We start from the raw sequence: 57,671 nt of genomic DNA on the forward strand, positions 1-57,671 counted from the left end.
CGCGCCGCGTGCTGTACTCTGGACGCAGTAGATGAACGACCGTCGAATCGAAAACCTGCCAGGCAAATTGTCCGGGCTGCTCCAGAATGACCCGGCCGTATTTCGCATAGGTGTAATTGCGGATGTCCGCACCCTCATCGAGAAAGCGCTTGCCGGTGGCGTTGACCATGATCGACCAAGGGTAGCTGTCGCGCTCATAATCCCCGGTTACGGCCTGATCGCCAAAATCTTCGGCATAACGCTCCCAGCCCACCGCATGGCAGCCCGACCAGTTACCCTTGGGCTGGACACCGATTTTAAGCGCCATTTCCAACCCGTCTCCGGTATTGAATTTACTGCCACGCACTTTAGCCAGATCCCAGCCTGGACCGAGATACTTGCTGCGCCATTCACTGTTTGCCTCGAAGCCTCCGCAGGCGAGCACGACGGATTTTGCCGCAACCTCCTCTGTGACCCCATCAAACTTGACCACCACGCCTTCAACCCCGGCATCAGAACTGATCAGATCTCGCACCCAAGCATTGTAGCGTATTTCGATGCCCTTTTTTTCCGCGGCGAGATAAAGCGAATCGACGAGGCCCTGTCCGCCCCCCCAGGCTGCGAGTGTCGCACCGCCCCAGAATTTGAAGCGACCATCAACCTTGAAGGATTGCCTGCCAAATTGCGGATAAAATTTGACGCCCTGCTTTACCATCCAGTGCATGGTCTCATTGCTCTGACGCACCAGAATCTCACACAGATCGGGGTCAGTGCGATTATGCGTTACCCGAGCCATATCGTCGAAGAAAAGGTCCTCCGTATAGCTACCGAAATCGCTATCCATTTCCGCAGGCGTCAGATCGGGAGACAGGGCGCGGATATCATCCGAGCCTTCATAGGCGAAACGCATCAGCCCTTCAGTATAAGAACTATTGCCGCCCCGTTCAGCCTTGGGCGCCCGCTCCAGAAGAAGCACGCTCACACCCTGCTCGCGCGCGGACAATGCCGCGCATAGAGCAGCGTTTCCACCGCCGACGACGACAACGTCAAAATGGCTTTTCTTCATCAACTGTTTCATGTCCTCACCTGACTGACTTTTATATGAGGGCCTTCCTATCAAAATCGACGGTTCAGATATCAGACTATCTCGTGCTTCTGCTATTCCCGTATTGAATACTGATCACTGATTGGACAGTGATTCGACCGCCACACCTGGCCGTAATGCCGCCACTGATCCGACGCTTGGCTGCCGGGATGCGCGCCTATATGCAGGCCAAAAGTATGTACTGGCGCATTGACTACAGGCAGTACACCCGTTCAGCGGGCAGCTTTTCTTTTTTTGCGGTCGCTGGTCTCACCGGTATCGTTTGCCTGGGCAAGCACTTCCTCATTCACCTCTATAAGGTCCGACATGCGATAGAGAAAGAAAGCATGCTGATGCTGCTTCAACCCCCGCCATAAGGGATGGTCAAGGCTACGGGCAGCACGGACTGCTGCATCGATATCAGCGGCGCGGCTTCCATTGTAACGAGCTCGCCTCGTCGTGCACGGCGTGACCTGACCTGCCGTTGCGGATGACCCCCATGCTAAATTATCGGTGTAGATATCAGATTATCTTCTACTGCTGCTATTCCGCCAAGGAATACCAGCAGGCTTGAATTGGCTGGAAATCTGCAGCTGGGGCGATTCAGCGCCCGGATCCATGCGGAAAATGTCACTATTTGGGGTATGACACCTGAGGCGGCAGGCGCCAAAGCCTCTTAAGTTGCCCTTAGAAGGCAACAGGAGCGCCTCTTGCCTGTGCGATTTGGGTTCATTGCAACATGGCTGCCCTTCCACTACTGCGGAAGTCCCTCGCTGCGACGACGCACTCTGGAAGAGCAGCCTACGAGCAGATTATATGATCAAGGACTGACGACTGGCATGCCTGAAACAAGTCTTGGAGGAACAAAAACGCTATCGGCCTTTGCCCTGTTGACCTTCGGTGGATTTCTCGGTGCAGCCTGTCACATACCTTTGGCGTGGATGCTCGGCCCCCTTCTGGTAGCCTCTTGCCTGTCGATGAGTGGCATTGAATTGAATTGTAACCCCAACTTGTTGCGGTTGGGACAATTGACGATCGGCACTTCTGTTGGCCTGATGTCGCTTTGTCTTTAATTCCGAGATTTGTCGCGTTTGGCGTCGCCGAACGTCATTCTTTGCCCTTAATGCGAGATGATGACCAGGTTCGTTCGATGGTATTTGATGTCGAGGCGTGGCGTCGGTTCTCAATCTGACGACCGATCCGGTCGACGGTTACGAGCAAGCGGTCTTCCTTTTGATAAGTCCGGAGCAACGCGACTCTGGCGGAGTCATCGATACGAGTAGCAAACAACGCCGCTTTGAGCAGTGGACGCTTCTGGACCACTGCAACCGCGGCGAGACAGAAGAGACGGATGTCCGGATTGAAGCTCTGCAGTGCCCAAGCTGGATCTCCGCTGACATTCTTTAGCGCCATCGCAAAGGTAACGCCCCGTATTGTCCGTCGAATTTGGCGGATGCTGTTCTGCATTACCGCTTGCTCAAGCAGAACCGACCCAGTCCGTGCGTGCTGAAGCAATTTTTGAGGCAAGACGCCCTCGCCCAACTTGGGCAATGTCGATGTGAGCATCGCCCCACAGATTTGACAGTCGAATGCCCAAGCTCGTCGCCAATGCTTGAGTGCGAGGCTGCGCAGCGTGCAGTTCGGACAGGTTTGGAATGGAAAAAGTGCGGTCAACGCGGCTTCGGTATCGTTCAATACGGGAAAGGTCAGCGACTGGATAAGTTCGGGAGTAACGCGCGCGGCAATGGCGATCTTTTCGGCTGCGCCTGCTTCGAGCCCGAAATCGAGGGAAACCGCATACCGCTCATCCACACCGACGTGCGCCAGAAGGTCGGCGAAATCGCAGTAATTGGCACACGCGAGCCGTGTGAGCCAGCCAGAAAGCAACTCATCTTCAATAGGCACGACAGTCTTTGGCAGCGGGCGCAGTTCAGGGGCCCGCCTGCTCCAGACGCCGTTGCACAGGCGCATGACGCGACCAGACGGGAGACCATCTGGTGATCGCGCCATCGGTGATGCATTCCTCGCCCGAGCGGATGGCATCGATGGAAAGATCCTTGACCAAGGCGAAGATGCGCGATGTGATCCCACCGGTCAGCGCCAGCATCTGCTTTAGCGATTTTACCTTCAGATTGGACTTCTTTTCCAACGGCATGGCCGCGATGAGGGTCTGGATCATATCCGAGAATTCGGCGTCGTCGCGCCAGTTCGGCAGGTGATGCTCGTCGAGTCGTCGGGCAAGCTGGACATCGCCGCGGATGGCATCAACGGCTTCGCTGACCCCGAAACAGACCAGAGACGCCTCGAGTTCGTTGCTAAGATACCGCAAGACATTGAGGAAGCGTCGCTGCTCGCGATGCGTCCCGGCCAACAGGTTGTGGACTTCATCGATCATGATCATCCGCAAGCCGAGATCGCGCAGGAGGGCAATGACACGGACCTCGAGGGAGGCGACACTTTGTGCGCGTATACCTAGCGACGTCGCCGGCGCCCCGACGGCCCCGAGGACGTGCAGATAGAACCGTCGTTCATCAGGGGCAGGAGGCGCTTGCAACAATAGGAGCGGTGTGTGAGTTATGCCTGCCACTGGGTCATATTCCGGCGCGTACCTGCGCGACAGGTTGCGGGCGATCATCGTCTTGCCAATGCCGGAGGCACCATGAACTAGAAGACCAGGCATACGGGTTTGCCGTGGCGCTTCGATCAGGCTCTGCAATCTGTCTAGAACCTGCTCTGCGCGGGGAAAGCCCATCCAGATGTCCGACTGAATGAGGGCGATGCGACCGTCTTCCCCAGTTCCCTCTACCCTCACGTTACCATCTCTCCACCTTGAACAGCGGCCGCGATGTATCACCAGTGTCTACAGGGCGCAGCCCCTCGGATGGTGGATCGGCCTGAACTAAGCCCTTCAACGTGTTTCGTCTTTCGCGGGTTCGACGTTCGGCCTTGGTCAGTACCCGGCTTTCATCTGCGATCTGGCGTTGCTGATTGATCAACTCGGCAAGCACCACCTCACTGGACCCTTTCTTGCCCAAGGCACGACCCTTCTGCATGGCCTCGCGATACTCCCACAACGACACATGTGGGATTTCGAGGTTGCGGTATCGCGCTTCAACACAACGTCCGCCTTCCAACTCGACCCAGATCGCAGAGAGGTCACGGGGATCGTACCGGACGGCCACCTTCCGATCCTTGCGACCGACGTGCCCTGCCAGGGCATCCGACCAATAGCGAATGTCGAACAGATGGATGCCGTCACGGCGAACCTGGCGCTGCTCGCTTGGTAGGAAGCTCACCCGAAACGCATCCATGTCGAAGGGTATGTCACCGGACATCTCCCCGGACAGCGTCTCCCACTTGGCAACGGGCGTGCAGCCAAGGCTCGAGTGAATGCTGTTGTTATAGCGGCAGATTTCCAAGGCGAACCAGCTATCGAACTCACTTAAGGTCATCGTGGCCATGGCTTCAGCGTTATAGCTCCCTTTGGCCGCGACGGAGGATTGCGTTGTTCCCGGCAACAGGTGCACCGCCCCCATCATAGTGCCGATCAACCGCTCGATATGCCCCCCGAAATGCGGGCTCCCCGGCGGCCTGTACACAAGATCGATCCCCCATTCACCGCAAGCCGCCTGGAACACCCGGGATCGAAAATCGCGACCGTTGTCGACATGGATACTGCGCGGTTTGCCCTGTGCGGGCCAAGGGACATTGCTGTCCAGCTGGGCCGGCAGTTCTGCCTTCGGTGCGACCGCCCGCGTCAAACAGAGCGCCACCGACAGGCGAGAGGGCGCCTCGAAGCTCACGTAGTAACCGGTCACCATGCGTGTGGCGATGTCGATAGCTAGTGTCACCCAGGGTCGGCCGATGGGCTTACGCTCGAAACTGTCGACAAGGATGATGTCCGCAGGTGTATGGTCGATCTGCACAACATCAAGGGGACGGTCGGCCTGGTTCCTGCCCGGCACAGCCCCGAACCTCTGGCGCGCCGCCTTTGCGCCCTCTCTCGCCTTCATGATCTCGCGTTCATCCATCGCATCAAGCCGTCTCTGAACGGTCCGCCGCGTCGGCGTTTGCAACCCGCGTTCACCACAGGCAATGCGGATCTCCGTCACCACCCGCGACAAGCTCGGACGTTCCCGCCGCAAGTAGTAGCGGTGAAGGTGCTCATCGATGACGGCCTCAACCTCGCTGGATATGACCGTTATGCCTGCACGGCGACCACGCTTCTGCGGTACCAACGCACTGGTCCGCCCACCGTCCTCGGCAAGGCGCCGTATCCAACGCCAGACCGTCGCCCTGCTAACGCCGAGTTCCCAAACCAGGTCGCGAATGCCACTTTCCAGACTGCCTGAGCCAGTGAGGTATGCTTGAACGAGTGGACGAAGAACTGCGGCCCTACGCGTGGCCTCAGCGCCAGTTGCACCCGCCTGGTCCCCTTCCCTCACCATCCTAACCCATCGAATGCTTGTGCACGCTGTCTCACTTTTACAGACAAGAATCTCGATTTTAAAGGCAAAATATCATGTTTAATGGCAAAGCATCGCCATTGATTTTGTTGAGAAGCTCATCTCACCTTTAATGGCAAAGCGACACATGGCTATTTCTCTTTCTAAAGACGTAGGTTGTCTTTTCGTGTTCTACAAATTTTAGGTATTCACTACCACAAGGTAAATGTACCGACTGCCACTTATGTTCGATTACTTCGATCAGAACCACAAGCTGCAAATCACTAACGCATTTTCGCGAACGCGATTAAGTTGTGGGCAAAATGAATCGGGCAACACTATTGCACAAACTGTCAAATGCAACTTCAAACGCGCCGTCTCGAGCGCTACATCAATGATCTTTGCGTGCTGGACGCAACAAAGGGCTTTCCCTACCCTATCCGATTATGAGTTAGCTCCAGCGGCATTTGGGACAAAACACTTCAATAAGCTTGCACTGGTGGTCGATGCGTTAACTTTTAGCCGCACGCAAATCCTTAACTTTAACGTTTACGAGGTTGTCACCGGCTAGGCATGGTTCGATACCGGTTTGAAACTGATAGTGAGCCCGCTCTACTTTCCCCACCATTTTTTCAGTTAGTCCGAGGACTTTGGCATCAAGTTCTCGATCGAGAATGACATATTCTACGGATAGGTCGAGCGGAACCAATTTTGCATTCGTCACGCGTTCGTGTAGCTGCAGATGAGCCGCATCAATTACGACATCGGAACCTGTTTCAAGAATTTTTGTAGCCTGCGCTCTTGCTGAGCGAAACACTGAACTTTGATCATGCACTACCGCCCTCTTAGTCATCTCAGCGGAAATGCAATCGGCAGAAATGACTTGCGCGACTTGAGATGCTGCCCAACTACTTTTTCCCCCGGCAGCTGGCCCGATAGTCATTAACAGTCGTTGTCCAGCCCGAGGCCAATTCCAGCCTGGCACCATCGGCGGTAATATTTCAGTAAAGCGTTGCCACCAAGCAGCAATTTTTTGAAGCGAGGCGATTTCGATCGGCTTGCCATGTGCGAGACTGTTTCGCGAATTGCGAAATGCTATCAGCCCTTTACTCTCTTGTGCCGTGAGTTTCCCCTCCAGAAGCTTACAAATATCATAGAGTTCGAGATCCCAAGGACTCCTATACTCGACTATTTTATCGTTAAAACGCTTTTGATAGGGTGTTTTTGGACTCACCATTTGGTCAAGCACGTCAATGTATTTTCTAATGGCACCTCTCCGAGCGGCGTCTAAAAACGGAAAAATTGCCCTAGCTTGAGAGGTCCAAATCCGACGATCTATGTCATCCTGAAATCCATGTGCTATTGCAGCGCCTGCGTGAGGGACAGCGATACCTTCCCAAAGATCGACCAGCCCATTTTCCCAGCACGGAAAGGGCCAAGCGTGGGAGCGAGCCAGAACTTGCAATTTCGACAGAGGGGATAACTGGTCTACCTCCGCCCAGGTCAGTACAAGTTGCAGAAGATCACGGGACCAAGCCGCAACCTCAAGTGTCGTCGCGAAAGCAACCCGTTCGAGAAATCCCGTGCCGGCACTTATTCCAGAGGCGGCCGCCCAGGCGTTTGTGTCGATTGAACTGACGCAACCGAGCATTTTTCTTGTGGGTGCTACCGCTCTGAGGCGAGCGGCGTAATCGTCTGAAAGTCCGATGGGCTGCAATATTACGATGTAGGGTCCGCCACGTAAGGAATGTTGTCTTCGCTCATATGTTACCGCCCGGAAGAACGCGGCCCAGGCGCCAATCGCCTCGCGGGGGATTCTATCCACGAAAAAGGTGGTTTCGTCGATCTTCGGAGAGGACAGAAAATCTGCAACGGTCCCTATCGTGACACCGGCCACACCGCTGGACAGGGCAAGCGCGTGCACTATCGAACGCCCTAATGTCAAATTTGATGCGTCGAACCGAACTGTATCAACCGATAAATCATCAGCCAATCGACGTTCGAATGCTTCCAGGAAACCATCCGGAAGGGGTCGGGGGCATTCAGCAATCACTATTCCTGAAGACGCGAGATCGGATACCAATCGAGATATTAAGCCAGCTGGCCCGGGAAGGGTCCACCAATCAGCAGCATCCCTCATTTGTTACCCAACGTCGAAAGCATTTTACGGGCAACAGAGTTTACACTTACCAGCAGCCCGTGTGAGTTCTGGGGATCACTAACGGTGGAAAGAACTCCGACAAGAGTTCCGAATCGGATCGCTACGTTGGGGTCGATATCCCCCTCCATCACTTCAATAGCGTCGGCAATCGGAGTTCCATCTTCACAATATTCGGCAATTGTGCGGAAAGTTGCGGCAAACTCAGCCGGCACGCCGAAACGGGTGAAAACGCTTTCGCTGTCAAGACTCGTAGCGACCTCTAAGAGGACCTTCTCAATTTGCGCGCCCGTAGTTGCAGGTGAAAAAATGGTTTGACACGGATCGTTCCAGCCACCTGTTGCATCTAGGATCTTGTCAATCGTTGCCGACTTAAGGGAATTCAGCATATCGAGTCTTGTGGCAAGATAAGATCGAGCCCACGGTCGCAGCATTTCGACATGCACGCGAGCCGGATATTTTGAGCCCATCGGATATTCTATGGCCCATGCTTGTGCCTGTTTGGGGCCTCCAATAAAGATTGGGCGAATTCGCCCTCGCGCGACATTCGGATGTCTCGCGGCTTCCGCGACCCACTCAGGCTTCCAATCGGTAATGTTCGAAATGACGAGGACTTTCGTTGTGTCATCCTGTTTTGCCCTTCGAATTTCTTGCATAAGATCAGCTCGGTCTTTCCAACCCCGAACCTCGACGTGAACCTCTGTCGTGCTCACCCCTTTGGCCGCGCGCGATCGTTCAATCGCCACATATGTATGTTCAATGTTGGCGATCGAGGAACCGAAGACGACCGTTGCGTGGCCATACTCGCGTTGCGGCGAAAGCAGCTCCGCCTCCTGCCCGTCGGTCAGTGGCGATACCTTTATGTCCAGCTCAGGTTTCCCGGTTCCCGTGATCTTTGACCTACCATTTTTCGGGTCGAAATAAATTTCCGGCTTCCTTCCCTTGAAGCTAAAAATTCTTGCCAGAAGATCTTCTTCATCTGACACCATGAGCTCCAAGAGCATTCTAGACCTTAAACCCCATCGGCCAGGCGGTATCCATCTCAAGATTCCAAAGCCTTCCATTTCATCAAGAAGGTACTCGATCTCGGATGGATCGCTTCCGTGGGGAAAAGCTTCCGGCCAATATTGACCGGCACGCTCCGTTACCTCGCTCGCTGTCATACCGTCACCGTCGACACCCTCTGTCGTATCGATTAGCGCTCGTTCGGCAACAATGTAGGTGAGCAGCTCATACCGCTGCTCAATATGTTTTATTGTCTTTTCAAAACTTTGGTAAAGCTCATCGCGAATTTTCTGGTTCTTCATGGCGCCGTCGACCATTTGGGTGCTGATGCCCTTTGCCAGTTTTCCCGTTCGCAGTTGTTGTTCTTCAATGATTTCGAGCAGTCCTTGGCAAAACACTTGAATGAGAATGGGATAATAGTTTGTGAAACTGAGGATGCGCCAGACGTCTTCTCTTCTTGCAAACTCGTACCCAAGTGCCGCAAGCGGGACGCGAACGAGTTCCTCCGCGTCACCGGCGTCGCTATTTACGAGCGGGCCGATCCGAACAGGGTCATTCGAGATTTGCGCTAGAGGGGAGTTCTCAGTTTTCGTAATACGCGAAACGTTGTGCAGGCCGGAAAGGACAAATTTGAATCGATGGTTGGTGTTGGCCATCAGTGACAGCAGGCGAAGCACGTGGTGATGTCGAATATTTTCAGACGCTTGTTCACGTACGAAATTGTCGGCCTCATCGAGCATCATAAGAACACGCCTCCGACCATCTGCCTCGAGATACTCATTGATCCCCTTTTCAAACTGTTCCACGGTCCCAACCGGTCTGCCGTTGAAAACACCTGGAAGAACGGCGGCGGCTTTTTCCCATAATGCGGTTGATGGTAGATCAACAAGATCAAGGAACCCGAACGAAGCATGGTCCGGGGTACGGCGTACAATGTGACGTAGCAACGCTGTCTTGCCAAGCCGACGTCCCCCGTAGACAATATAAGACCCAATGGGTTCTACGATACTGGACATCTCCTTTGCCCGACCTTTGAACATCTCTGGTGGCACTTGCGAGGAACGCCCATAGTCCTGGTAGGGCTTCGCCGTCGTAAACGCCTGAGCGATTTCAAAGAGTTCGAGGGGTCGCCGTTGTGAAGCGGATAATACTGTCATTAACAACAGTTCATCTACCACGAGCACCTTTCGGCGGCGTTTGATGCAATCAAGTTTGAGCTGATCGCGCCGATCAATTCCAAGCGACCCGAAGAGGAGTATAAGCGTACCCCTGGGCTCCGCACCTTCGGCCAAACTTAGGATTTCGTTGTTGGATACACTACTGGGAGCTGCAACAACGCGCCACCCGCCATTTGTCGAACTTCCAAAGTCCGGAAGCATCAGCGAGGAGGCGTCGAGCGGAAGGCGCATTTTCGCATCCACAACAAAGATCTGTCGCCTTTCCTCCGTTTTTGCCTTGTTCAGTTCAACTAATTCAGTTTCGAATGCCAACTGAGAAAGGAGGCCAGTTAACCTTGGCCCAAGCTGAGTAATCCCAATGTTACCCTTCGTCCCTCTCTTGAAATCAAGCCATGCGCGAATTGAATGACCAATATCCTCGCGGCGCTCTTCATCAATCTGCGAGAATAAGAAAGGGCCCTCATCAACACCTTCCGCTGCCGCACGTTGCATGCGCACGAGGTCGACACCCTTACTTGTAGCGCAGATATCACGGAATCGTTTCAATGCGTGGTTTACGATCGGACCTGCCAGGACAGGACGGCGCTGATCGTCCGATGCAAACATCGAAACCCAGTCGGACAGCGTAGCAAGGTCATCCGCTGCCAAGAGACTAAGAAAACTCTGTTGCTCCTCGGTAGTAATCCTACCGGCCTCTGTAAGCTTGTCGATGCTATTTGCGAAAGATTTTTTTCCGTCATCGAGAAGCCTTCTTGCTTCATTCTCCAGTTCTTCGAGCCTTTGAAACGCTGCATTAACGTCAACGATGTGTGTTCCCTCGACTTCCTCAGGAATAAAATCGGACGCGAGTTCATAGGGCTTATCGTCTATTGCTACCCCACGGAGCCTTTCTTCCAACTCTGCCGATCCCTTCAGACTGCCAAGTGCCATCCGACGAACCTTGTGTATTAGGCCTGCTACTTCCTCAAATTTAGAGCGAAGTTGACCTTTTCGTGTGCTTTCCGCTGTTTCGATCCGGCCCTGGACGTCTTCAATGTGTGATTCATTGAAACCGAAACGTGATCCGAAACTCAAAAGCATTTTGGCAGGTACGAATGCGTCTTCGCGGCATCTCGCATCTATCGCAACTTCAAGCGCCTGTTCGCGGCCACCAATAATAAGTGGCACCGGAAGTTGCATGATGGCGTCAATGAGTCTCGAAGCATCATTTGGCGAGGGAGTCCATGCGTGACTCCATGTCATTCCCGGCAACCAAAGAAGTGGCGCATGCAGAGCGAGACTAGCGGCCCTTCGATCGAGATCCTCAATTGGCCCTCCTTTAAGTATTTCCTCCAGTTTCGACATAAGTTCGTTCGCAAAAATATTTGCCGAATCTATTAGCCTGCTACCCGATGACGGTGAATTTTGGGTGCGAAAATGCTCAATTCCTGCCAACAGGCCATCAATGAGCCGACGTACCAATCCCATTCTTCCACTGGCGGCGCGCAGTTCCTCGACTTGCCGCATGGCTTCCGCAAATTCAGAACAGGAGGAAGAAATATCCGATATAAATGCGACCAACCGCTCTCGGGCCGCGCCATCAATGACCTGACCGTGCCCGACGCCGAGGGCAATTTTTGTCAACATCTCCATAATGGCATCACGTGATGCAAACTGTTCAACAAACTTCAAAGCAGCTTCTGACGCTTTGGCTGTGGACAAAGCTGCTGAGAGCGACCCTACCGGTCCTTCGGGTGCCAAGAGGGCATGCTTCACTTTTTGACCTAGGGCAAAGCGAAACGTTGCGGATTGCAATGCCCTTATCTGTTCAATTGCCGCTTGTCGGCGACCCTCCGCATATGATCGACCCGCATTTGCGTCACCCGCTGCCCTAATATTAGGCACGGTAAGCGCAAATCCTGACTTGCGATTTTCTTCCAGAACCTCGTTAATTCTGAAGAAGCCTGGGCAGCTTCCAATAGCGCGCACAGCATCGATGACCGCAAAAGCGTTACCGCTCTCGGACACATTGAAAAGAGCTGTAGGAACTACCGCAGCCAGTAGAGCGGTCCGTCGCGCTTCGTCTCGCAAAGTTCCACCCTCTGCAAGCACGTGCGCCCGGGCAGCACAGGCATCTAATGAGTCCTTGAAACCCTCAGGTTCGTACTTTGACAATCCAGCCATCTTGGCGCCAAGTGCCACTAGACGGAGTTCGTCGGAGTTGTAAGGCAAAGCTTTGTCACCAAAAACCTTTTCGCACGCTCTGGCGAAGTGATAGCCTAGGCCAAATTCGTGCTTTTCGAATAGGTCATCTGCCTTACGCTCAATATCAGCAAATAGGGGATCGCTTTCGTTGGCGGCAAGCTCCTCAAGCACGTCTACAGCCGGAATTGCGAACGGATCGTCTTCGAATTGTCCGATGATCGAAGGCACCATGTCTTCAGGGTGGTCAACCGACGGAATTAGGTCGCCTCCCACCTCGAGCATTTCAGAGTTGTCATCCATCGTCGCAAATCGGTCCGTGCTTCTGATTTTCGATGAGGCGAATGCGATATCCGAAGGATTGTCGGCGCGCTTGTCAGAAGTCTCCCGGCTCTCTGAGGACCCCGCCGACTCCAGCGCATTAACTGCAGTCATTAACTCATTGAGGCTTTCGAGTCCGACATCCTCAGCCTCTTGGATGAGCAATTGTGCAACGCTAAGGTACTGCTTCAATGGAAGAGATTTTGCCTGAACGTGCCGGGTTAAAACACCATGAGCGGTGTTGCTGGCGTCTTCTGCGTTCGCGACGGCAACCTCTGCGTCTTGCAAACTATTTGGGGTGGCTAGCGCAGGCAGTCTATCTAATGAATGGGTTGCTTCCTTTAGCTTCTTATCGAGCTCGTCATTGAGGATATCAAGCTCTGCGAATATGGCCAGCAACCCATGAACGATGAATCGCGCACGCTCTACGAACGAGCTCGTGGCAACCGGTCTCGGTAGGGAAAGGTGATAAGCTTCTGTGTGCTTGGCAAGAGAGGCGACAAGTACCGTTAGATGGGCCACGGCCGTTTCATTCGGTACTTGTGAGCGTGCCGCTTCAGCAACTTCCCTTAGTTTCTCGATATCCAATAACCAAGCTTCCTCTGGTAAGGGCGGCGCAGGTGACTGGTCTGCTGCTATTTGAGGTACTGTAGATCCTTCATTTAGTAATTGACTCTGTTTCGCTTCCGCGTGTTCTTCTTCATCCCCCGGATTTAACGAATTAATGCTCTCCCCGTCGCCCACGTCGGTCAGGTTCAATCCTAGTTCAACACTGTTCGGCTCCGCCTCAGACCTAGTGTTTTTTATTGCGTAATCGTTAAATTGGGAGAAGGAGCAAGCCATGACCGTTTCGATATAATCGAACAGATCCGGAACATTCTTCGCTACATCGATCATAGATCGCACTTTGTCGGGCGATCGTTTACACGCCCAGTCGAGAATAACAATCGCCGTAACTATTTCGGAATTACCCACTGCGGCGAGCTGCGCGAGCTGCAATCGAGCGTCGTTATCGGCGCTGCGCTCCTTGGGGATCGAGAGCCCAGCCGTTCGCAGTGCCAACACGTACTCCGTGTATAGTTTTTTGAACTGGGGATGTTTCTTGCCGGCGATCTCATCCAATGCTCGGACGAATACCATAAGGAAAAACGGGTATTTCGCAGCGATCGGCAAGAAGGTCAGCGCTGCATCAAGATCTGGCTTTTTGGCGGGCCATGGAAAACCGGTGGCAGACTCAACGAAAGGTCCCCACTTCTCGTGAAACAGGCGAAGACTCCGATTCGATATCACCAACCAATTTCGAAACCATTCTGCATCTATTCGATCAGGTAACTTGAGAATAGGACTCCGCAGTTCAGTATGATCAGTTATCGTGTCTACGCGAAATTCTCGTCCCACGTCTGCAAAAGACCCGCTCATAGCGCCTCGTTGTGAAAAAGTACCCATTTTTGCATTGGATCCGACCATATCGTTGCCCCCACCATCTACAAAGCGGCGGCTTGCCGCGCTTGGCAGAATTCTTCCCAATTTTTGATTATAATGGGCTTTTCAGTTGGTTTATCATGCTCACCTACGACGTCTAGCCTCAATCGCTTCTCGAAATAGTATAGAAGCGCATACCGTACAGGTATGATGACTTCGCCATCTCTCATGTCATAATCCGATGAGACGGTGTCGCGTTGGCTTGGTGTAAGTGCAGGATTAGGTCCAAGGACCACATCAAAGAAAGATGTCCAGTTTCGATCGGCGTTGGCGTCGGCTTCTGTGATGTCTTCGTTACGAAGATCGCGACATCTCGAGAGAATAAAGTCCTTGAACTTATTGTCTAAATGGCAGTAAGCGCGAACGTGCCATCGAAGACCATCGTGACCAAATGCATGCGGAGTGATGCGTCGCCAAAGCGCTTCTGGGCGTTTCCCACTCATTGATTGATAGTATACCTCCACGGATTTTTTGGAGCGTATCACCGCGATAAATCGTTTCAACATTACCGGGTCTATTCGCCTTGTGGGGACCGGCATCGCGTCGACTTGCGGCGCAATTGTAATCCACGTTTCGTCAAGCCCTATCACATGGTCAGCTATCGCTTTGAGTTGAATTAAATAGCGATCCGCATTGGGTTTCATGAATCTTGGGGTAAACTCTACGGTGGGTACATATCGTTTCTCACTCGCATCATATCGAAGATTGTTCGGTTCCAGTTTCTGGTAGAGAGCCAAATCGTTGGATGCTTGTGGCACAGAGACGCCGAAACGGTCGGTGATATCCCCCCGGCGGATCCCTCCTTCCCAAAAAGCGCGAAATTCAATGAATTCAAGGCGTTGTTCCGTACCCCACCGCAGGGGACCGTCGGCGTTGTCCACAGTTTAAACTCCAATCAGTAAAGTTTCTTGACGGGTCGTGTTTTTATTCCTATATAGAAACTATACGGGTCATGTTGATGGAAATCAAGCGTTGTCCCGCATCTAACCTAGAAGCACCGTCAAACATCAAATGGAGTAAATACATGAATATGAGCAGAATCATTGGGGTTGACCCTTTCGTAAATCCTATCGATCGCATCCTCGCCGAGATCGCATTGAGCGTGCAGCTGCCACCGTCGCTGCATGCAAAGGCGATAAAAAGATACGAGGCCGTTCGAAACCACTTGGAAAGCACCACGTCTATATTTGTGGACCAAATCGAACACTTCTACCCGCAGGGTTCTATGGCGATCGATGCCACGATTTCGAACCGCGGAACGGACGATGAGTACGACATCGATATCATCGCGCAACTCGGGAGCCGTTTCGTGTCGATGACGCCTCTAGAAATCCTGAACGAACTCGAGCAGGGACTGGTCGGCTATCGAGGCTTGAAGGTCGTTCGACAGACGCGTTGCGTTACTCTCTACTATGAAGACTCCATGCACTTGGACGTCACGCCTTCACTGCGCGACCCGAGGACGCCGGATCGTCAAAGCCGGATTATGCACGCAAAAGGACCGCATCGTTCCTCAGACGATCGTGAGGTTCCAATGAACGCGTATGGCTTCGCGCAATGGTACAACGATAGAACACCTGATGAAGCGATGGTCACAGATGCGTTCCGGAAACGCTGGACAGACATCGACAACATGCATGCTGACGCAGAGGTAGATGATGTACCAGACCAGAGCCAGTTTGGGGTCAAGAGCGCTACCACCCTGGCGTTGCAACTCATAAAGCGTTTCCGCAATATTCGCTGGCTCAACAGATCAGGACGGATGCCTCCATCCATTGTCCTGTCATATTTTGCGGGAAAAGTCGCAATGCCCGGCAGTGCCCTTTCCGAGACGCTCATCGCACTCTCCACCTTGATCGTTTCAGAGATCGAAACCGCCACACGAGCTGGCCGGACACTTCATGTCGAGAACCCTACCTATTCTTCCGACGTTTTCACGGATCGTTGGCCCGAGAGCATTCAGCAACAGGATCTGTTCGCCAAGGACCTTAAGGAACTCATTGCAGGACTTGAAATGGCCCGGAGGGCACAAATCGCTCCCGAAGCGATTCCCGATTGGCTGCGTGGGGTTTTCGGGGACCGTGTGGTCACGAAGGTGGTGGATCGCATGGCCGGACAGATCGGCCAGACGATCCTCGCAGGCCAACAGAGCTATACAAGGCGAGGCGGAATCTTGGCTCCCGCAGCCACGGCCGCCGTGGCAGTTGCTGCACCGGCAATATTGTCCCCTGTTCAGGCGTCGAGGCACACCTTTTACGGAGATCTTCCGGGATGACAATACTGCCCTATTCACTCGGCGAGCAGGTAACTGCCATGAGACGAGACTGGCCCGATTTTCGGGCCAGTCTCAGGGGATTTCGTCAGGAGCGCGCACTCTGGATAGGGCATGTGACACCGCAATTTCAGTGCTATCGGTTAGAGATCGAATATAACCTTGGTATGGTTATTCAAGGTCCAAACGTACGCGTCACTTCGCCTCAACTTAGTCGATTGCCCGGAAATCAGGAGGGATCATTGCCTCACGTTTATAACGTCGGCGAAGACCCAACCCTATGCCTTTTCGATCCTGACGCCGAAGAATGGAGCGGATGGATGCTGATTTCACAAACCATCGTCCCTTGGGCCATAGATTGGCTTGCCTGCTATGAATGGTGGCTCATGACAGGCGTATGGCACGGAGGGGGCCGGCATCGAGGCACACCCAGCATTCGCACTATTTTGGAGACCTCAAGATGAATTATGTTCCACCCAGACGTTCTGACGGGACGATACAGCACACCCGCATCAAACAACCTTGGCCGAAGGACCGTCTCTTCCGGATCTTATGCATCGACGGAGGGGGCATACGTGGTATTTTCCCTGCAGCTTATCTTTCTGAAATAGAACGTCGCTTTCTTGGTGGTAAGTCTGTTGCCAACTATTTCGATCTAGTGGCAGGGACATCGACAGGAGGCATTATTGCCCTCGGTCTTGCCCACGGAATGACGGCTAGACAAGTCCTCGACGTCTACGTGGAAAGGGGCCAGATTATATTTCCGGCATCCAATACTGTTTCTGCGCCGTTGCGATTTCTACGATCCCTTTTCAGACCCAAACACGACAAATCGGTGCTGAAAGGCGAGCTTCTTCGGATTTTCGGAGACAAGGTAATTGACGATGCCCGTGTTCGCCTCGTAATTCCGAGTTTTGAAGGCGCTTACGGCGAACCGTTCATATACAAAACCCCGCACCACCCCGACTATCAGAATGATCGCCATCAACGTTTTGCGCACGTTGCATTGCATACCGCGGCTGCACCCGCTTATTTTGCGCCAATCGACAATGATGGTCACATAATGATCGACGGAGGCGTCTGGGCAAACAATCCTGTAATGAATGCTTTGGTCGATGTTTTGGCGTGTTACGATGTTCCCCGCGAGAACATTCGAATTTTGACTATTGGCACTGGCGACGAGACGGTGAAACTCGCGAAGCGGCACCTCAATGGTGGCAAACTCGCATGGGGCGTTTCCAAGCAGGTTCCGATTCTATTCAGGCTGGCCGCACGGGCGCAGTCAAAAAATGCACTCGGACAGGCGTTTCTGCTAGCTGGCAAGAATAACATCGTACGTGTTGATATCGAAGAAAGAGACCAACAACTGGATCTCGATGACGTTAAGCGGGCAAAGGCGGAATTGCTAAATATCGCGCGTGCTCACGCGGAGAGTAACGGCCATCGTATTCAGGAAATGTTCCTTGAAGACGAGGTAGATCAATTCGTTCGTTGCGCCAAACCTCCATCGTAGAACTGCCGCATTTTGTGAACGTACATGAAATTCACCCGCGCGCCATCGAGCCAGCAAAGTGTCACTTTCGAACTCCACCAACGAGTCCCCCTCCATCGTCAAAGCGAGGCCCGCCAACGCCCACAGTCTCTCCTCGAAAAACACAGCGGTCCGTCGATCAATACCGCGCTTATCCGGGAATTACCGCGATGCCCCTGTTCCAGACGGATCAATGTTGTTGATGCGTGTTTCCTCAATCTCCCGTAGATAGGCGATGTCGAAGCAAAGCTGCTGCCGTTGCGGGTAACGATGTCTCGGTGGCGGGATTGGTGCCGTTGATCACGAATCTGTCGCCGACGCCGTCGTCATGCTGGCGGGTGTTGGCCCGGACCGATGCCTAGAGTCTTTCACATGGACGTGGTTTATCGATCTAGAGGGCACTCAGCGTTTGGCTAGGCATCCGCTGGGCCACCCTTCGACTGCCATATTGTGGCTTCTGGTCCGCTTCCATTTTGAAGTGAGTAATGGGGCAGATTTGGTGGCGCAGTGTAATTCCTAGACTGCGAACCAAGCTGATACATAGAGTGGCATTCGCAACCGAACCAAAAGGGACGCTTCATGAATATTCGAATATGCCCCGACGTCAGGTTGACCCTTCCTTGATCGAGAAGCTCTCCACCCACCCGGAAAAGATGTTTGGATCGCAGAGCGAATGGCTGGAACATCTATCCGTCATCATGGATTGATGAGCAGCACGGTTGTCGTCTCCGATGGGGCCGGGCAGTTCAGGATCGCCAATCACGCGCTTTGTTGGATCCATGCGGAAAGGCTCATTCACAGGCTGATGCCGGCAACAAACAAGAGCGCGCCGTTGAGACGGTGCGCGATCTCGTCTGGTGCTTTTACCGGGCACTGAAAGTGTGGAAGGCAAGCCATCACCGGGATCAGCACAGGCGTTCAGGGCTCGCTTCGACCGGATATTCACCTTGCGCACCGGGTTTGAACCGCTCGACCAGTTGCTCGTCCGCCTGCATCGGCGCAAGACGGAATTGCTCAAGGTTCTGGAGCGGCCTGACATCCCACTGCACACAAACGCCTCCGAGAATGATTTGCGCGCCTGCGTCATCAAGCGGAAAATCTCTGGCGGTACCATGAGCACGAAAGGCCGCCAGGCGCGCGATGTCTTGCTTGGCCTGATGAAGACCTGCCGCAAGCTCGGCATCTCCTTCTTCACCTATCTCGGCGATCGCCTCGGCCTGAATACCGGCAACCAAACAACCCCACCGCTCGCAGAGCTTGTCGTCGTCGCACGGGCCTGAAGCTCTGTTTTACTTCTTAGGAAAGTCGATCAGATTGGGAGCCTTGGCTCGCCCCGGCATTTCCGCCTTGCGCAAGAGGCCCGGCGAAACATTCCAGTGGCGACCATCATCGCCGTGCACCGTCACCGATTTGCGATTATACCGGATAAGCGTGCCAAAAACCGCTTCTCCATCACGGTCATCAAATGCAACGCGATCGCCAACTCTGAACTGCAGCATGGCGTCATATGTCTTCATCTGGTGAAGGAAATGGAGCCGTTCCACAATCCGGCGATTGAGGTCGCGCAATTATCGCCGCCACCGAATTTGGTCCGCTTACCCATTTTGAAACTTTGCCGACGCGAACTTTGATAACTTTAACGCACTGTTTACGTTAACAATTTTCGGCATACGGCACTTAAATGCCACTTAACTTCGTCTTATCGGACTAAAAATGAAATAAGCAGGGTACTGCCATGCAAGCTATTGCCGGCCAAACCGCAACCGATGCGCAGTGCACTTCCTTGGTCATCCAGATGCCCATTCTCGTGTATTTCCGGCGTTTCGTCGCCCGTAGAGATGCCCGCTCGCCTGTTATCGGCATTTTCAACTGACCGTTTTCTGATAACTTCCGATATTGTACAAACCGGCTTTTCTGCTTAGAATCCATGTATGAAACTCCAATCCAAGCTCCGTCTCATCGGATATGCTCGTGTTTCCACGGAAGATCAGTTGAGCGATGCCCAGCTGATTGAGTTGCGGGCAGCTGGTTGTCACACGGTTTTCGAAGAGCGGGGCTCTGGCGCTTCCCGCGTGCGGCCAGTTCTGGCAAAGCTGTTACGTGAGATCGATGCAGGAGAGGTCCTGGTTGTAGTTCGTCTCGATCGCTTGGCGCGTTCTGTCAGCCATTTGCTGCAGGTGATCGAGCTATTGGAAGACAAGGGGGCGCATTTCCGCTCGTTGAACGATCCGATCGATACCTCGACACCGCAGGGTATGTTCTCGCTGCAGGTACTCGGCGCCGTTGCGCAGTTAGAAAGAGCCTTGATTTCGGAGCGCACCAAAGCAGGTATCAAAGCCGCCAAAGGCCGTGGCAAGCTTCCCGGTAATCCGGGCCTGCGTGCGCGGACACCCGCGGCCATCGCCAAAACTTCACGGGCAAGAAAACGTGACCATCTCGCTAATCTGACCGCAACAATGGCCTCCTGGCTGCCGATTGTGCAGCGCATGCGTCCAGACCACCCTTGGGAAGACGTGGCGAGAAGCCTCAATCGTGAAAGCGGGCAGAGATGGTCTGTCGATCGACTGCGGCGTTCTGTAAATCGCCTTGTGCACGAAGGGTTGGCTGACCCAGGATTGGTCAGTGCTGCCCGTCGCCGCTTGCCGGAGGACCGGCTGATGTCTTTGATCACCGGCATTGCCAACGCGAATCCGAACCTCACCTTGCGTGACATTGCCGCCCAACTTGAAGCGATGTACGAGCGCACACCGCGGGGGTCAGCAACATGGACAGCCTCGTCAGTCAAACACCTGCTTGATCGGGCAAAGAAGCTAAGCTTGGTCGCGGACTGACTCCGTCCGTTTCCGTCAATTTAGTCTGTCGTAAGCGCACGCATTACTGCTTCCGGTTCTTTTGCCATGACATGCAAAAGGGTTCGGGCTGCTCCCGAAGGCTGACGCGACCCTTGCTCCCATTTCTTGTAACCGGAAGGACTGGTACCCAAGGCCGCTGCCATTTCATCCTGTGTGAGATTAAGCCGCTTTCGAACGGCCTTGGCGTCAACGTTGGTAACATCCACTTTGTGGACGACAACACCTTTTACCTCCCGACCTTGCGCATGTGAAAGCGCATCGGCCAAGGACTGCATCAGATCGTTCGCAAATGTAGACTTTCTGTTCATTTCAACTCCTTGCCGCCGCTTTAATCGCTTTGGCGAATGCGGCAACCGCGGATCGTTCGTCTGCCGTCAAATCTGTCTTTGCATTCTTTGGGTATGCTAAAAGCGCATAAATTGGGGCCTCATCGCTATACCAGTAATAGATGACCCTGGCCCCACCGCTTTTTCCCTTCCCTTTCGCCCCGAAACGGAGTTTTCGTACACCTCCGCAACCGGGCATTTCATCACCCGCGAGAGGATTACCTGCCAGATATGCAATCAAATCCGCTCGCTCTTCGGGCGCGAAGATCTCAGCAGCCTGTTTGACAAATAGGGGAGTTTCACAAACTGTCTGCATTATTCCTCAGTAACCCATTGGGGTATATATATCGCGCAGCGACTCTTGTTTGTCAAGTTCGCATTCAAATTTTGCAGACGGCTGCATTGTCCTGAAAGTCGCGCAGGCCCTTGTAGGAGGCGTACCTGAGGTTGCCATCATGGGTCCACGCCCGGAATTCAATTTCTGCAATCAGCGTCGGCAGGACGAATTGCACCCCTTTTTTCTGGATTAGAACCGGTGGCTTGGTGGTTTTTAGCTTCTCCAGGTCCTTGCGAAGGGCCATTGCCTTACGTCGATTGAACCCTGTTTCGACGCTGCCAACGAAAACGAGATCATTACCTTTATAGGCAGCGAGCAAAAGGCGGCCGATGCCGCCAAAGGCTACACTCGACGGTTCCCAGCCAACGATAAAGAAACTTTCGCTTTGCGTACATTTGATCTTCAGCCACTCGCCGGCGCGGCCACTGGTGTAAGAACTGGCTCTCCGCTTGGCGATGATGCCTTCAAGGCCATGCTCACAGGCATCAGCGAGAAGATCATCACCATCGCCTTCAATCGTTTCGGAAAACTTGATTGTACCGTCGGCCTTTCCGATCAGGCCTTCAAGAAGATGTCGGCGTGACACCAGTTCGATGTCCCTGAGGTCATGCCCGTCGAAGTAGAGAAGATCGAAGGCATAAAACGAGGCTTCCTGCGATGCACGCTTGCCGCTCCGGCCACCGAGCGATTGCTGCAACAGGCCAAAGTCAGGCAAACCCCGCTCATTAAAGACAACGGCTTCGCCGTCGATAATGGCCGTCGCAACGTCAAGGCTCCTTGCTGCTTCGGCAATTGCCGGAAAACGGTGGGTCCAGTCGTGCCCTCCCCGTGTCAGAATACGAATGCCTTCGGGTTCGATATGAATGGCGAGCCGGTAGCCGTCCCATTTGACCTCAAACAGCCAGTCCGGTCCTGTCGGCGGCCGTGTTTTGAGTGAAGCCAGACAAGGCTCGACACGCTCCGGCATGGGATCAAGTAGCAGTTGCGGCTGCGCCGGATCACGAAGCTTGCGCGGCCTGCTCTGCAAAGGACGCTCGGTTTCACGAAGCAACGGTTGAGAGGACTGACGAGGAGTTTTTGCCATAACGATATTTCACGCAGAGATTGGCTAAAGAGTCGAGCCTTCGCGCCTTCCGCCCTGAATCAGATCATTTTGAGACCATCTGCAGATGCGCTCCGGTCGAACGAAGTGCGGCCATCAGCATAGGACCGACAGAGAACTCCCCTGCCCTTGCCTTTTCGGTCAATGCCCGCAGATATCCGCCGGCCGAATTGATGGTTTCGGCGCGCTGTAGCATGCAGGCGATGACAATGGCCGTGTTTTCCTCCCCCAGAACATCAAGCGCCTCCTCATAGGCCGAGGGCGAAATGCCGAGATAGCCCCGCACCTGCGCCGCGGTCATCAGCAGCTCGCGCCAGTTGCCAATACCGCTGACCGCGTAATCGGTGATTTCCGGGCAGGCCTTCATGACCAAACCCAAAGGGTAGGTCTTTGCGACATTCGCACCTCCCTGCCCTTTCTGGATGGGTCCAGATTTTGACCCTTGGTTTTTTCGAAAGCCGGGTTCAAAATCAATAGTAGGATCGGGTTTTGAATTCTGTTGCTGCGTATCATAACGAGACTCATTGCCGCTCGAATTTTCAGTATTTATATGTTCTTCCAGCAAGTTAGCCACTTTTTCGTGCAGTGCAGCCAAATCGCCAAGGATCGGCTCCAACACGCCGAGGCTCGCTTTTCGTGGGAGGGCGTCGACGAGGGCCCGGAACCGCCTCCAGGTGGCACCCCAGTCGCCCGGGACATCTTCGGCGACCGCAACCTGAATCAGTTTGGCAATATCGCGCCTGTGGAGCGTAATCCGTTCTCTCACTAGCCTCAGAGCCATGGATGCAGCTCGAACGCTCTCAGCGGCTCGCTGAAACTCTTCTGCGCGTGCCAGCAGTGGCGCAAGGGAGAAGCCGAACGCGTCGGTAATCTCCCCTTGCCTGTCCTTACGGGAATAGCGTTTGCCGTTGGGGCTATCCTTGCGTGTGATCAAGCCGCATTCGAGCAACGCAGCCAAGTGCCGACGCAATGTCGCCGGGGCCATCCCGTGCGCGCGAAGCGACAATTGAGCGTTGGATGGGAAGACAATCAGGCCAATTTCTTCCGACAGCATATTGTCCGGCACAAACGACAACAGCGCATTGAGCACAGCCAGCGACCGGTCGCCCACACCAATTACATCCTTGCCTTCACACAGCCAGCGGTAGACCTGCCATTTATCAGCGACTTTCCCCTCAGCAATTTCCTGCGCTTCGGTCTGTGCTTTCAGATACGCAAGCGACATCGATCGCCGCCCAAAGGGCGTCGTTATGAGATTTCCTATCATCTCCATTCACCTTTTCAAAAAGGCAAAAGAATTCCGTGCGCCAAAACGACGATCAAGAGTCTTGACAGTGATTCATGGAAATGCGATTCTCAGATTGTCGAGATATGAGAGAGGCTTCCACGGTTTGATCGTTTGGGGGCCTTTTTCTTTTGCTGTTTCAGTCTCCTGTCTTTTTTACTTTTTCCGATTCCCTGAACTCTTGATAGAAACGTTCAAGGTTTTCCGAGAGCCATCCACCGAATACGCCAGCGTCCTTATCTTTCAGGTTGAGGGTATACACTTTTCCCGCTGCTTTCGAGGTGACGCTAACTGACTTGTCGGCCGGAGCCCAATCTCTTGTCTTTGGCTCGGACCGTATTGCTCTTTTGGTTTTTCTCGCGGTTTTTAGGAACTTGAAGAGAAGATCGAACCGAGAGTCTGCCGTAGCAGACATAAATTCATCCGTTGCAATGAACTCACCTGCCCCTACCAAATTGGAAGGGTTGTCAATCAGCACAGTCATTTCAAGCCAGCGATCGCGACCGACTCCTTTCGCTGCTCCAATCGATTGAATAATTGATGCGGGTATTCGCTTTGTGACCGAGAGCATTCGCGTCAGCATCGGCGCGTCAATTGACAATGACGACTGCACAGTTTCCCTGCTGTGACCGAGTTCTGTAAGTTTCTGTGCGAAGACTGCCCGCTCTATGAACGACAGGTTTTCCCGGGCAGAATTTTCCTGTCCTTGAGCAACAACGTGGTCCTTGTCATCAAGCTCTTTGACTACGGCACGCACAGGCCTGCCAAGTTCTTTGGCTGCACGAAACCTACGGTGGCCAAAAACGATCTGATAGCGGCCGTTTGCCGTAGGGTGAGGCCGAACCAAAATAGGGCTATCCTGTCCGCGTTCGTCAATCGCTGTAACCAGTTCTGAAAATGCTTCGGCGTTGTCTTCCATACGGTCTGACACGAAAGACCCATCGATCAAATCGGGATCGAGATCGACTACGGTCTCACCTTCGAGAAGTCTCTCCGCTTTTGCTGCCTGAGCCGCAAGTTCGCCAATTGAATTCAGCATAGACCGAGAAGCGCCCCGTGCAGCATACCCGGACGTTGCGGTACGTTCCGGCATTGCCGTCTCCGCCTGCGTGATGCCGAGAAGAACATTCTTCCGTGCCATTGTCAGTGTCTCCCGAATTGACGCAGGTCATTGTGATCATTGACGAAATACCGCAAATGTACGGCTGACAATTGAAGGTTCATGATTTGCGTCCCCATGCCTGGTGAATGAGATCCGCGATCTCACCATTTACAGCATTCAACGACTCCATAGCGCGATCATAGGTTGAACGCGTGAACTGCATCCTTTCGACTTCATAAAGCGTTTGCTTGGTTAACCCTGCGTCCGAAATAGCTGTCGATTTGAGCATTTGATTTTTGAGCATCTGCCTCGCAAACATCGATTGCATAAAGCCTACCATTTGGGCCTGCGGAATATCCGTAGGTTCAAAACGTGTGACGAGATAGCGAAACCAGTTCAATGATACTTTCACACCTGCTATTTCAATCGATTTCAGAATTTCGCCGAGCATCAGCAGGAACTGGCTCATACTCATGATGTCGAGCATCTGTGGATGTACGGTGATCAACACTGAAGTCGCTGCGGTCAATGCCGTGAGAGTCAAGTAGCCAAGCTGGGGAGGGCAGTCTAAAACCACAATATCGTAGCGGTCGTCGACTTCTGCCAAAGCATCACCAATGCGCGTGTAAAACGTCTTGCCAGCATTGGACTCTTTGCTCTGCATCGCCAGGGGCGTATCATATTCGTACTCCTGAAGCTCAAGATTTGCTGGCACAATGTCGAGATTGGGGAAATTAGTCGGGCGAATGACGTCGGTAATGGGCTTTCTTTCCATATCGTATCGCAGCGACTCATAAAGGGATGGTTTTTGGTCCAACTCAGGCTGAATGCCGTGTAGAGCAGTAAGAGACGCCTGTGGATCGAGATCGATCGCCAGGACACGATGCCCAGTAAGTGCCAGGTGTTGCGCCAAATGTGCTGCCGTAGTCGTCTTCCCCGAACCGCCCTTGAAATTTACGACCGCGAGAACCTGAAGTTTATCTCCGGGACGACGACGCGGTTCTCGGTCCAAGTATTTCCTGAGCTGGTCCATCTGTTCGGCAGAATATGAACGCCGACCCGTTGACGAGGTTGTTGGCTGCACACCTTTCCCTTCGAGATGGAGCTTTTTCAAATAGCTCTGGGAGACACCGACAAAATCCGCTACTTCTGACAGCGAGAATTGGCGAAGGGTTTTCAGAGCATTTGGCGGAAACTTCTCAACACGCAGCATGTCTAGCTTGCGAGAAATCTCACCGCCTTGATCAAGGATAGTATCAGCGAAGCCAATTTCTTCAACGATGGCTGCCAGGTTCATGCCGTAGACCTTTCAGGAACGATAATTTTGATATTTCTACCAAATTATCGTTACCATTGCCCGATTCTCGTAATCCAGCAAGAAGTTTAAAGTTAATGAAAGATTAACACGACCCGTGGGCTTCTTCCGTTGCGGAGCTCGCAGTCATCGCGTCAAGGGAGCCGCTCTTGGGCCGCCCAGTGATTGCGCCGGAGCGGAATACGAATCAACTCGATACCTCCATTAGGACTCAACGGAACAGTCCCTATCGCGAGCGGCGATAATTGCCACTGATACTTTTATCAGTGACGCGCGAGCTTCTGACGATCCGAGCCGTTTGTGAAACCCAGGCCCAAAGTCAGGACCCATCGCGGGAGAACCGCACTCATACTTTCATTAGTCGCGGATCATCGCGCAGTCTGGTCCACTGGCACTCCGAACGATTCAAGATCGGAGCTAAGCCAATGAAAACAATCGCCATTCCTGCTGATGTACGCGAACAATTCCCTGACCTCATTGACGGTATGTATCGTCTTCGCGCACGTGTTTTCAAGGAACGTATGGGATGGGACGTCAAGGTCGTCCAGGGGCGTGAGATCGACGACTTCGACCAACTACCCGCCACCTACATCCTCTTGCTAACAGGCTCATCGGAGGTTTCCGGTTGTGCGCGTCTGCTTCCGGCAAGCGGGACGACCATGCTGGCGCGGGCTTTTCCCCAGCTTCTGTCCACTGGGAAGCTCGAGGCGCACGCAGCCATGATCGAGAGTTCCCGGTTCTGTGTTGACACGACGATTGAGGAGGGCAGGGGAGGGGGAGCGTTGCACCAAGCCACCGTGACACTGCTGGCAGGAATTATCGAGTGGTCAATGCGCAACGGCTACAGCGAGATCGTTACCGCAACCGACGTGCGCTTCGAACGAATTTTGAAGCGAGCGGGCTGGCCCATGAGGCGGCTAGGCGAGCCTAGTAGGATCGGCAATACCATTGCAGTCGCGGGCTCTCTGTCGGCCGATCCGACGAGCCTTGCACGTGTGCGGCCAGCTGGCACTCCCTCTATCTTCAATCCAATGTGCCGAGCGGCATGAGCCAGTCAAAAGAAACGAGACCATGACCCAACTTCGCTCTCATCCGCGCCTCATACGCAAGTTACAGGAGGCGCTTGGCGATCATCTTTGCGTCGCCCTCGATGACCCGACGGTAGTCGAAATCATGCTCAATCCTGACGGCAAGCTATTCATTGAACGGCTCGGCCATGGTGTCGGTCCTGCCGGTATCATGAACGCAGCGACCGCCGAAATCGTCATCGGCAGCGTCGCACATGCACTGCGTTCGGAAGCCGATGATGAACAGCCGATCATTTCCGGCGAGCTGCCGATCGGCGGCCACAGGTTCGAGGGGCTGTTGCCGCCCGTCGTGTCCGGACCAGCCTTCACAATCCGACGCCGCGCCTCTCAGCTTATTCCTCTTGACGATTATGTTGCTACGAAGGTGATGACCGAGTTGCAGGCATCGGTAATCCGCAGTGCAATATCTTCCCGATTCAACGTCGTCATCTCGGGCGGCACGGGCACAGGCAAGACTACGCTCGCCAATGCGGTGATCGCCGAAATTTCCGAGATAGCGCCTGACGACCGCCTCCTGATCCTCGAAGACACCGCGGAGATACAGTGCGCGGCGGCAAACGCCGTGTCCCTCCATACGAGCGACACAGTCGATATGGCAAGGCTTCTCAAGAGCACTATGCGGCTCCGTCCGGATCGGATCATAGTTGGGGAAGTTCGCGATGGCGCCGCGTTGACCCTCCTGAAAGCATGGAACACGGGTCACCCAGGAGGTGTGACAACGGTCCATTCCAACTCCGCCATGTCGGCGCTGCGCCGCCTCGAACAACTGACCGCGGAGGTCAGCCAGCAGCCGATGCGCGAGGTGATCGGTGATGCTGTCGATCTGATCGTTTCCATCGAACGCTCGCCAACGGGACGCCGCGTGCGTGATGTGGTCCATATCGAGCGATTCACCGGCAACAGTTACGAAACCAAAACCAATCCCCAGATCGAGGAGGATGAGGGTTATGTCGCATAACCGCCACACAATTCCCACCGCCCTCGCACTGGCCGTATGTTTCTGCCTGATACCGCTGGAACCGGCGCTGGCATCGAGTGGCGGGGGCGGCCTGCCCTGGGAAGGTCCCTTGCAGCAGATCCAGCAATCCATCACCGGGCCGGTAGCCGGCTTCATCGCCTTGGCAGCAGTCGCGGTCGCCGGCGGTATGCTCATCTTCGGCGGCGAGCTGAACGATTTCGCGCGTAGGCTGATGTACGTCGTGCTGGTTGCGGGTATTCTTCTCGGTGCGACCCAGATCGTCGCTCTTTTCGGCGCGACCGGAGCATCGATCGGACTCGTCGAAACCCACGATCTTCAGGTTCATCCGGAAGGGGAGGGGGCTCGTGTTTGAGCCTGCATCGATCCTTGTCCGCACGCGTATCCACCGCGCATTGTCGCGGCCGAATCTCCTGATGGGCGCCGACCGTGAACTAGTGCTGCTCACCGGCCTTGCCGCAATAATCTTGATCTTCGTCGTGCTCACCTGGTACGCGACGCTCCTCGGGATTGCCATCTGGATGGTGGCGGTCTCGGCACTGCGGATGATGGCGAAAGCCGATCCGATGATGCGCAAGGTCTATATCCGCCACATCCGCTACAGGCCTGCCTACCGGGCAACATCGATGCCTTGGCGGCGATATTGAGGACAATCATGGTCGCTCTGCGTTCTTTCCGACATTCCGGCCCTTCCTTCTCTGACCTCGTCCCCTATGCCGGCCTGGTGTCGAATGGCATAATCCTCCTCAAGGACGGCTCACTGATGGCCGGCTGGTATTTCGCGGGTCCAGACTCGGAGAGTTCTACAAACGCCGAGCGAAACGAGGTCAGCCGGCAGATCAACATGATCCTGTCACGCCTCGGTTCTGGCTGGATGATCCAGGTCGAGGCGGTGCGCGTTCCGACAACAGATTATCCGGCTGACGCGGATTGCCATTTTCCCGATCCCGTCACACGAGCGATCGACGCCGAGCGACGGGCGCATTTCCGGCGGGAAAGAGGACATTTCGAAAGCCGCCACGCTCTGATCCTGACCTACCGACCGCCCGAGCGCAGACACACGAGGCTGACCCGGTATATCTATTCGGACGCCGAAAGCCGTTCGGCATCCTATGCCGATTTGGCACTGCAGAGTTTCGAGACATCGATCCGCGAAGTCGAGCAGTATCTCGGCAACGTCATTTCCATCCGCCGGATGGTGACACAGGAGGTCGAAGGGCGCGGCGGGTTCCGCACGGCCCGCTATGACGAACTCTTCCAGTTCGTGCGCTTCTGCATCACCGCCGAGAACCATCCGATCCGGCTTCCGGACATTCCGATGTATCTCGACTGGCTGGTCACGGCCGAACTGCAGCATGGGCTCGCCCCCAAGATCGAGAACCGGTTTCTGGGCGTGGTCGCAATCGACGGGCTGCCGGCGGAAAGCTGGCCCGGTATCCTCAATTCCCTCGACCTGATGCCGCTGACTTATCGCTGGTCAAGCCGTTTCGTCTTCCTCGATGAGCAGGAGGCGAGGGCAAAGCTTGAGCGCACGAGAAAGAAATGGCAGCAAAAGGTACGGCCGTTCTTCGACCAACTCTTTCAGACGCAAAGCCGGTCGGTCGATCAGGATGCGATGCTGATGGTCGCCGAGACTGAGGATGCCATTGCGGAAGCATCCTCGCAGCTCGTCGCCTACGGCTATTACACGCCGGTTATCGTCCTCTTTGACGAGAAAAGTGCTCGCCTGCATGAAAAATGCGAGGCCGTGCGCCGGTTGATCCAGGCCGAAGGGTTCGGCGCGCGTATCGAAACCCTGAATGCGACCGACGCCTTCCTCGGTTCGCTTCCAGGCAACTGGTACGCCAATATCCGTGAACCGCTGGTCAACACTCGCAATCTCGCCGATCTCATCCCGCTGAACTCGGTCTGGTCCGGCAGCCCCACGGCACCTTGCCCTTTCTATTCGCCCAGCTCGCCGCCGCTGATGCAGGTCGCCAGCGGATCCACGCCCTTCCGGCTGAACCTTCACGTTGACGACGTCGGACATACGCTAGTGTTCGGTCCGACGGGCTCTGGCAAATCGACCTTGCTGGCGCTGATCGCGGCTCAGTTTCGGCGTTATGCCGATGCCCAGATTTTCGCGTTTGACAAAGGCCGCTCGATGTTGCCGCTGACGCTGGCCGCCGGCGGTGCCCACTACGAGATCGGTGGCGAGACCGACCGGGAGGGGAGGGCACTTGCATTCTGCCCGCTGTCAGATCTCTCGACTAATACCGACCGGGCCTGGGCGACAGAATGGGTCGAGACGCTGGTGGCGTTGCAGGGTGTGACGATTAAGCCTGACGACCGCAATGCCATATCCCGCCAGATCGGCTTGATGGCCGAAGCGCGCGGCCGATCGCTTTCGGATTTTGTCTCCGGCGTCCAGATGCGCGAGATCAAGGAGGCGTTGCACCACTATACGGTGGACGGACCGATGGGACAGCTGCTCGACGCGGAAGCCGACGGGCTTGCGCTCGGGGCACTGCAGACATTCGAGCTCGAGGAGCTTATGAACATGGGTGAGCGGAACCTCGTGCCTGTGCTCACCTATCTCTTCCGCCGTATCGAAAAGCGCCTCACCGGAGCTCCAAGCCTCATTATACTCGACGAGGCCTGGCTCATGCTCGGGCATCCGGCTTTCCGGGACAAGATCCGCGAATGGCTGAAGGTGCTGCGGAAGGCCAATTGCGCGGTAGTGCTGGCAACGCAGTCTATCTCTGACGCTGAGCGCTCCGGCATCATCGATGTGCTGAAAGAAAGCTGCCCGACCAAGATTTGCCTGCCCAATGGCGCGGCGCGCGAGGCCGGCACGCGTGAGTTCTATGAACGCATCGGGTTCAACGAACGCCAGATCGAGATTGTCGCCACTGCCCTTCCGAAGCGCGAATATTACGTCGCCTCTCCCGAAGGCCGGCGTCTCTTCGACATGGCGCTTGGGCCGATTGCGCTCTCATTTGTCGGCGCGTCCGGCAAGGACGATCTGAAGCAGATCCGTGCACTGTATTCTCAACACGGGCCCGGATGGCCTCTCCGTTGGCTCGAACAGAGGGGGATCGGCCATGCCGTTACATATTTTCCAATCGTCTAACAGTGGCGTGAAACGCTCCGCCGCGCTGGCGGCGATTTTCGCTCTCGCAAGCACGTCGCCGCTGGAGGCTGGCGGCGTGACCGGACAGGCGACCGAGTGGACGCAGCTTGCCAATAACACCGAGCTGGTCAGCCTCGTTGGCAAGTCGGCGGAACAGGTCCACAACCAGATCAACCAGATTAGCCAGCTAGCCGAGCAGATCCAGAACCAGCTCAACATTTACAGCAACATGCTGCAGAACACCGCGCAATTGCCGAACCACATCTGGGGACGAGTCGAGGGTGATCTCAACAGGCTGCAGAGCATTGTTTCCCAGGGGCAAGGCGTTGCCTTTTCAATGGGCAATATCGACGACGTGCTGAAGCAGCGGTTCCAGAGCTTTGCCGACTTCAAGTCGAACCTGCCGGACGGCGCTTCCTTTTCTTCATCCTATCAGAACTGGTCGAACACCAACCGGGACACGATCGCTGGAACCTTGAAGGCCGCCAACCTGACGGCCGAGCAGTTTTCCTCGGAAGAATCGACTATGTCCTCCCTCCGGTCGATGTCGGAAAGCGCCGACGGTCAGATGAAGGCGCTGCAGGTCGGCCACGAGATCGCCACACAGGAGGTAGCGCAGATGCAGAAGCTCCGCGGCCTTGTTTCCCAGCAGATGACGATGATGGGGACCTGGTATCAGTCCGAGCAGGCACAGAAGGATCTGGCGCAAGCCCGCCGTGAGGAATTTTTCAAGTCGACGCCGCCGGCGATGTCTGGCGGACAGGAGATGAAGCCCAGATGGTAATCTCGAAGCGATTCTTCATCGTCGTGCTCTTCGCCGTTGCGGCCGGCGCCGGCGGAGCTGTGTGGCTCTTTTCTCAATCCGACGATCCCTCGCGGCCATCCCCCGGAAGTGCCGCGTCCGGATCTCTGCACAGCGATGACGGGCGCAAGCGCGCAGCGAAATTCTTCAGCGGCCAGAAGAATTACGACCTGACAGGCGGGCAGGAGATGAAACCGCGATGGTAGTCGACAGGACTTTAGGTGTGCGGCTTCTCCCGATCGTACTGGCGCTTGGTGTCGTGGTCGTAGCAGATCCGGCACTCGCGCAGGACGGCAATGTGTTGACGACGCTGGAGAACCAGGTCGTCACAGCAGCAAAAGACTGGGAGGACACGATCAGCAGCGCCGCCCGTTCGCTATTCTGGATCCTCGCCGGTATCGAGGTCGGCATTGCCGCGGTGTGGCTGGCCCTTCAGGCCGCCTCTCTCGACGCCTGGTTCGCCGAGCTCGTACGCCGGATCATGTTCATCGGCTTCTTCGCCTTCGTCCTCGATCGCGGTCCGGCACTGGCGAAGGCCATCGTCGACAGCCTGTTCCAGATTGGTGCCGGCGGCGGATCCGCTTCGCCTGCAAACGTCTTCAACGCCGGCCTGACCGTGGCGTCGAAGATGTCGGAGAAGATCAGCTTTGGATTATTCGAGGACAACGCGCTGGCGCTCTCGGCAGCACTGGCGATGATTCTCAGCGTCATCGCCTTCTCGCTCGTCGCAGCAATCTTCATATCCGTGCTCGTCGAGATGTATGTTGGCTTGCTCGCCGGCATGATCCTGCTCGGGCTCGGCGGATCGAGCTACACCAAGGACTTCGCCATACAATACCTGATTTATTCATTCTCGGTCGGAATGAAGCTGATGGCGCTGGTGATGATCGCGCGTATCGGTTCCGAGGTGTTGATCGGCATGGCGAACGATGCCTCCGTCGGCGACCAATATCAGGCAGCGCTTGCCATCGCCGGAATCGCCGTCGTGGTGTTCGTCGTTTCAATGTATGTGCCGAACATTATCCAGGGGGTCATCCAGGGCGCCTCCGTCACCGGTGGCATGGAAACGATCCGCCATGGATCGCAGGCTACGAACTTCGCGATCGGCACGGCGGTCGGGACGGGAGCACTCGCATGGGGCGGCGCCAAGGTTGGAGCCTCCGCATATTCCGATGCACGCAACAGCGGCTCTTCGATGGCAGGCGCTGCCCTGAAGGGGATGGCGAGCGGCAGCGCTGCCGCCGTCGGCGCCGTGGCATCGGCGGCCCGCGATCAGGCAATGGACGGCCGCGGCACATATGGAACGTCAACACTTGGCCTTGCCAACGCCAAACTCGATGAAGCCAACAAAGCATCGGCGCGCAAGGGCTCCGCCGGAAAAAAGGGATCAGGGAAATGAGGCTCTGCAATATCAACCAGCGAGGTCCGCATGGCCCCGCGTGATGCTCCGGATAATCCCTATATCGCGGCCCGCCAGGAGTGGAGCGAGCGCTACGGTTCCTACGTCAAGGCGGCGGTGGCATGGCGTATCGTCGGCGTCGTCGGCATGTTGATGGCAGTGATCGGCTTCGCCTACGCCCTTTTCCAGAGCACGCAGGTCAAGCTGGTTCCCTATATCGTCGAGGTCGACAAACTCGGCACTGCGGCGAATGCCGGCTTCCCGCAGCAGATCGAGTATGCCGATTCGCGCGTGGTACGTGCGACGCTCGGCAGCTTCGTCTCGAACTTCCGGAGTGTCACACCGGATGCGGTTGTCCAGAAGCAATATATCGATCGCACCTACGCGCTCTTGAGGACGTCTGATCCGGCCACCGAGAAGATCAATGCGTGGTTCAGGGCGAATTCCCCCTTCGATAAGGCCTGGAACGCCACTGTCGCGGTCGAGGTGAACAACATCGTGGCCCTGTCGAACCAATCCTACCAGATCGACTGGACCGAATTCGAGCGTGACCGGAAGGGTGGAGAAGTCGGCCAGCCTCGGCGCTTCCGTGGCATCGCCACCGTGACGCTGACACCCCCACAGGATGAGGGCGTCATTCGCCTCAATCCCATCGGTCTCTATCTCCGCGATTTCGACTGGACAGCCCAACTTTGAAAGGCATGGCCCCGCATATGCTTATACGAATAAGACCCGTACCCGCCGTGCTTCCGCTCGCGGCAGCACTCGTGCTCACCGCACCGCCGCTATTTCTGGCGCAGGCCGTCGCGCAAAGCGTCAATCCCAATGAAGCGAAGGGCATTGGTATCTCCGGCCAATGGCGTGGTAGTAGCGGTCTGGTCACCAAGGGTACCGACGGCAAGGTGATTTTTCTGTTTGGCGAAGTGCAGCCCTCCGTCGCTTGCTCGCCGCTACAGGTCTGCGACATCGAGCTTCAGGCAGGAGAGGTTGTCCGTGACGTTCTGGTCGGTGATACAGTTCGATGGAAGGTCGAGCCTGCCACCTCCGGCGCAGTCGGCGGGCAGGCGATTCATCTGATTGTCAAGCCGGCCGAGCCGGGCCTCGTCACGTCGATGGTCGTGACTACGTCGAGACGAACTTATCACATTCAGCTGAAATCGCATCCGGCCCAGTATATGGCGCGCGTCGGTTTTGAATATCCGGAAGACGTTGAGACCAAGCTGGCCGACATCAACGCCCGGCTGGAGGCAAGCACCATTCCCGGCGCCGGCGTCCCGGCCGAGCGATTAAATTTCGCCTATTCGCTGTCCGGCAGTGCCCGGTGGCGGCCAACGCGCGTCTACAGCGACGGCACGAAAACCTACATCCAGTTTCCTCGGTCGATTGCCGCGCAGGATGCCCCGGTGCTTTTCGTCGTCTCCGGCGGACAGAACCGGATCGTCAATTATCGCATGAAGGACAATATGATGGTAGTCGACTATCAGGTGGACAAGGCTGTGCTGGTTTCAGGGGTCGGCTGGCACCAGCAAAAGATAACGATCAGTCGGGGAGGCCGGTAATGGGGCGGGCTTCATTCCGATCGTTTGCAGCGACGTGTTTTCTTGCTCTCACGACGGCCGGCTGCCAGGCGGTCGATCCGGATGCGATGGTCGCGGGCGATGCGCCGGCAGAGATCTCCGGTCTGGCGGCAAGCGCAATCGCCGGCGACATGGTGAGCAGGCTGACCGAGCAGATCGGACCTGGTACCTCCACCATCGTTTTAAAGCAGGACGCTTCGCCCTTTGGCAAGGCGTTGGAAGCATCGCTCAGAGGCTGGGGCTACGCCATTGTGACGGATCAGAAGTCGGACGGCAAGTCGAAGCCGGTCGCACTTGCCTATGTGATCTCGCGGTCCGATGGCCAGATTCTGGCGCGGCTGTCGACGGCGAGTGTCGAGATCGGCCGTGCTTACAGCGCAAGCGCAACGGGGGCCACACCGGTCAGTCCGCTTTCCGTCATGCAACGCGGATAGGGAGGACCCATGGCTCAATCCCTGAAGCTGGGCGGAGTGCCGGAGGACGGCGGCAATTCCGGGATCCGACGGATCAATCGTTTGCCGATCATCATTGTGATCGGTCTCGTCATCGCCTTTCTCGCGGTCATTTCCTACGGCCTTGCATCGCGAGGCCTCTATTTCCGGGGCGGCCCCGGCCTTGACCAAACAGGGGGCAATCCTGCCTCGACCTATGCCGACCAGCTCAAACGCGGGGTGAGCGACGGTATCATCGGTGAACCTGTTCAGACCCCGGCATTTCAGCCGACTCCAGTCGGAACGAAAAAGGAACCGACATCCAATCCTTTCGCGGCGGAGCCACGCCAACTTCAGCAAGAAGAGAAATCCTCGCTCGAGCCTGATGCGGTCTGGAAAGCCCGCCTGCAGCGCGAGCAGAATGAGCAGTATTTGCGCGAACGCCAGCGGCAGCGCATGGCGCGTCTTCAAGCGAGCGACGCCGCCTATGAGGCGCCGCTCGCCATCGATAAGAGCAAGGTCGATGCGCAGGCAAAGGCGGCCACCGATATAGCGACGGGGAGTATGGCCGCGAACGCCGCACCACCGGGATCGGCGGCAGACCTCTATGCTGCGGCTCTACAGGCGGGTCTCGGTGGGCAGAACCTCGACCCAAACGGGCAACGGACCAAGGAAGACTTCTTCAACGCCGATATCAAGGAACTCGGCTATCTGCCGAACAAGGTGGTGCCGCAGCAGTCTCCCTTTGAACTGAAGCGCGGCTCGGTCATCCCGGCAACGCTGATCACCGGCATCAACTCGGATCTTCCCGGGCGCATCACGGCGCAGGTCAGCCAAAACGTATTTGACTCAGCCACAGGGCATCGCCTTTTGATCCCGCAGGGCACGAAACTATTCGGTCGCTATGACAGCAAAGTATCCTTCGGTCAGTCCAGGGCACTCGTGGTCTGGACCGATATCATCTTTCCAAACGGCTCTACACTCCAGATCGGGGGCATGGCCGGCGAGGACGCTCAAGGTTATGGCGGCTTCAATGATAAGGTGAACAACCACTATCTCAGAACGTTCGGTGCGGCGGTCCTTGTCGCTCTCATCGGCAGTGGCATTGATGCGGCGACTCCGGAGAGCTCAACCTTGGCGATTCGCGACGCCACCTCCGATGCGGCACGTCGCAATTTCACCGACACGTTCCGCCGGGTTGCCGAACGCACGATCGACAGAAACCTCGACGTGCAGCCTGAACTGGAGATCCGGCAAGGATACACGTTCAATGTCCTCGTTGACCAAGACATTATCTTTCCTGGTGTCTACCAGGGCTAGCTGTCGCGTCCGTTGACGTCTCGTGCCGCGAACCGCCTCAAGATGATCTTATCGATCACACAGATGCCTGAGATTTCGTTATCGCAGCGCGCAGTACGAACCTTTCGGAAAGAGTGTCAATATTGACTTAATGGACTTATGCTTTCGGAGCACTCGTTGGATCAAAGAGAATATACTGTAGTGACTACATCAACATGGGCGGCTTGACGTTGGCAGATTTCTCAAGATCGGGATGTCGGTTCATCGACGGTACATGCCTGCGTTATGGGCATGCACAACGCGTTTAGGCAGATCGATTAAAATATCGCTTTCGATTCATGCCTGGCGCCTTCGCCAGCACGGATGTTGGATCAATTCACCACTAATCTGAAATACGTCGCCATTGGTCAGACAGAAAACTTGCTCTAATGCTCGTCATCCCGCTATGTCAGCTGAAATCTTCAAAATCCAGTTCCGGCTTCCTGCCAAGCATTTCGTCGGTGACCAAGGTCGCTGTCCCACAAGACCATGTCCAGCCCAAGTGACCGTGCCCGGTGTTGAAAAAGAGGTTGGTATGGCGCCGGCGTCCGAGAATTGGCGTGCCGGACGGCGTCATCGGGCGCAGGCCAGCCCAGTATGACGGCTTCGAGAAGTCGGCGCCATCTGGAAACAGCTGGCGCGCCGCTTTGATGATATGGTTGAAATCCTCTGGTCGATGCGACTTATCGTGACCGCAAAATTCTGCGGTACCCGTGAATCGAAGCCGGTCCTTGAATTTGGCCCAAGCTATAAGATTGTGCTCGTCCAGCCCTCCTACTTGTGGCCAAAAGTGGCTGTCATCGATCGGAAACGTCACCGAATAGCCTTTAACGGGGTAGATCGGCACCTTGTAGCCGAGGAACTTGGCGAGCCGCGGTGAGAGCGTTCCGGCTGCTATAACGAAGCGATCAGCCAAAAGGCGACCGGCCGTGGTTGACACCGAAGCCACGTCACGCCCCGAGGTTTCAAAGCCTGTGACCTCGGTGTTGAACCTGAAGTCGACGCCAAGTCCGACGCAACGCGCGTACAGAGCACGGGTGAAGAGGTGAGCGTCACCCGTCTCGTCCGTGGGGCAGTAGAGGCCGCCAGCGAGTTCGTCGCGCAGGTGCTTGAGCGCGGGTTCGACCTCGACAACTTTGCTCATCGGGAGAGCCTGGAGATCTAGCCCGTTGTCGGTCATGACCTTCATGTTCACGGTGGCAAGATCGAGTGCCTTTTGTGATCTGTGCAGATAGAGTAGGCCTTTGGAGCGGCCCTCGAAATTGAGTCCCTCCTTTTGCCGCAACTCCTGTAGTTTCCGCTGGGAGTATTTCGAAAGGCGTGCCTTGCGCGATGTAAAGAGATGAGCCTTTGCGTTCGTGCAGTTCTTCAAGAACTCCCAGCACCAGGCATACATCGCAGGGTCAAGCGTAGGCTTCAGCCTGAGGGCCTGTCCATCCGTGAACAGCGATTTGATCAGTGTGATCGGAGCTTGTGGCGACGCCCACGTGTAGGAATGACCGGGGCAAATAAGTCCGGCATTTGCGAAGCTCGTCTCAAGCGCAACGCCTGAGGCCTTTTCGACGACTGTTACGGTCTCTCCTGCAATCGCGAGGTAATAGGCAGTGGTAACGCCTGCAAGGCCACCGCCTATTATGATTACTCTCATGTCAAGAGTCCCGGCATTTTCACGTCCTAAAAAAATCAGCCATCGTGTCTGGGTGCTGCAAAGCCATCAGCGGCGAAGCTCGCTGACATCAGCCTGCGCGAGGATCTCGATATCGGCACCCGGCACGATCAGACCGGCGATGAATGTCGCGCGGACAGGATAGGGCTTGTTGAAGAACTTGGCATATACTGAGTTCATGCCTTGGAAATGCTTGTGATCGGTGAGAAACACCTGCACCTGAAACACGTCGTCCATTGTCGCGCCAGCGGCTTCAACCGATTGCATCAGGTTCCTCAGAGTCTGCTCAGTCTGGGCCTCGATCCCACCTGCCTCGATCGATCCATCCGCGAGGCTTGGAATGCTGCAAACATAAAGCGTCCCGTTTGCAATGCCGGCTAATTCGACCGGGGACTTGCCTTCGGGAAGTCCTGTGTTGACGATTTGGCGCATGGTCACCTCCTTGTGCTGTTCGATACTTAAAACTCGGCATCCGAAGCGGAAACCGATCTAACGCACCGACAGTAAAGGCTTCATTCGCGCGCGAATACGCGTGGATTTTTCACCCCGCGAAATTTATTCGAACATACAGGCTCTTGTCCTCTGCGTAGCGCTAAACCGACAGCTAGTTTATCGGGAAATGGCATGCGACCATTCGACCGGAGCCAACATCCCGCGGAAGAGGAACCTCAGCGGCACATTTGGCTGTTGCAAAGGGACACCGCGTGTGGAACCGGCAGCCGCTGGGGGGCGTCAACGGGCTCGGTAGATCGCCTTGCAACTTGATGCGCGGCGATTTTGACACCGTGCTATCGTGACTTGGCACCGAGGATATGAGGGCGGCTGTATACGGATGAGCCGGTTTGTGCATCACGTCATCTGTCGTGCCTATTTCGACTATCCCGCCGAGATACATTACGGCGGTACGCGTTGATATCTGCCTTACTACACTCAAATCGTGCGCAATGAAGAGATAGGTCAGCCCCAGCTCGTCTTGAAGATCCATGAGCAGATTGATGACCTGCGCTTGAACCGATACATCGAGTGCCGACACGGCCTCATCGGCGACAATGAATTTGGGTTTGAGCGCAATTGCCCGAGCAATACCTATTCGCTGGCGCTGCCCGCCTGAAAACTCGTGAGGATAACGGGTCAGAAAGCTATGTGACAGTCCGACCATATCCATGAGTTCACGAAGTCTGACCTGGATATCGCGCTCACTCGCTTGACCGTGGATACGGATCGGATCGGCGATCAGGTCACCAATTCTGCGCCGCGGATTGAGCGACGAATAGGGGTCCTGAAAGATCATCTGCATCTTCGAGCGCAAGGGTCTGAGCTCGCGCCGGTTTTTGGCCGAGATATCAAGGTTGTCGAACTCAATCTTTCCGCTGTCTGCGTCGTACAGCCGCAAAAGGGTACGACCGAGAGTGGATTTACCCGAACCGGATTCCCCGACAAGACCTAAGGTCTCCCCTTCGTAAACATCCAGTGATACGTCATTTAGAATGCGAACCTTACGTCGGCCGCCCTTTTGAAAATAACCGCCGATAGGAAACGATTTCGAAACGTCAGTGGCGCGAAGTAATGGTGTGCTCATTCTCCGGTTCTCTCCTGAGCCGAGTTCCGTTGCCATTGATGCGAACCATTTTCTGCCAGAAAACATGCCGCGAACTGCTCGTTGCAGCGAAATAGGGGAGGGGCTGCGTTGCATTTCGAGAAGCTGAACTCGCACCGGGGCCGAAAAGAGCATCCCTCGGGCCGGTTTCCGGGTAGGGGTGGACTGCCCGAAATTGAAGGGAGTCGGTGAGGTCGCTCTCCAGTCATTGGTGGGATAGAACGCATTAAACCCAATGTGTAGGGATGCTGCGGTTTATCCAGAAGATCACTCTTTGCCCCGTTTTCGATTATCCGCCCGGAATACATAACAAGGACCCTGTCGGCGATTGTCGATACAACACCCATGTCATGGGTGATGAGGATAATCGATGATCCATATTCGCGGCGCAGATCCTGCAATAGATCGAGAATCTGTGCCTGCACGGTAACGTCGAGCGCAGTGGTTGGCTCGTCAGCGATGAGAATTGCAGGATCGCAGCTAATTGCCATGGCAATCATGGCACGTTGACGCATGCCGCCCGACAGCTGGTGTGGAAAGCAGCCGTAAGCTCGCTCGGGATCGGGGATGCCCATCTTGCCAAGGAGTTCGACCGAGCGCGTGCGGGCAGCCTTTGCGCCCACACCGAAGTGAATCCGCAACTGCTCGGCAATTTGCCATCCAATCGTGTGAACGGGCGTCAAGGCAGTCATCGGATCCTGAAAGATCATCGCGATCTCTCTGCCGCGGAGCTTTCGCATTTCCCTGGCCGAGAGGCCAGGAAGATTGCGTCCCTTGTAGCGTATAGTTCCGCTGATCATGGCATTCGGATCGGTGATCAGACGCATGATCGCCAAGGACGTCACGCTCTTTCCGGACCCTGACTCGCCGACGACGCTTACGATTTCACCGGCCTTCACGTCGAAAGAGACACCTTGGAGAATCTCGACCGGCCCCTGTTCGGTACGGAAGGCGACCGTGAGATCTCGGATTTCAAGAATATTGTCTGACATGACGGTCACCTACCTTGCATCGCGCACGCGCGGATCGAGCCAAGCATGGGCAACGTCGACGAGCGCATTGGCGAGAACGACGAAGAAAGTCGAATACATTACCGTCGCCATAATGAAAGGAAGGTCGAGATTTTGCAGGGCCTGATAAGTGAGCCGGCCGATACCTGGAAGATTAAATACGACCTCGGTGAGGATTGCCCCGCCGCCGACGAGCGCGCCGAAATCTAAGCCGAACATCGAAAGCAATGTGATGAGCGAGGTTCGCAACGCGTGGCGCAACATGATACGGGATTCTGAAAGTCCTTTCGCACGCGCGGTTCGGACATAGTCCTCCTGGTAGTTCTCGGAAAGGCTTGCCCTAAGGACGCGAGCATAGAGGCCGATGAAGAGGACCGATAGTGTGAACCATGGAACGACTAGCGTCTTGAACCAGAGCGACGGGCTTTCAAAGAATGAAGTATAGCCGAGGCCAGGGACCCAGCTAAACAGCCACGTGTCATGGAAACGTGACTGGGTTATCAGATTCATTACGGATCCAAACCAGAACACGGGCATGGACACGCCACACAATGCTAGCAGCATCAGGCCCTTGTCGATGACTGTCCCCCGAAAGATCGTTGCCACGATGCCCAGGCCAATGCCGGCCGTAAGCCAGATAACAGCCGCTCCAAACACCAGGGAGAGCGTGACCGGAGTTGCCTGCAAGACCGCCGGGACCACCTTTTGGCCACGGTTTACGAAAGACGTGAGGTCTCGCGCGATGAACAATCGCTGCATCAGCCGCCCATACTGAACATAGAGTGGGCGGTCGAAGCCGAATGATGCACGAACCTGCGCCAGCATCTCCGGCGTTGCGTTCCTGCCAGCGATGCGAGCAGACGGATCTGAACCGGGTGTTGCGAAGAAGATCAAGAAGGCGATGACACTGATCCCGAACATTACGAAGACCATGTCGAATGCGCGCCTGACGACAGCCAATAGCATTGATTAATCCTTTCCGACGCGAAGTTTTGCCTTCGGGTCGAAGGCTTCCTTCACTCCGTCGCCCAGGAAATTCAGACAAAGTACGGTTATGATAATAGCCAGACCTGGTGCGATGGCCACTAAGGGTCGCGTGTAAAGAAGTCCTTGACCATCCTGGATGATCGTTCCCCACGAGGCTGCCGGCGGTTGAACACCGATCGAAAGAAATGAGAGCGACGACTCTGTCAAGATGCTGAGGGACATCATAATTGGCGCAAAGACGATGAGCGTCGTTACGACATTAGGGAGAATATCGCGAACGAGGATCCTAGCAGTTGGCATCCCCAAACAGACAGACGCTAGCACGAAGTCGCTTTTTGCAAGTGTCAAGACTTGCCCACGAATTGGACGCGCAACATATGGGACATAGACAACGCCAATGATTGTAATGGGAAGAAGGAGACTGTTCGATGGGATGTGAAACGGTCCGATCTGAAGTCCCTTGCTGATCAGAACGATCGATAGCGAGATTGCCAGAAGATAAATTGGAAAGGCCCAGATGATATCGAGCAGTCTCGAGAGGATTGTGTCCACGATGCCGCCAAGGAACCCTGAAACAGTGCCTACAACGCCTGCCAGCAGCAGACAGAGCGCCGTTGATGAGAAGGCAACGATAAGGGAGTTCTGACCACCGTATAGGAGGCGTGCAGCAACATCGCGACCTTGGGCATCCGCACCAAGTAAATATTGACCTGTCCACGTTGGACCTATGGGTGTCACACCAAGCCCAAGACCTTCGGAATCGGCGGCCATGATTTCCGCCGGCTCGCCGCTTATTTCTATATGGCCGTCAAGATTCGACTGAAATGGGTCTGTCTGGGAGATGTGATCGGCATAGTAGGTCGCGCTGGCCGTAGACAGGATGATGGACGCCAAAAACAAGAACGACGCCACAGCGAGCTTGTCTCGCAAGAGACGGCTTAAAGCCGTCCTCCACGGTCCTTTGGGTTTGTTGCGCTTGTCTTTGCCTGCAGGGGCGGCGGAGGTGTTCGACACGATTGTCATTTTTTACTCTGAAAATTAAACTCAGCGACCAGTCGCGGGAAACGCCTGTTCACCAACGCTTTTGGCCGGCCGTTTAGTCCAGCCAGACCTTTGAAAAGATCATGCGTGCTTGATGGCTGTAGGTAAAATTTTTCAGGCGCTTGGAGACAAAGTAGAGCAGATTGGGCGAATAAAGGCTGACCCAGGGCGCATCATCGGTGATCTCATGGTCGATTGCGGACCACTTTTCAATGGACGCGGCCGGGTCGGTCAGAGCTGCCTTCATCGCCTGCTCCATCTTTGCGTCTATTGATTTATTGCAATAGCCGGAAATATTAGGTGACGCGTCCGAACCGGGGTGGAAAGCGCCGCAGCTAAACAGGACAGGGAGGAAGGTAGACGGTGCCGGATAGTCCTGCCACAAGGTGTTCACGGTGATCTGGACGTTGTTTTTGCTGTTCTGAGCGTATGTCCACTGAATATTTGAGGAGATGACCTTCAAAGTCGCATGGAGGCCGAGGTCATTGAGAACGCTGACGAGATAAGTACCGATTCTCGAATCAAAGCCAGCGTCACCAACGGTGACCGTTACCTTCTGGCCTGTCTGGCCCGACCGCTCCATCAGAGCTCTCGCTTTTTCCATGTCAGGCCCGGCCCACTTCTCCCCGGGGTTCTTCGAATAAGGGCAGTACCCCTTGTGCCCCGGAAAGTCGACGGGAAGGATCTGGCAATTAGCCTCGGCAAGGCGCGGGCCTCCGAAGATGTTGATAGCAGCGCGTCGGTTGACCGCAAAGTTGAGGGCCTGGCGTACGTCTTTGTTATTGAATGGAGCGATATTGGTATTCATTTCCGCGGCATAGGTCGCGAAGGAAGGATTGATGTGTATCTGGCCGGCACTTTTAGTGCTAATTTCCTTGAGGCGGTCCGCAGGTGGGCTGTCCCACATCCAGTCTAGCTGATCATTCTGAATTGCCGTCACGGCGTCTGCCGGTTGGACCCCAAAGCTATACTTGATCTCATCGACATAGCCGTCCGGCTGGGCATCCTCATTCCACACTTTGAACTCTGGATTGCGCTTCAATTCCATTCCCCGCTGAGGGTCATAGCTTGTGATCATGTAGGGCCCGGTAGCAGCTGACGGGGTGGTGCCGAGGTCACTTGCCTGAGTGTCGGCCGGCAAGATGGAACCGAATGGCACCGCGAGCTTGTAGAGGAACTCGGCATCGGGCTGGGTCAAATTGAATGTAACTGTACCATCGGCCTCATTGGCAACGACGCCTTCGGCAAGGCTGCAGGTCGCGGGGCTTTCCACGCATTTGTCACCACCCTTGATGACGTTATACCACAAGTTTGAATTGGGATTGCCGACCTTGAACAATCGCTCGAAGGTTGCAACGACATCACGAAGCGTAACCTCTTGACCGTTCGAGAATTTCACTCCCTTTCGGAGCTTGAATGTGTAGGTCTTTCCGTCTGAAGAGATCTTTGGCATTTCGCTGGCCAAATCGGGGACGATGTCGTTGCTGGGTTGACCGGCAGCTTTGCGAAACGTGACCAGACCATCATTCAGGACATAGAAAATCGGCCAATAAAAGCCGGTCTCATAGCTGATATGCGGGTCGATTGTCCCGGCCGCTGACGCGGCTGCGAGACGGAGCGTTCCGCCAATTTTCGGCTTATCTTCCGCACGCGCAATACCAACAGTCGCTGACGTGAGGAGAAGCGCCATAGCTGTGGCGCGGAAAATGTTATGATGCAACATGAAATCCCTCGTTGGTTCCAGCGTAGAATGGGCAAGAGAGAATAGTATTCCGAGTTGCCCGCGGCGGGCCTCTCCGAATAGGCTAATCTATCGATTTTCCTGCCTTGGGCTGCGCTGTCGATTGTTCCCGGTTTTTTGTTGTCTTCGACGAGACAGTCACATCCTATGTAGCTGGCGGAAACACTGGAACTCCCCAGTGTTTCGCCACACGAAAATATCGCAGGGATCCTCCCGCGACGCCCATTTGGTTAGCCGATATAGGAAAACGCGACATTTCGAGCCAATGGAGCAGAGACAAGTAAGACCAGCGTCCCATCGGGGGAGATTCTGCGCATGATCGACAAAGGCCCAGGCGCGACATCAATGCTTCGCAGGTTCGGCGTCTGCCATACGTCCTCACCGAGTGACTTCAAAATGAAAAGGTCACTTTTCCCGAGCGGTCCATGGAACGAGGCGTAAGTGATCCCGCTCGTTTCTCTTACAACTAGCGTTGCCGCAAGCTCGGGGCAGAAGAAGCGCCCTTCAAGCTTTTTACCGGCAGCAGAGCCCAGCTTTTTGAACACGCGCCGACGTTCGGCCATCGGCGGCTCGAGCTGATCTTCGTCGAGGTGGGCCGTTTCGTTGATCGGGTTGGCGAGCGCCGGGCAGATGATAGTCTCATCACCTTCAGCAACGACCATGACCCCGTGAGGAGGATCTGAAACCACCTCTGCAAGCAAAGCCTCAGAACCGTTAACATAGTAGCGGGAGACAGCAGACGAGTCTGTACCGTTGCCGGAGCCTGTCGCCGAGGCGATCAGACTTTCTGCCGCCTCCTTCGCATTGGCCTCATGATTGAACATCACGATAGCAGAGACGCCCGCGTCGCTGGCAAATGTCCTATGTATTCGCCAGCCACGCATGCCCCCCGTATGGCCAACCACTTTGACGTTGCCGACCAATCCATGAGCAAGTCCATAACCGTAGGGTGCCGGGGTGCCGTCGATAAAGGATTGTTCGGTTGCAATGCGATTGTATAGGCTTCCTTCCCACTTGCTCGCTTCTTGTAGGTAGCGCTCCCAGGAGATCAAATCCTCTAAGCTTGCAGAAATCCCGGCGTCGCCGATCCAGTGACTACGATTAACGGCAGCAAAGAAGCCAGATTCGAAATTTCCTTCATAGCCGGTACAATCGCTGGGGTAGGTTGCTGAGTCCGTGACTAACTTCGCTGTTGTCATCTTTGCCGGGGCGAATAGCCGCTCTCGCAATAGCGCGCCGAAATCCGTACCGGTCGCCTCCTCGATCAGGCTGGCGAGAATATGGAAATTGCTGTTCGAGTAGCAATATTCGGTTCCGGGGGCGAACTGCAGACTCGCGGTCTGCTCAAGAATTGCCCGAGCATTCGCACGATCGAAGGTCGCCTCAGCCGCGCCGCCAGCCAAGATTGAGAGAGTTGCATAATCCCTGATGCCGGATTGGTTATTGCACAAGTCTCGGATCGTTGGACGCTGGGTTCCGAGACTTGGGAGAAATGCACGAAGTCTTTCAGCCAACGCGACCTCAGCGTCGGGGAAAAGATCGAGCAGGAGTGCGCAGGTAAACTGTTTCGTGACAGAGCAGATCGGAAATATCGTCTCGGCAGTCATGCAGCGTCCTTCCGACGTATTCGCGTAACCCCACGCCTTTTTGATCAGAACCACGCCGCCTTTCACAACAGCCAGGGTGCCTCCCGGCCCGGCAAATTGCTCGGCAACTTTTTCGGCGGCTCGTTCGAGGTCAGGGGTCATCGTATTTCCTCATGTTTATCTCATCGGAGCCATTGGTAACATGGTGCTTGGTGGGCTCGAAGATGTGGCAATTTCGCAAGGCGAAAAACCCAGTCCTCCATGGCCCTTTAGGCTCGGCGGTTTGTGTCCAGCGAGATTTTTCCGCCTGGTGAAACATGGGTCCGTAGACTATGGCGAGAGCCTTGAAGGATAGTGCCGCCATTACCAGGAGTTCGCTCCTTAATTTGGAAATTCGAGGGATAATTATGACTTCGCAAAACGCTAACGCTCCGAATGTCTCTGCCTGGGTAGCGGCATCGGAACGGCTTGGTTCAGCGCTCGTGCTGGACATTATGGACAAGCTGGGAAGAAAGCACCAGGCAATCAAGAATGCCGAGCCGAGGACCGTTCGTAAGACAACGGTCGGTTCGGCCAAGACGCTGTTGTGGATGGATTTCGCGCACGACGATCCGAACACCTATGAACTAGAACTCAAGGCCGTCGATAGCCTGAAGAGCAATGAGGTCGTCGTCTGCGCTACCGGCAACTCCGACCGGTCGGGCATCTGGGGCGAGCTTTTGACGACTGCTGCGAAGCAGCGCGGTGCCGTTGGCATCGTCACCGACGGTGGCGTGCGCGACGTCGGCCAGGTTGAGGAGATGGGTTTCCCCGTCTTCGCACGATACGTATGCCCCTATGACAGTTTCAATCGCCAGAAGGTGGTCGCATATGATGTCCTCGTTGAGATCGACGGCGTTTCGATCAGGAGCGGCGATATCGTAGTCGCTGACCGGGATGGCATTGCAGTTGTCCCATCAGAGATCGCGACGGAAGTTTTGGCGTCTGCCAAGGCGAAGGCCGAGCAGGAAGATGCATTCCGCTCAGCTGTCAAGGCCGGATCGAGCCTTGTTGCAGCCTACGAGAAATTCCACGTTCTGTGAGGTTGCCTGCGTGCCTTCTTTGCGAGGGCACGCCATACCACACATCCCAGGACTCTAGTCTGGTGCCCACCACCTGCTTGAGAGGACAGCATGTATCTGCTGCGGCTTACATCGATACTAGGCGATGATCTCGTTCTGGTCGACCCGGCCCAAACCGAGCGATATTGCCGCGATTGGATGGGCGAGGTTATGGTTGAATGCCTGGCCGTCCTCCGGCCGCGAACGACTGAAGATGTAGCACGGTCGGTGCGGGCATGCAGGAAGCTTGGTCTGAGCATCGTGCCGCAAGGTGGAAATACGGGCCTCGTGCTTGGTGGCTTGCCAGATTATCCTGCGGGACAGGTCATTTTCAGCCTCGAGAGATTGAACAGGATCCGCAAGATCGAGTCCGCTGACTTCTCGGCGATTGTCGAGGCGGGGTGTATCCTTCAGACAGTCAAGGACGCCGTCGCGGAGAAGGGCCTGTTCTTTCCCTTGGCTCTCGGCGCACAGGGAAGCTGTCAGATTGGCGGCAACTTAAGCACCAACGCCGGTGGATTAAACGTGCTGAGATATGGCATGATGAGAGAGCAGATCTTCGGACTCGAGGTCGTGCTACCTGACGGGCAAATTTGGAACGGTATGTCGGTGCTGCGTAAAGACAACCGGGGTGTCGACCTCAAGCATTTTTTCATTGGTGCTGAAGGTACGCTTGGCATTGTCACTGCTGCCGCGATCAAGCTGTTGCCCAAGTCCACCAAGATCGCCACCGCATTGATAGCCGTTGCATCGCTTTGGGATGCTGTGTCGATATACGGCCTATGTAGGTCACTCTGCTCCGATTTGATGACTGCATTTGAGTTCATGCCGCGTTCTGCCCTATCGCTGGCGAAGGAGGCCATGCCGACCCTGGATTCCCCATTGCCGGCGAATACCCGGCCTATGTATTGATGGAAATAACCGGCTCAGGTTTTATCGATATCAACGCCCTAATGGAATCGACATTGGCGGAACTGTATAACCGGGGGCTTGTTCTTGATGGGGTGCTTTCGTCCTCAGAAAAACAGGCTAAGAACCTCTGGCCTTTCGAGAAGCCATGATCCATGGAATTGCAAACCGCGGGCGCCATCTACGTACCGATATTTCGGTGGCGTTTTCGCGATTGCCTGATTTTGTTGACCAGGCCGAGCGGCTACTGACGCTGACGATGCCTCAATGTCAGCCCGTCTCCTATGGTCATGTTGGTGATGGTAACGTTCACCTAGACATTATTCCTCCGGCTAATCTGAGCGAAGAGGGGAAAATCCAGGCTGTAGAGGCGGCAAAGGGATCTACTATTCGATCTGGTTTACGAATTCGATGGCAGCATAAGCGCGGAACATGGTATTGGTCGGGAAAAGCGTGACGAGTTTATCAAGTCGACACCTGCGGTAACAATTAAGCTGCTGAAATCTATCAAGAATGCCATAGATCCCGATGGAATTATGAATCCAGGTTGCCAGTTGCCGCGCGCAACGTAGTGGAACTCTGTCCCGCGCCAGATCGGACGACGCCAGTGCCTTCCACACTTCGTGAAACACTCGTAGCCAGTTTTCGCCCATCACCTTTCTGATGTCCTGTTCAGCGCAGCATCGTTTAGCAATGGCAAGCGCCCCGATGTACCAATACCCCTTGGTGTTCTAAGGCATTTACATTTCCCACGGTTGAGCATTGTAGTCTTTCAGTCTCACTGGCCGCTTGCGATCCAATTGTCGTATGACTGCTCTGCGGTCAGAGCGTCAACGAACGGCTCTTGGATGCAGATCACACACAGTCTATTCGAAGAGCGCTTCAGGGCGCAATTTCTCGCTGATCTCGCGGCTGGCGTTTAGTAGCGCAGTTGCAGCGGCGTTGATCAAAGTATCAGAGCGCCGTTGGACAGGAGCCGAGAGGCTGAGGGCTGCAAATGGGAACGCTAGGTCATCCAATATGGGAACGCCAACACACATCGATACGTCTTCATTCTCGCCTACCTCAACTGCGTAGCCTCGGGTGCGGACTTCGTTCAATTGCCGACGCAGGACGTGCGCGTCCAAGACCGTCCTGTAGGTCCTCTCCGACAATGATACGGACAAAACTCTCTCACGCTCAGTTTCTGCAAGATAGGCCAGGATTGCCTTGCCAAGGGCCGTAGTGTGCATCGGATCGCGCGCGCCGATATGCGCCTGCATACGCAAGGCACGTGTTGATTCTACAATCTCAATATAAATGATCCAGCCCTGTGTCTCGATCGCAAGATTGATCGTTTCGTTGAACTCGCGATTAAGGTTCCGCATAATGGGCATGGCCACTTCCCGCAGACGGTGAAGGCTTCGGTCGGTACGTGCCAGGGAACGGAAAGCAGCCCCTATGCCGTAACGATCATTGGCTATGTCGTGGCGTAGAAAAGATGTTGAACTCAGAGTTTGCAGATAGCGGAATACGGTTGTCTTTGGTAAACCCACCGCCGTTGCCACTTCGGTAAGCGAGACCTCCCGGCCGCTTTCTCCGATGTAATCCAAGACCTGCAGGGCCTTAATGACGGGGCCTACAATATATCCACCACCTTGTTTCGCGCCCACCTCTGCCCTCCAGATCAACGATTGTTCTTCTCAATTAATCTGCCATCATCCAGTTCGTTTCGCCAGGCGCAACTATTTCGCCTGGCGAAACGTTGTGCAGCTTCTATCGATAATAACTACCTAAATTTTTTCGCTTGGCGGAACGCCTGTTGTAGCGGCAGCATTTGTCGAGCCGCTATTGTCGTGTGAAAACACATAATGAAACCAGGATGTTTGCCATGATTGATCCGAAGGGCAGATTTGTCGGCAGGGTGTGGCGTCGCGATCTGAATGGACCATCAATCGTCGCGCTAAGGGGCGAACGGATCGTCGATATCACCTCGAAGCGAGTCCCGACCATGCGGGACCTGTTGGAGCTCCTAAGCCCTGCGGAATACATGGAAACGGCGGCTGGTCAGGATCTCGGGTCGTTCAATACGGAACAAGTGCAGGGTGAAATTAGTCTGCTTGCACCATTCGATCTCCAGGCAATCAAGGCATGCGGGGTCACATTTGCCAGTTCGATGATCGAGCGCTTGATCGAGGAACGGGCAGTCGGATCGCCGAGCGATGCGGCGCGAATAAGAGGCACAATCTCCGGTATTCTCGGTGGCAGTTTGCGATCGCTGAAGGCTGGTTCACCAGAAGCGGCTGAAATCAAGCGCGCGCTGATCAAGGAGGGTGTTTGGTCTCAACATCTTGAAGTCGGCATCGGTCCAGACGCAGAGGTGTTTACGAAGTCCCAAGTAATGTCGTCGGTTGGCCACGGGGGCTGAGATTGGAATATTGCCTAGCTCGCAATGGAATAATCCAGAACCGGAGATTGTTCTGGCAGTGGACAGCGTCGGTCGCATCAAAGGCGCGACGCTCGGCAATGATGTCAATCTGCGAGATATTGAAGGGCGTTCGGCACTGCTTCTCGGGAAGGCAAAGGACAATAACGCATCATGCTCGATAGGACCGTTCATCCGTCTGTTTGACGATAGTTACTCGATCGAGGATGTCCACAAGGCGGAACTTGAGCTATCGGTAATCGGTACAGATGGATTTGTTTTCAAGGGCAAGAGCTCCATGAGTGAGATCAGTCGCGATCCGACTGATCTCGTGACACAGACCATTGGCCGTCATCATCAGTATCCGGATGGCGTGGCGCTCTTCCTGGGAACGCTTTTTGCGCCGGTTGAAGATCGCGATGTCGAAGGGCACGGTTTCACAAATAAGATCGGGGATGTAGTTTCTATCTCGAATCCGCAACTCGGAACATTGCGCAACACTGTGGCGCTTTCAACAGAATGCGTCCCGTGGACGTTTGGCGTGTCCCACTTGATGCGAAACCTCGCGGCACGTAAGCTGATATGTGCCTAACGCCAAGAGCGTGTTTTGGCGTCTCGACAGTGCATAGCCTAAGCTTTCCGGTTGCAGCCGTCGAGAATGACGGCCAGATAGCAAAAGCCAGCGGCAATCCTGCTGTAGGTAAAGTCGGCAACCCACATCATGTCGGGGAGCGGTGGGATCAGGTTGCTCGGGTAGATCGGTAAATCGTGGTTGCTGTCGGTCGTGCGAACATAGTGCCTTCGAGGCTTGATCCCCATGCCTTTGGCCCGCATGACACGCGCCACCCGCTTGTGATTGACGAGGTGGCCTCGCTGCTGAAGCTCGTGCGCCACATGACGGTCCATCGTGAGCTGGCCGACCTTGCGTTTCAGTGCCACGATGTGGGCCTCGTACTCGGCGAGGACACTGACTTCTGCTTCTTCATCATTGAGTTCGCCGCGATCGAACTGCGTCAGCCAAAGCTGGATGAGGTTGGCCGAAACGACATAAGTGCGCTGCAACGCGCCGTCCGATGACGCAGTTTCGAATATCCTGACAGAGTTGCAGCTTGGACGGTGTCAAGTGCCGTCGATATGCTCCTCGGGACTTTATGAGCCTACTCCTATTGAGGCCCACATTGCGTATCGTTTTTTCGTGTCCTGTGGTCCAGCCCGAGGGGTTCACTCCAAAACCGGCTCAATACCGCGTGGAAACCAACACGTCAGCTCTGAAATCGTCACATGTCCAAGCCGGCGGTAGACCTGCAACATTTACGATCAGACGTGATCCGGTAGGTGGGGGCATAACACCGCATACCGATGATCTGAGGGGGAAAGCGGTGGTCCTCGTAGTTGATCGGCGGCGGGGTCATCTCCGCCGAATTATGTTAAGCCCACGACAACGTGACGTCACCCTTTTGTCGACTACGGCCAAAAATCAAGCGGACGTGTTGAGCGCTACATTGACCAAGCAGAGCCAGTACCCCACGCCGAATTGCAGCGCCTCATCATCGAAATCATAGTTGGAGTTGTGCAAAGGCGCACTGTCGCCATTTCCAATGAACATGAAGGCTCCAGGTCTCGCTTCGAGCATATAAGCAAAGTCTTCTCCGCCCATAATTGGACGCGTATCCCCTTCGACATTGCTTTCACCAACAACATCTGTTGCTGCGCGAATTGCAACTTCTGTCTGAATATCTGCGTTTAGCACCGCTGGAGCGTTTTTCTCGAAATCGATGGTGAAATTGATGCGATGAGCCGCACATATCGATTCAACAACCTCATGAAAACGCTCGCGAAGCATTTGTCGCGTCGCCGGGTTCAGCGTGCGGATAGTCCCTGCAATTTCCGCAGTATCGGGTATGATGTTCATCGCTGTTCCCGAATGGAGCTTGCAGACCGAGACGACAGCGGAATCGAGCGGATCAACATTCCGCGATACCAGCGTCTGCAGGTTAATCACAATTTGAGAAGCTGCAACAATCGGGTCAATTGCAGCATGCGGCAAAGCCGCGTGACCGCTCATTCCACGCAAATGAATTGTGAAATCATCGGTTGCGGCCATGATGGCGCCAGACCGAATAGCGAACCGGCCGACGGGAAGTCCTGGCAGATTGTGCATGCCGAATACATTTTCGATCTTGAAGCGATCTAGCACGCCCTCTTCTATCATGACTTTGGCGCCTGCACCTCTTTCTTCAGCCGGCTGAAAAATGAAGACCACTGTACCATTGAAGTTTTTCTCATTGGCCAGGTATCTAGCCGCGGCCAAAAGCATTGCCGTGTGCCCATCATGTCCACACGCATGCATTTTCCCAGGTATTTTCGACACCCAAGGGCGCCCCGTAGTTTCGGCAAGTGGCAAAGCATCCATATCTGCTCGCAGACCGATCGTTTTTCCTGGACCACGGCCGCGCAGAACACCAATCACGCCATTGCGAGCAAATCCTTTATGGACCTCATCCAGTCCGAACTCCTGAAGCTTCTCGGCCACGAAATTGCCGACAAATTTCGTGTCGAACGTGAGTTCCGGCTGGGCGTGGATCATTCGACGCCATGTTACTGCCTCGGTATTGAACTGCGCATTTGTCATTGTTGTATATATGTCCCTGCAAGCCGGCCGCTTACCAAGAGCGTCGGACGAAAATATCCCAGTTGTCCCGTTTCCCATTTTATAGAATAACTAAGACGACAGACGCCGGAATGCCGCGTTATGTTACTTATCGGCCTCTTCGAAGCGTACCCAACGCCACAGACCAGCCTGAACCCCCTATGGCCAATGTGCGTAATTCACGGCTGTTTTGCATACCTACAACCGAAGCCTGCCTAGGCAAGGCGCACCGGCGTTTGCCTTTCAAGCCAACGGAAAAACATCACGATAACCCCGGTCATCGCCATATAGATCACTGCGAGCAGCAGAAGCGGTTCATAGATGATCAATGTGTCACTCCTGATTTTTCTGATTGCTCCGTAAAGCTCCATGATCGTAACGGTCGACACAAGCGGGGTAGCTTTCAGTTGGAGCACCGTATCGCCGCCGATGGTTGTGAGTGCACGCCGCAAAGCTTGCGGCATCCAAATACGATAAAGTATGGCAAATCGCGGCATACCCATTGCCTTGGCAGCTTCCAGTTGGCCATGCGGCACGCTGCGGAAAGCGCCGCGCATAACTTCAGCTTCATAGCCAGCCGCTGAGAGGGTCAATGCTAGAACAGCGTAGGGCCAACCTTGCCGCAAGAGTGGCCATAGTGAGGAATCGCGTATCCACGGGACTGAAGGAAATAGCGAGCCGACCCCGTAATAGATCAACCATATCTGCATCAAGAGCGGTGTACCGCGAATAACTGTGCAAAATATCCGCGAAGGCCAGGAGAGGTACCATGGGCCTGCAGCCTGTGCCAGACCGATGGGAAGCGCCAGCATCATCCCGACGCCCATGGTCAACGCTGTTAGCCAGATCGCCCACCAGACGCCCTTTACAATCAGCATCTGATATTCCGGATCTGCCAGCCAGGACCAGTTCAGCGCGAGTATACAATAGGCGATTATAGCAACGCAGAGGAAAATCAACACGACCCGATGCGGTTTAAGCAGTGACTTCGTCATCTGGCGGAACTCCGTTGACCCTTACGGGCCCATTTTTCAATCCGCCCGAAAAAGTAGATCGAAATCAAGGACATGATCAAGTAAAGCAACATGGACGCCGAATAGAAGGTGAAAAATGCTTTCGTTGCGGAGCTTGCTAAATAGGTGGCTTTGCTCAGTTCAGCGAACCCGATGACTGCCAGCAGCGCGGTGTCTTTGGTTGCATTCAGCCACTGATTGCCTAAACCAGGCACCGCGTTCGCTGTCATCAACGGAAAGATCACCCGACGTGCGACCTGTGCTGGCGACATGCCCATCGCGCGCGCCGCTTGGATCTGGCCTTGTGGAACCGCAATGATCGCGCCACGTAGCACTTCGGTCTGATATGCCCCCTGCACAACAGACAGGACAATTATACCGGTGACAAATTGCGGCAAGTCGATACGGCCATGCCCGATCGAGACAAGCATCTCATTAATGAGCCCCGGCACGGCGTAATACAATATCAGGATTAGGACCAACTCAGGGACTGCCCGCACCAGTGTGGTGTAGGACGCCCAAAGATCGCGGCCGACGGGGCCGCCATACAACTTTCCGAAGGCACCTGTTATCCCGATGATAAAGCCCAATGCATAAGCACCGATCGCGATCAGTAGAGAGTTGACAAACCCAGCCAAAAGGACTGCCCCCCAGCCACAATCGCCGAATCCCAACAGCGCCAGGGAGGAAAGTTGTGAAGCGGAGGGGCAGATCATTTAGTCACCGTATATATTAAAATTAAAGTACTTCTTGGTGATCGCATCATACGTCCCATCAGCGCGGATCGCCTTTATCGCGGCATTCAGAGGCTGTTTCAGGGGATCGCCTTTGCGGACACCAAGTCCTACACCGAGACCCAGAACCTCCGGATCAGGAGCCACCAGCCCAGCCGACTTACAGCATTCCCGACCGGTACCGCTATCCAAGAAGGCCTGCAACTGAATGGCATTGGCTATCACGGCGTCCAACCGGCCCGCAGCCAGATCCTGATAAGCTTCATCTTCGGTCTGATAAGTCTTGACCTCAGCAGCGCCCGCGGCGAAATGCGTCTGTACATACTGCTCATTGACTGTCGATACCTGTGCGCCGATTACCTTGCCGGTCAGCCCCGCTTCATCGGGAGTAATGGACGAGTCTTTTGCGACCGCTACCATCGTAGGCGCAGCATAATATTTATCAGAAAAATCAATGATCTTTTGACGCTCTGGGGTGATCGACATGGACGCCATGATTACGTCAATCTGACCAGATGTTAGCGCCGGGATAATGCCATCCCACGAAGTCGGCGTTAGAACGCATTCCAGCTTCGCTTGGGCACAGATCGCATTGATCAAGTCGATTTCCCAACCGACCCACTTGCCGCTAGAATCCTGCGAAGAAAAGGGCGGGTATTGTCCATTTTCATTACCGATCTTGATGGGGTCGGCCGGCGCTGCAGTCCCCATCACCAGTGAGGCGACGGCTGCGAGAATTAGTTTTTTCATAGTTCTCTCCCCTTTAAATGCCCGGCCATTATCAGCCGAGGCTCCTTAGAAACTGTTGGAGTCGTGGCGATTTGGGTGCACCGAACAACTGTTCGGGCGGTCCTTCCTCTTCGATGATGCCGTTGTGCAGGTAGATGACATGGCTCGCGACTTCGCGGGCGAAACGCATTTCATGCGTAACAAGAACCATGGTGCGGCCTTCATCGGCCAAACTGCGAATGACCTGCAACACCTCGCCAACCAGTTCCGGATCAAGCGCCGAGGTGGGCTCGTCAAACAACATCGCTTTGGGTTCGACGCACAATGCACGGGCAATCGCGGCGCGCTGCTGCTGGCCGCCAGACATAAATGCCGGATACGCACCTTCCTTTTCGGCCAGACCAACGCGTTTCAGAGTCTCTCTAGCGCGCTCAATCGCCTGATCTTTCGGAATTTTCAGTACGTGGACCGGCACCTCAATCAGGTTCTCCAGAACCGTCTTGTGTGTCCATAGGTTAAAGTCTTGAAACACCATTCCCAGGGATTGCCGCAGCCGTTCCAACTGCCGCCGGTCCGAGGGCGCACCGTCGGGCCTCATCCGTACCGCTTCGTCACCAATCCTGATCTCACCACCCGAGGGCGCTTCAAGAAAGTTTATGCAGCGAAGCATAGTAGACTTTCCCGACCCTGAACCGCCTATGATTGCAACGACATCACCAACTCGGGCGGTTAGGGACACGCCCTTCAGCACTCTGTGCTCACCGAAATTTTTTTTCAAATCGCTTACTTGAATGGCGACTGGCGTTTCTTGGGTTAGTAATGGTTTATTTAACATACGTTCCCGCCACTTCTTTGATCTGACTTATCCGGCAAGGATGCCGCATCGTATTACGAGGTTTGCGCACGGTCGCCGATTATCGCTGTTCGAATTCCATGCTCAGCCAAAAAGAATTGATATGTTGCCGGAACGAGGCCACGACGTAAGCTCCGCATTGTTGACACGAAGGCGCAATTAACGAGATGAAACCACACCTTGAAAGCGACCTTCGATAACTTGTTGCGTCAGGTAATCGAGTACTTTCATAGCCTCCAATGTGCGTCCGATTCTATCGATAATCGTTAATCGATTGCCTGTCAACTACCTCCATCACGGCATCTCAGTTTGAATTTTCATTGGTACATCGTTTGAAGAATTTAGTGGCCAATAGCGGCGCAGACACTGACCCATCGAGTCCTAACTGGTAAGCGCGGTAGGCGGAGTGACCTCGAAGCAGAGTTCACATCCATGAAGACTGTTATCTGAAGAACGCAGGCGATCATTTAATTTCGCATTTGCAGTCTGTGAGCAGCGGCAAGTGGGTTCAACATGCTTGCGCACTGACTGGCCATCGTTCAAAACATAGGCCGACCGGCCCTCGCTTGATCGGTCACTATCAGCATGCCGTCCAGCACTGGGCTAATTCCTGACACGGCGGTCAAGTTGCCGAACCCCTTGGCTGTTGCTGTCCGCGTCGAGAAACATCGTCGGGCGGCGCAAATGCCAGCTGGTTGCTTGCTGGAACGCAAGGCCAATTCGTAAGGCCAACCGTTCCTGATGCTCTCTGCACACAATCTGAAGTGATGTCGGAAGATCCTCGGCGTTCTTCCCGTTTGGCAGTGCGAGACCACACATTCCAAGGGTATTAACAAATCGAGTGAAACGCGAAGGCGGCCTGCTTCGATCGAGCCCTTCGACCGGAAGGGCTACGGATAGTGTCGTCGGTGTCAGCAACGCATCGACATTAACGAGCGCTCCGGAGATTTGGGCCTTGAACCTGCTTATTTGT

48 protein-coding genes and 3 pseudogenes (2 of these 51 cut by a window edge) are annotated in these 57,671 nt (G+C 54.9%); 21 read left to right on the plus strand and 30 right to left on the minus strand.

The features are described 5' to 3' along the window. A protein-coding gene (gene tcuA / locus CU100_RS25885) for an FAD-dependent tricarballylate dehydrogenase TcuA (RefSeq protein WP_106719523.1) crosses the window boundary here: on the minus strand, positions 1 to 1,057 show its 5' portion. It extends 482 nt beyond the left edge of the window; only the first 1,057 of its 1,539 coding nucleotides appear in the window; its start codon is at positions 1,055 to 1,057; the stop codon falls past the left edge of the window. An 845-nt stretch (positions 1,058 to 1,902) separates the two neighbouring features. On the opposite strand from tcuA, the gene CU100_RS27765 reads away from it, so the two are divergent. Continuing rightward, positions 1,903 to 2,136, plus strand: a complete 234-nt coding sequence (locus CU100_RS27765) for an AbrB family transcriptional regulator (protein ID WP_106719525.1) — start codon at positions 1,903 to 1,905, stop codon at positions 2,134 to 2,136. A gap of 34 nt (positions 2,137 to 2,170) precedes the next feature. Here the strand turns inward: CU100_RS27765 and CU100_RS25900 are convergent, their stop codons facing one another. The 6 genes from CU100_RS25900 to CU100_RS25925 all read right to left on the minus strand — a co-directional run bounded on the left by CU100_RS25900 (position 2,171) and on the right by CU100_RS25925 (position 14,714). Further along, positions 2,171 to 3,073, minus strand: a complete 903-nt coding sequence (locus tag CU100_RS25900) for a TniQ family protein (protein ID WP_245419262.1) — start codon at positions 3,071 to 3,073, stop codon at positions 2,171 to 2,173. Further along, on the minus strand, positions 2,994 to 3,875 hold the full coding sequence (locus tag CU100_RS25905; RefSeq protein WP_106719526.1) for a TniB family NTP-binding protein: 882 nt from the start codon (positions 3,873 to 3,875) through the stop codon (positions 2,994 to 2,996). The genes CU100_RS25900 and CU100_RS25905 overlap by 80 nt, the downstream gene beginning before the upstream one ends. 1 nt (position 3,876) lies before the next feature. Then, positions 3,877 to 5,511: a Mu transposase C-terminal domain-containing protein gene (locus CU100_RS25910; protein ID WP_106719527.1), complete on the minus strand. Its 1,635-nt coding sequence runs from the start codon at positions 5,509 to 5,511 to the stop codon at positions 3,877 to 3,879. Positions 5,512 to 6,019: 508 nt separating this feature from the next. Further along, entirely contained in the window at positions 6,020 to 7,501 is a 1,482-nt protein-coding gene (locus CU100_RS25915; protein ID WP_146141901.1) for an AAA family ATPase, read from the minus strand. A gap of 143 nt (positions 7,502 to 7,644) precedes the next feature. Beyond that, positions 7,645 to 13,818 carry an AAA family ATPase gene (locus CU100_RS25920; protein ID WP_146141902.1) on the minus strand — a complete coding sequence of 2,058 codons (6,174 nt, stop codon included), beginning with the start codon at positions 13,816 to 13,818 and terminating at the stop codon, positions 7,645 to 7,647. 17 nt (positions 13,819 to 13,835) lie between these two features. Beyond that, positions 13,836 to 14,714, minus strand: coding sequence for a WYL domain-containing protein (locus tag CU100_RS25925; RefSeq protein WP_245419263.1), 879 nt, complete (start codon positions 14,712 to 14,714; stop codon positions 13,836 to 13,838). Between the two features lie 143 nt (positions 14,715 to 14,857). Between CU100_RS25925 and CU100_RS25930 the strand changes: the two genes are divergently transcribed. From CU100_RS25930 to CU100_RS27780, 3 genes and pseudogenes are all read left to right on the plus strand, one after another. Continuing rightward, positions 14,858 to 16,108, plus strand: coding sequence for a nucleotidyltransferase domain-containing protein (locus tag CU100_RS25930; protein WP_106719530.1), 1,251 nt, complete (start codon positions 14,858 to 14,860; stop codon positions 16,106 to 16,108). Between the two features lie 457 nt (positions 16,109 to 16,565). After that, positions 16,566 to 17,618 (plus strand): CBASS cGAMP-activated phospholipase, encoded by a 1,053-nt coding sequence (locus CU100_RS25940; RefSeq protein WP_106719532.1) that lies wholly within the window; start codon positions 16,566 to 16,568, stop codon positions 17,616 to 17,618. Positions 17,619 to 18,258: 640 nt separating this feature from the next. Further along, positions 18,259 to 18,916, plus strand: a pseudogene (locus tag CU100_RS27780) (IS66 family transposase); the annotation flags it as partial. 9 nt (positions 18,917 to 18,925) lie between these two features. Here the strand turns inward: CU100_RS27780 and CU100_RS25955 are convergent. After that, positions 18,926 to 19,204 (minus strand): hypothetical protein, encoded by a 279-nt coding sequence (locus CU100_RS25955; RefSeq protein ID WP_106719534.1) that lies wholly within the window; start codon positions 19,202 to 19,204, stop codon positions 18,926 to 18,928. A gap of 167 nt (positions 19,205 to 19,371) precedes the next feature. On the opposite strand from CU100_RS25955, the gene CU100_RS27035 reads away from it, so the two are divergent. Both CU100_RS27035 and CU100_RS25960 read left to right on the plus strand, forming a co-directional pair. After that, positions 19,372 to 19,509, plus strand: a complete 138-nt coding sequence (locus CU100_RS27035) for a hypothetical protein (protein ID WP_170113979.1) — start codon at positions 19,372 to 19,374, stop codon at positions 19,507 to 19,509. 58 nt (positions 19,510 to 19,567) lie between these two features. Then, positions 19,568 to 20,467: a recombinase family protein gene (locus tag CU100_RS25960; protein WP_106719535.1), complete on the plus strand. Its 900-nt coding sequence runs from the start codon at positions 19,568 to 19,570 to the stop codon at positions 20,465 to 20,467. A 20-nt stretch (positions 20,468 to 20,487) separates the two neighbouring features. Here the strand turns inward: CU100_RS25960 and CU100_RS25965 are convergent, their stop codons facing one another. The 6 genes from CU100_RS25965 to repA form a co-directional block, all read right to left on the minus strand. After that, positions 20,488 to 20,796 (minus strand): helix-turn-helix domain-containing protein, encoded by a 309-nt coding sequence (locus CU100_RS25965; RefSeq protein WP_106719536.1) that lies wholly within the window; start codon positions 20,794 to 20,796, stop codon positions 20,488 to 20,490. A gap of 1 nt (position 20,797) precedes the next feature. Beyond that, on the minus strand, positions 20,798 to 21,130 hold the full coding sequence (locus CU100_RS27600) for a type II toxin-antitoxin system RelE/ParE family toxin (RefSeq protein ID WP_106719537.1): 333 nt from the start codon (positions 21,128 to 21,130) through the stop codon (positions 20,798 to 20,800). A gap of 64 nt (positions 21,131 to 21,194) precedes the next feature. Further along, on the minus strand, positions 21,195 to 22,235 hold the full coding sequence (gene ligD, locus CU100_RS25975) for a non-homologous end-joining DNA ligase (RefSeq protein WP_106719538.1): 1,041 nt from the start codon (positions 22,233 to 22,235) through the stop codon (positions 21,195 to 21,197). A 64-nt stretch (positions 22,236 to 22,299) separates the two neighbouring features. Then, a complete protein-coding gene (gene repC, locus CU100_RS25980) occupies positions 22,300 to 23,520 on the minus strand; it encodes a plasmid replication protein RepC (RefSeq protein ID WP_106719624.1) in 1,221 nt (406 codons plus the stop codon). Positions 23,521 to 23,677: 157 nt separating this feature from the next. Then, complete coding sequence (gene repB / locus CU100_RS25985) at positions 23,678 to 24,679, minus strand: plasmid partitioning protein RepB (RefSeq protein ID WP_106719539.1); 1,002 nt, start codon at positions 24,677 to 24,679, stop codon at positions 23,678 to 23,680. Positions 24,680 to 24,758: 79 nt separating this feature from the next. Then, a complete protein-coding gene (gene repA / locus CU100_RS25990) occupies positions 24,759 to 25,937 on the minus strand; it encodes a plasmid partitioning protein RepA (protein WP_106719540.1) in 1,179 nt (392 codons plus the stop codon). A 443-nt stretch (positions 25,938 to 26,380) separates the two neighbouring features. Here repA and traI point away from each other — a divergent pair, with 443 nt between their 5' ends. From traI to trbI, 12 genes are read left to right on the plus strand one after another with little or no spacing between them, the layout of a single operon-like run. Continuing rightward, positions 26,381 to 27,004, plus strand: coding sequence for an acyl-homoserine-lactone synthase (traI, locus tag CU100_RS25995; RefSeq protein ID WP_106719541.1), 624 nt, complete (start codon positions 26,381 to 26,383; stop codon positions 27,002 to 27,004). A gap of 22 nt (positions 27,005 to 27,026) precedes the next feature. Continuing rightward, the gene (gene trbB / locus CU100_RS26000) at positions 27,027 to 28,001 is read left to right on the plus strand and encodes a P-type conjugative transfer ATPase TrbB (RefSeq protein WP_106719542.1); all 975 of its coding nucleotides are present in this window, start codon (positions 27,027 to 27,029) and stop codon (positions 27,999 to 28,001) included. Then, positions 27,991 to 28,374, plus strand: a complete 384-nt coding sequence (locus CU100_RS26005; RefSeq protein WP_106719543.1) for a TrbC/VirB2 family protein — start codon at positions 27,991 to 27,993, stop codon at positions 28,372 to 28,374. The genes trbB and CU100_RS26005 overlap by 11 nt, the downstream gene beginning before the upstream one ends. After that, entirely contained in the window at positions 28,367 to 28,666 is a 300-nt protein-coding gene (locus CU100_RS26010; protein WP_106719544.1) for a conjugal transfer protein TrbD, read from the plus strand. The genes CU100_RS26005 and CU100_RS26010 overlap by 8 nt, the downstream gene beginning before the upstream one ends. Positions 28,667 to 28,674: 8 nt before the next feature. Next, positions 28,675 to 31,131, plus strand: a complete 2,457-nt coding sequence (locus tag CU100_RS26015) for a conjugal transfer protein TrbE (RefSeq protein ID WP_106719545.1) — start codon at positions 28,675 to 28,677, stop codon at positions 31,129 to 31,131. Then, positions 31,103 to 31,915 carry a P-type conjugative transfer protein TrbJ gene (gene trbJ, locus CU100_RS26020; RefSeq protein WP_106719546.1) on the plus strand — a complete coding sequence of 271 codons (813 nt, stop codon included), beginning with the start codon at positions 31,103 to 31,105 and terminating at the stop codon, positions 31,913 to 31,915. Before CU100_RS26015 ends, trbJ begins: the two co-directional genes overlap by 29 nt. Further along, a complete protein-coding gene (gene trbK, locus CU100_RS26025) occupies positions 31,909 to 32,139 on the plus strand; it encodes an entry exclusion protein TrbK (protein WP_106719547.1) in 231 nt (76 codons plus the stop codon). Before trbJ ends, trbK begins: the two co-directional genes overlap by 7 nt. Next, positions 32,133 to 33,332: a P-type conjugative transfer protein TrbL gene (gene trbL / locus CU100_RS26030; RefSeq protein ID WP_106719548.1), complete on the plus strand. Its 1,200-nt coding sequence runs from the start codon at positions 32,133 to 32,135 to the stop codon at positions 33,330 to 33,332. Before trbK ends, trbL begins: the two co-directional genes overlap by 7 nt. 30 nt (positions 33,333 to 33,362) lie before the next feature. Further along, positions 33,363 to 34,028, plus strand: a complete 666-nt coding sequence (locus CU100_RS26035; protein WP_106719549.1) for a conjugal transfer protein TrbF — start codon at positions 33,363 to 33,365, stop codon at positions 34,026 to 34,028. A 17-nt stretch (positions 34,029 to 34,045) separates the two neighbouring features. Next, positions 34,046 to 34,891: a P-type conjugative transfer protein TrbG gene (trbG, locus tag CU100_RS26040; RefSeq protein WP_106719625.1), complete on the plus strand. Its 846-nt coding sequence runs from the start codon at positions 34,046 to 34,048 to the stop codon at positions 34,889 to 34,891. Continuing rightward, the gene (gene trbH / locus CU100_RS26045) at positions 34,891 to 35,343 is read left to right on the plus strand and encodes a conjugal transfer protein TrbH (protein WP_106719550.1); all 453 of its coding nucleotides are present in this window, start codon (positions 34,891 to 34,893) and stop codon (positions 35,341 to 35,343) included. Before trbG ends, trbH begins: the two co-directional genes overlap by 1 nt. Positions 35,344 to 35,352: 9 nt before the next feature. Continuing rightward, complete coding sequence (gene trbI / locus CU100_RS26050; protein WP_106719551.1) at positions 35,353 to 36,660, plus strand: IncP-type conjugal transfer protein TrbI; 1,308 nt, start codon at positions 35,353 to 35,355, stop codon at positions 36,658 to 36,660. Between the two features lie 427 nt (positions 36,661 to 37,087). Here trbI and CU100_RS26055 read toward each other — a convergent pair whose 3' ends face one another. The 8 genes from CU100_RS26055 to CU100_RS26090 form a co-directional block, all read right to left on the minus strand. Then, positions 37,088 to 38,326, minus strand: coding sequence for a D-amino acid dehydrogenase (locus CU100_RS26055; RefSeq protein WP_106719552.1), 1,239 nt, complete (start codon positions 38,324 to 38,326; stop codon positions 37,088 to 37,090). A 66-nt stretch (positions 38,327 to 38,392) separates the two neighbouring features. After that, positions 38,393 to 38,776, minus strand: coding sequence for a RidA family protein (locus CU100_RS26060; RefSeq protein ID WP_106719553.1), 384 nt, complete (start codon positions 38,774 to 38,776; stop codon positions 38,393 to 38,395). Between the two features lie 172 nt (positions 38,777 to 38,948). Beyond that, complete coding sequence (locus tag CU100_RS26065) at positions 38,949 to 39,959, minus strand: ABC transporter ATP-binding protein (RefSeq protein ID WP_245419267.1); 1,011 nt, start codon at positions 39,957 to 39,959, stop codon at positions 38,949 to 38,951. Then, entirely contained in the window at positions 39,920 to 40,933 is a 1,014-nt protein-coding gene (locus tag CU100_RS26070; protein ID WP_106719626.1) for an ABC transporter ATP-binding protein, read from the minus strand. Before CU100_RS26070 ends, CU100_RS26065 begins: the two co-directional genes overlap by 40 nt. Before the next feature lie 9 nt (positions 40,934 to 40,942). Next, positions 40,943 to 41,917, minus strand: a complete 975-nt coding sequence (locus CU100_RS26075) for an ABC transporter permease (protein WP_106719555.1) — start codon at positions 41,915 to 41,917, stop codon at positions 40,943 to 40,945. A gap of 3 nt (positions 41,918 to 41,920) precedes the next feature. Then, positions 41,921 to 42,961: an ABC transporter permease gene (locus CU100_RS26080; RefSeq protein WP_106719556.1), complete on the minus strand. Its 1,041-nt coding sequence runs from the start codon at positions 42,959 to 42,961 to the stop codon at positions 41,921 to 41,923. Positions 42,962 to 43,034: 73 nt separating this feature from the next. Continuing rightward, the gene (locus tag CU100_RS26085) at positions 43,035 to 44,702 is read right to left on the minus strand and encodes an ABC transporter substrate-binding protein (protein ID WP_106719557.1); all 1,668 of its coding nucleotides are present in this window, start codon (positions 44,700 to 44,702) and stop codon (positions 43,035 to 43,037) included. A gap of 248 nt (positions 44,703 to 44,950) precedes the next feature. Beyond that, positions 44,951 to 46,468, minus strand: a complete 1,518-nt coding sequence (locus tag CU100_RS26090; RefSeq protein ID WP_106719558.1) for a D-aminopeptidase — start codon at positions 46,466 to 46,468, stop codon at positions 44,951 to 44,953. 245 nt (positions 46,469 to 46,713) lie between these two features. Between CU100_RS26090 and CU100_RS26095 the strand changes: the two genes are divergently transcribed. Both CU100_RS26095 and CU100_RS26100 read left to right on the plus strand, forming a co-directional pair. Next, positions 46,714 to 47,388, plus strand: coding sequence for an RraA family protein (locus CU100_RS26095; protein WP_170113980.1), 675 nt, complete (start codon positions 46,714 to 46,716; stop codon positions 47,386 to 47,388). 90 nt (positions 47,389 to 47,478) lie between these two features. Beyond that, positions 47,479 to 48,887: pseudogene (locus CU100_RS26100) on the plus strand (FAD-binding oxidoreductase). A 294-nt stretch (positions 48,888 to 49,181) separates the two neighbouring features. On the opposite strand, the gene CU100_RS26105 reads toward CU100_RS26100, so the two are convergent. After that, the gene (locus CU100_RS26105; protein ID WP_106719560.1) at positions 49,182 to 49,967 is read right to left on the minus strand and encodes an IclR family transcriptional regulator; all 786 of its coding nucleotides are present in this window, start codon (positions 49,965 to 49,967) and stop codon (positions 49,182 to 49,184) included. 209 nt (positions 49,968 to 50,176) lie between these two features. Here CU100_RS26105 and CU100_RS26110 point away from each other — a divergent pair. Beyond that, a pseudogene (locus tag CU100_RS26110) lies at positions 50,177 to 51,311 on the plus strand (fumarylacetoacetate hydrolase family protein). A 38-nt stretch (positions 51,312 to 51,349) separates the two neighbouring features. On the opposite strand, the gene CU100_RS27440 reads toward CU100_RS26110, so the two are convergent. The 7 genes from CU100_RS27440 to CU100_RS26145 all read right to left on the minus strand — a co-directional run. Next, entirely contained in the window at positions 51,350 to 51,781 is a 432-nt protein-coding gene (locus CU100_RS27440; RefSeq protein ID WP_245419269.1) for an IS3 family transposase, read from the minus strand. Between the two features lie 415 nt (positions 51,782 to 52,196). Then, entirely contained in the window at positions 52,197 to 53,351 is a 1,155-nt protein-coding gene (locus CU100_RS26120; protein ID WP_106719561.1) for a M20 aminoacylase family protein, read from the minus strand. A 233-nt stretch (positions 53,352 to 53,584) separates the two neighbouring features. Then, positions 53,585 to 54,364, minus strand: coding sequence for an ABC transporter permease (locus CU100_RS26125; RefSeq protein ID WP_106719562.1), 780 nt, complete (start codon positions 54,362 to 54,364; stop codon positions 53,585 to 53,587). Beyond that, positions 54,361 to 55,098 carry an ABC transporter permease gene (locus tag CU100_RS26130; RefSeq protein WP_106719563.1) on the minus strand — a complete coding sequence of 246 codons (738 nt, stop codon included), beginning with the start codon at positions 55,096 to 55,098 and terminating at the stop codon, positions 54,361 to 54,363. Before CU100_RS26130 ends, CU100_RS26125 begins: the two co-directional genes overlap by 4 nt. After that, entirely contained in the window at positions 55,099 to 55,866 is a 768-nt protein-coding gene (locus CU100_RS26135) for a transporter substrate-binding domain-containing protein (RefSeq protein ID WP_106719564.1), read from the minus strand. 31 nt (positions 55,867 to 55,897) lie between these two features. Further along, positions 55,898 to 56,680: an ABC transporter ATP-binding protein gene (locus CU100_RS26140; RefSeq protein ID WP_106719565.1), complete on the minus strand. Its 783-nt coding sequence runs from the start codon at positions 56,678 to 56,680 to the stop codon at positions 55,898 to 55,900. Between the two features lie 621 nt (positions 56,681 to 57,301). Next, on the minus strand, positions 57,302 to 57,671 hold the final stretch of the coding sequence (locus CU100_RS26145) for an amidase (RefSeq protein WP_106719566.1). Its footprint extends 1,097 nt past the window's final position; the window shows 370 of its 1,467 coding nt (coding positions 1,098-1,467); its start codon lies off the right edge, out of view — the gene reads right to left on this strand; the stop codon is at positions 57,302 to 57,304.

This window comes from Phyllobacterium endophyticum, from assembly GCF_003010935.1.
In the GTDB taxonomy this organism is placed as follows: domain Bacteria; phylum Pseudomonadota; class Alphaproteobacteria; order Rhizobiales; family Rhizobiaceae; genus Phyllobacterium; species Phyllobacterium endophyticum.

What these genes read in the sequence shown, in the direction of transcription:
- CU100_RS27765 (WP_106719525.1), top strand. Translation starts at nt 1,903, where the DNA reads ATGCCTGAAACAAGTCTTGGAGGAACAAAAACGCTATCGGCCTTTGCC.
- CU100_RS25900 (WP_245419262.1), bottom strand. Translation starts at nt 3,073, where the DNA reads ATGGCGCGATCACCAGATGGTCTCCCGTCTGGTCGCGTCATGCGCCTG.
- CU100_RS25910 (WP_106719527.1), bottom strand. Translation starts at nt 5,511, where the DNA reads ATGGTGAGGGAAGGGGACCAGGCGGGTGCAACTGGCGCTGAGGCCACG.
- CU100_RS25920 (WP_146141902.1), bottom strand. Translation starts at nt 13,818, where the DNA reads ATGGTCGGATCCAATGCAAAAATGGGTACTTTTTCACAACGAGGCGCT.
- CU100_RS25930 (WP_106719530.1), top strand. Translation starts at nt 14,858, where the DNA reads ATGAATATGAGCAGAATCATTGGGGTTGACCCTTTCGTAAATCCTATC.
- CU100_RS25940 (WP_106719532.1), top strand. Translation starts at nt 16,566, where the DNA reads ATGAATTATGTTCCACCCAGACGTTCTGACGGGACGATACAGCACACC.
- CU100_RS27035 (WP_170113979.1), top strand. Translation starts at nt 19,372, where the DNA reads ATGCAAGCTATTGCCGGCCAAACCGCAACCGATGCGCAGTGCACTTCC.
- CU100_RS25960 (WP_106719535.1), top strand. Translation starts at nt 19,568, where the DNA reads ATGAAACTCCAATCCAAGCTCCGTCTCATCGGATATGCTCGTGTTTCC.
- CU100_RS25965 (WP_106719536.1), bottom strand. Translation starts at nt 20,796, where the DNA reads ATGAACAGAAAGTCTACATTTGCGAACGATCTGATGCAGTCCTTGGCC.
- CU100_RS27600 (WP_106719537.1), bottom strand. Translation starts at nt 21,130, where the DNA reads ATGCAGACAGTTTGTGAAACTCCCCTATTTGTCAAACAGGCTGCTGAG.
- ligD (WP_106719538.1), bottom strand. Translation starts at nt 22,235, where the DNA reads ATGGCAAAAACTCCTCGTCAGTCCTCTCAACCGTTGCTTCGTGAAACC.
- repC (WP_106719624.1), bottom strand. Translation starts at nt 23,520, where the DNA reads ATGATAGGAAATCTCATAACGACGCCCTTTGGGCGGCGATCGATGTCG.
- repB (WP_106719539.1), bottom strand. Translation starts at nt 24,679, where the DNA reads ATGGCACGGAAGAATGTTCTTCTCGGCATCACGCAGGCGGAGACGGCA.
- repA (WP_106719540.1), bottom strand. Translation starts at nt 25,937, where the DNA reads ATGAACCTGGCAGCCATCGTTGAAGAAATTGGCTTCGCTGATACTATC.
- traI (WP_106719541.1), top strand. Translation starts at nt 26,381, where the DNA reads ATGAAAACAATCGCCATTCCTGCTGATGTACGCGAACAATTCCCTGAC.
- trbB (WP_106719542.1), top strand. Translation starts at nt 27,027, where the DNA reads ATGACCCAACTTCGCTCTCATCCGCGCCTCATACGCAAGTTACAGGAG.
- CU100_RS26005 (WP_106719543.1), top strand. Translation starts at nt 27,991, where the DNA reads ATGTCGCATAACCGCCACACAATTCCCACCGCCCTCGCACTGGCCGTA.
- CU100_RS26015 (WP_106719545.1), top strand. Translation starts at nt 28,675, where the DNA reads ATGGTCGCTCTGCGTTCTTTCCGACATTCCGGCCCTTCCTTCTCTGAC.
- trbJ (WP_106719546.1), top strand. Translation starts at nt 31,103, where the DNA reads ATGCCGTTACATATTTTCCAATCGTCTAACAGTGGCGTGAAACGCTCC.
- trbK (WP_106719547.1), top strand. Translation starts at nt 31,909, where the DNA reads ATGGTAATCTCGAAGCGATTCTTCATCGTCGTGCTCTTCGCCGTTGCG.
- trbL (WP_106719548.1), top strand. Translation starts at nt 32,133, where the DNA reads ATGGTAGTCGACAGGACTTTAGGTGTGCGGCTTCTCCCGATCGTACTG.
- CU100_RS26035 (WP_106719549.1), top strand. Translation starts at nt 33,363, where the DNA reads ATGGCCCCGCGTGATGCTCCGGATAATCCCTATATCGCGGCCCGCCAG.
- trbG (WP_106719625.1), top strand. Translation starts at nt 34,046, where the DNA reads ATGCTTATACGAATAAGACCCGTACCCGCCGTGCTTCCGCTCGCGGCA.
- trbH (WP_106719550.1), top strand. Translation starts at nt 34,891, where the DNA reads ATGGGGCGGGCTTCATTCCGATCGTTTGCAGCGACGTGTTTTCTTGCT.
- trbI (WP_106719551.1), top strand. Translation starts at nt 35,353, where the DNA reads ATGGCTCAATCCCTGAAGCTGGGCGGAGTGCCGGAGGACGGCGGCAAT.
- CU100_RS26055 (WP_106719552.1), bottom strand. Translation starts at nt 38,326, where the DNA reads ATGAGAGTAATCATAATAGGCGGTGGCCTTGCAGGCGTTACCACTGCC.
- CU100_RS26060 (WP_106719553.1), bottom strand. Translation starts at nt 38,776, where the DNA reads ATGCGCCAAATCGTCAACACAGGACTTCCCGAAGGCAAGTCCCCGGTC.
- CU100_RS26065 (WP_245419267.1), bottom strand. Translation starts at nt 39,959, where the DNA reads ATGGCAACGGAACTCGGCTCAGGAGAGAACCGGAGAATGAGCACACCA.
- CU100_RS26070 (WP_106719626.1), bottom strand. Translation starts at nt 40,933, where the DNA reads ATGTCAGACAATATTCTTGAAATCCGAGATCTCACGGTCGCCTTCCGT.
- CU100_RS26075 (WP_106719555.1), bottom strand. Translation starts at nt 41,917, where the DNA reads ATGCTATTGGCTGTCGTCAGGCGCGCATTCGACATGGTCTTCGTAATG.
- CU100_RS26080 (WP_106719556.1), bottom strand. Translation starts at nt 42,961, where the DNA reads ATGACAATCGTGTCGAACACCTCCGCCGCCCCTGCAGGCAAAGACAAG.
- CU100_RS26085 (WP_106719557.1), bottom strand. Translation starts at nt 44,702, where the DNA reads ATGTTGCATCATAACATTTTCCGCGCCACAGCTATGGCGCTTCTCCTC.
- CU100_RS26090 (WP_106719558.1), bottom strand. Translation starts at nt 46,468, where the DNA reads ATGACCCCTGACCTCGAACGAGCCGCCGAAAAAGTTGCCGAGCAATTT.
- CU100_RS26095 (WP_170113980.1), top strand. Translation starts at nt 46,714, where the DNA reads ATGACTTCGCAAAACGCTAACGCTCCGAATGTCTCTGCCTGGGTAGCG.
- CU100_RS26120 (WP_106719561.1), bottom strand. Translation starts at nt 53,351, where the DNA reads ATGACAAATGCGCAGTTCAATACCGAGGCAGTAACATGGCGTCGAATG.
- CU100_RS26125 (WP_106719562.1), bottom strand. Translation starts at nt 54,364, where the DNA reads ATGACGAAGTCACTGCTTAAACCGCATCGGGTCGTGTTGATTTTCCTC.
- CU100_RS26130 (WP_106719563.1), bottom strand. Translation starts at nt 55,098, where the DNA reads ATGATCTGCCCCTCCGCTTCACAACTTTCCTCCCTGGCGCTGTTGGGA.
- CU100_RS26135 (WP_106719564.1), bottom strand. Translation starts at nt 55,866, where the DNA reads ATGAAAAAACTAATTCTCGCAGCCGTCGCCTCACTGGTGATGGGGACT.
- CU100_RS26140 (WP_106719565.1), bottom strand. Translation starts at nt 56,680, where the DNA reads ATGTTAAATAAACCATTACTAACCCAAGAAACGCCAGTCGCCATTCAA.